Annotated in this window: 53 protein-coding genes; 18 read left to right on the top strand and 35 right to left on the bottom strand. The window is 62.7% G+C overall.

Annotated elements, in window-relative coordinates; all coding sequences use genetic code 11:
* Positions 1-135: 135 nt before the first annotated feature.
* The gene (locus B5G12_RS08590) at positions 136-1,431 is read right to left on the bottom strand and encodes a hypothetical protein (RefSeq protein ID WP_087324621.1); all 1,296 of its coding nucleotides are present in this window, start codon (positions 1,429-1,431) and stop codon (positions 136-138) included.
* Positions 1,432-1,433: 2 nt separating this feature from the next.
* On the bottom strand, positions 1,434-2,933 hold the full coding sequence (locus B5G12_RS08585) for a response regulator (RefSeq protein ID WP_087324620.1): 1,500 nt from the start codon (positions 2,931-2,933) through the stop codon (positions 1,434-1,436).
* A gap of 219 nt (positions 2,934-3,152) precedes the next feature.
* On the opposite strand from B5G12_RS08585, the gene B5G12_RS08580 reads away from it, so the two are divergent.
* Positions 3,153-3,383 carry a glycoside hydrolase family 88 protein gene (locus B5G12_RS08580; RefSeq protein WP_087324619.1) on the top strand — a complete coding sequence of 77 codons (231 nt, stop codon included), beginning with the start codon at positions 3,153-3,155 and terminating at the stop codon, positions 3,381-3,383.
* A 345-nt stretch (positions 3,384-3,728) separates the two neighbouring features.
* Here the strand turns inward: B5G12_RS08580 and B5G12_RS14795 are convergent, their stop codons facing one another.
* From B5G12_RS14795 to B5G12_RS08545, 7 genes are all read right to left on the bottom strand, one after another.
* Positions 3,729-4,379 carry a hypothetical protein gene (locus B5G12_RS14795; RefSeq protein WP_087324618.1) on the bottom strand — a complete coding sequence of 217 codons (651 nt, stop codon included), beginning with the start codon at positions 4,377-4,379 and terminating at the stop codon, positions 3,729-3,731.
* A 249-nt stretch (positions 4,380-4,628) separates the two neighbouring features.
* On the bottom strand, positions 4,629-5,369 hold the full coding sequence (locus B5G12_RS08570) for an amino acid ABC transporter ATP-binding protein (RefSeq protein ID WP_087232192.1): 741 nt from the start codon (positions 5,367-5,369) through the stop codon (positions 4,629-4,631).
* A complete protein-coding gene (locus tag B5G12_RS08565) occupies positions 5,362-6,186 on the bottom strand; it encodes an amino acid ABC transporter permease (protein WP_087232195.1) in 825 nt (274 codons plus the stop codon). The genes B5G12_RS08570 and B5G12_RS08565 overlap by 8 nt, the downstream gene beginning before the upstream one ends.
* A gap of 27 nt (positions 6,187-6,213) precedes the next feature.
* Positions 6,214-7,122, bottom strand: a complete 909-nt coding sequence (locus tag B5G12_RS08560; RefSeq protein WP_087324617.1) for a transporter substrate-binding domain-containing protein — start codon at positions 7,120-7,122, stop codon at positions 6,214-6,216.
* A gap of 222 nt (positions 7,123-7,344) precedes the next feature.
* Positions 7,345-8,247 (bottom strand): DegV family protein, encoded by a 903-nt coding sequence (locus tag B5G12_RS08555; protein WP_087324633.1) that lies wholly within the window; start codon positions 8,245-8,247, stop codon positions 7,345-7,347.
* A gap of 38 nt (positions 8,248-8,285) precedes the next feature.
* Entirely contained in the window at positions 8,286-9,578 is a 1,293-nt protein-coding gene (locus B5G12_RS08550; protein ID WP_087324616.1) for an adenylosuccinate synthase, read from the bottom strand.
* 164 nt (positions 9,579-9,742) lie between these two features.
* Complete coding sequence (locus tag B5G12_RS08545) at positions 9,743-9,967, bottom strand: DUF896 domain-containing protein (protein WP_087232208.1); 225 nt, start codon at positions 9,965-9,967, stop codon at positions 9,743-9,745.
* Positions 9,968-10,033: 66 nt separating this feature from the next.
* Here B5G12_RS08545 and B5G12_RS08540 point away from each other — a divergent pair, with 66 nt between their 5' ends.
* A complete protein-coding gene (locus tag B5G12_RS08540; RefSeq protein ID WP_087324615.1) occupies positions 10,034-10,675 on the top strand; it encodes an epoxyqueuosine reductase QueH in 642 nt (213 codons plus the stop codon).
* On the opposite strand, the gene B5G12_RS08535 is transcribed toward B5G12_RS08540, so the two are convergent.
* From B5G12_RS08535 to B5G12_RS08505, 7 genes are all read right to left on the bottom strand, one after another.
* Positions 10,672-11,820, bottom strand: a complete 1,149-nt coding sequence (locus tag B5G12_RS08535; protein WP_087324614.1) for an MFS transporter — start codon at positions 11,818-11,820, stop codon at positions 10,672-10,674. The genes B5G12_RS08540 and B5G12_RS08535 overlap by 4 nt on opposite strands.
* 75 nt (positions 11,821-11,895) lie before the next feature.
* Positions 11,896-12,696, bottom strand: coding sequence for an RnfABCDGE type electron transport complex subunit B (locus tag B5G12_RS08530; RefSeq protein WP_087232217.1), 801 nt, complete (start codon positions 12,694-12,696; stop codon positions 11,896-11,898).
* A 16-nt stretch (positions 12,697-12,712) separates the two neighbouring features.
* Positions 12,713-13,345: an electron transport complex protein RnfA gene (locus B5G12_RS08525; protein ID WP_087232220.1), complete on the bottom strand. Its 633-nt coding sequence runs from the start codon at positions 13,343-13,345 to the stop codon at positions 12,713-12,715.
* On the bottom strand, positions 13,342-14,019 hold the full coding sequence (rsxE, locus tag B5G12_RS08520; RefSeq protein WP_087232223.1) for an electron transport complex subunit RsxE: 678 nt from the start codon (positions 14,017-14,019) through the stop codon (positions 13,342-13,344). The genes B5G12_RS08525 and rsxE overlap by 4 nt, the downstream gene beginning before the upstream one ends.
* 15 nt (positions 14,020-14,034) lie before the next feature.
* Positions 14,035-14,598: an RnfABCDGE type electron transport complex subunit G gene (locus B5G12_RS08515; RefSeq protein ID WP_087324613.1), complete on the bottom strand. Its 564-nt coding sequence runs from the start codon at positions 14,596-14,598 to the stop codon at positions 14,035-14,037.
* A complete protein-coding gene (locus tag B5G12_RS08510) occupies positions 14,595-15,557 on the bottom strand; it encodes an RnfABCDGE type electron transport complex subunit D (RefSeq protein ID WP_087232230.1) in 963 nt (320 codons plus the stop codon). The genes B5G12_RS08515 and B5G12_RS08510 overlap by 4 nt, the downstream gene beginning before the upstream one ends.
* A gap of 2 nt (positions 15,558-15,559) precedes the next feature.
* Positions 15,560-16,882 (bottom strand): RnfC family protein, encoded by a 1,323-nt coding sequence (locus tag B5G12_RS08505; protein ID WP_087232233.1) that lies wholly within the window; start codon positions 16,880-16,882, stop codon positions 15,560-15,562.
* A gap of 306 nt (positions 16,883-17,188) precedes the next feature.
* On the opposite strand from B5G12_RS08505, the gene B5G12_RS15090 reads away from it, so the two are divergent.
* On the top strand, positions 17,189-17,317 hold the full coding sequence (locus B5G12_RS15090) for a hypothetical protein (RefSeq protein WP_275532642.1): 129 nt from the start codon (positions 17,189-17,191) through the stop codon (positions 17,315-17,317).
* A 118-nt stretch (positions 17,318-17,435) separates the two neighbouring features.
* On the opposite strand, the gene B5G12_RS08500 is transcribed toward B5G12_RS15090, so the two are convergent.
* From B5G12_RS08500 to B5G12_RS08470, 7 genes are all read right to left on the bottom strand, one after another.
* Positions 17,436-19,688, bottom strand: a complete 2,253-nt coding sequence (locus tag B5G12_RS08500) for a PP2C family protein-serine/threonine phosphatase (RefSeq protein WP_087324612.1) — start codon at positions 19,686-19,688, stop codon at positions 17,436-17,438.
* A gap of 180 nt (positions 19,689-19,868) precedes the next feature.
* Complete coding sequence (gene gltX / locus B5G12_RS08495) at positions 19,869-21,341, bottom strand: glutamate--tRNA ligase (protein ID WP_087232239.1); 1,473 nt, start codon at positions 21,339-21,341, stop codon at positions 19,869-19,871.
* Positions 21,342-21,525: 184 nt separating this feature from the next.
* Positions 21,526-22,233, bottom strand: a complete 708-nt coding sequence (locus B5G12_RS08490; RefSeq protein ID WP_087324611.1) for an ABC transporter ATP-binding protein — start codon at positions 22,231-22,233, stop codon at positions 21,526-21,528.
* Positions 22,220-23,074, bottom strand: coding sequence for an ABC transporter ATP-binding protein (locus tag B5G12_RS08485; protein WP_087324610.1), 855 nt, complete (start codon positions 23,072-23,074; stop codon positions 22,220-22,222). The genes B5G12_RS08490 and B5G12_RS08485 overlap by 14 nt, the downstream gene beginning before the upstream one ends.
* Positions 23,071-24,465 (bottom strand): branched-chain amino acid ABC transporter permease, encoded by a 1,395-nt coding sequence (locus B5G12_RS08480; RefSeq protein WP_087324609.1) that lies wholly within the window; start codon positions 24,463-24,465, stop codon positions 23,071-23,073. Before B5G12_RS08480 ends, B5G12_RS08485 begins: the two co-directional genes overlap by 4 nt.
* Positions 24,466-24,475: 10 nt before the next feature.
* Entirely contained in the window at positions 24,476-25,351 is an 876-nt protein-coding gene (locus B5G12_RS08475) for a branched-chain amino acid ABC transporter permease (RefSeq protein ID WP_087232251.1), read from the bottom strand.
* A gap of 90 nt (positions 25,352-25,441) precedes the next feature.
* Positions 25,442-26,659 carry an ABC transporter substrate-binding protein gene (locus B5G12_RS08470; protein WP_087324608.1) on the bottom strand — a complete coding sequence of 406 codons (1,218 nt, stop codon included), beginning with the start codon at positions 26,657-26,659 and terminating at the stop codon, positions 25,442-25,444.
* Positions 26,660-27,154: 495 nt separating this feature from the next.
* Here B5G12_RS08470 and B5G12_RS08465 point away from each other — a divergent pair, with 495 nt between their 5' ends.
* On the top strand, positions 27,155-27,673 hold the full coding sequence (locus B5G12_RS08465; protein ID WP_087324607.1) for a GNAT family N-acetyltransferase: 519 nt from the start codon (positions 27,155-27,157) through the stop codon (positions 27,671-27,673).
* A 71-nt stretch (positions 27,674-27,744) separates the two neighbouring features.
* Here B5G12_RS08465 and lysS read toward each other — a convergent pair whose 3' ends face one another.
* From lysS to B5G12_RS08450, 3 genes are all read right to left on the bottom strand, one after another.
* Positions 27,745-29,730: a lysine--tRNA ligase gene (lysS, locus tag B5G12_RS08460; RefSeq protein WP_087324606.1), complete on the bottom strand. Its 1,986-nt coding sequence runs from the start codon at positions 29,728-29,730 to the stop codon at positions 27,745-27,747.
* A gap of 20 nt (positions 29,731-29,750) precedes the next feature.
* Positions 29,751-30,233 (bottom strand): transcription elongation factor GreA, encoded by a 483-nt coding sequence (greA, locus tag B5G12_RS08455; RefSeq protein ID WP_087232264.1) that lies wholly within the window; start codon positions 30,231-30,233, stop codon positions 29,751-29,753.
* Between the two features lie 395 nt (positions 30,234-30,628).
* A complete protein-coding gene (locus B5G12_RS08450; RefSeq protein ID WP_087232267.1) occupies positions 30,629-32,713 on the bottom strand; it encodes an elongation factor G in 2,085 nt (694 codons plus the stop codon).
* 327 nt (positions 32,714-33,040) lie between these two features.
* Here B5G12_RS08450 and B5G12_RS08445 point away from each other — a divergent pair, with 327 nt between their 5' ends.
* Together B5G12_RS08445 and argF are read left to right on the top strand one after the other, a co-directional pair.
* A complete protein-coding gene (locus B5G12_RS08445) occupies positions 33,041-33,520 on the top strand; it encodes a deoxycytidylate deaminase (protein WP_087324605.1) in 480 nt (159 codons plus the stop codon).
* Positions 33,521-33,620: 100 nt separating this feature from the next.
* The gene (gene argF / locus B5G12_RS08440) at positions 33,621-34,619 is read left to right on the top strand and encodes an ornithine carbamoyltransferase (RefSeq protein WP_087324604.1); all 999 of its coding nucleotides are present in this window, start codon (positions 33,621-33,623) and stop codon (positions 34,617-34,619) included.
* Positions 34,620-34,664: 45 nt separating this feature from the next.
* Here the strand turns inward: argF and B5G12_RS08435 are convergent, their stop codons facing one another.
* Positions 34,665-35,228 (bottom strand): biotin transporter BioY, encoded by a 564-nt coding sequence (locus B5G12_RS08435; RefSeq protein WP_242955982.1) that lies wholly within the window; start codon positions 35,226-35,228, stop codon positions 34,665-34,667.
* Positions 35,229-35,325: 97 nt separating this feature from the next.
* Here B5G12_RS08435 and B5G12_RS08430 point away from each other — a divergent pair, with 97 nt between their 5' ends.
* A complete protein-coding gene (locus B5G12_RS08430; RefSeq protein WP_087324603.1) occupies positions 35,326-35,904 on the top strand; it encodes a hypothetical protein in 579 nt (192 codons plus the stop codon).
* Between the two features lie 262 nt (positions 35,905-36,166).
* Here the strand turns inward: B5G12_RS08430 and B5G12_RS08425 are convergent, their stop codons facing one another.
* The gene (locus B5G12_RS08425; protein ID WP_087324602.1) at positions 36,167-37,063 is read right to left on the bottom strand and encodes a LysR family transcriptional regulator; all 897 of its coding nucleotides are present in this window, start codon (positions 37,061-37,063) and stop codon (positions 36,167-36,169) included.
* A gap of 140 nt (positions 37,064-37,203) precedes the next feature.
* Between B5G12_RS08425 and B5G12_RS08420 the strand changes: the two genes are divergently transcribed.
* The 6 genes from B5G12_RS08420 (at position 37,204) to B5G12_RS08395 (ending at position 43,816) form a co-directional block, all read left to right on the top strand.
* Positions 37,204-38,601, top strand: coding sequence for an MATE family efflux transporter (locus B5G12_RS08420; RefSeq protein ID WP_087324601.1), 1,398 nt, complete (start codon positions 37,204-37,206; stop codon positions 38,599-38,601).
* Between the two features lie 235 nt (positions 38,602-38,836).
* Positions 38,837-40,063, top strand: a complete 1,227-nt coding sequence (locus B5G12_RS08415) for an ABC transporter substrate-binding protein (protein WP_087232285.1) — start codon at positions 38,837-38,839, stop codon at positions 40,061-40,063.
* Between the two features lie 283 nt (positions 40,064-40,346).
* Complete coding sequence (locus B5G12_RS08410) at positions 40,347-41,225, top strand: branched-chain amino acid ABC transporter permease (protein ID WP_087232288.1); 879 nt, start codon at positions 40,347-40,349, stop codon at positions 41,223-41,225.
* Positions 41,226-41,274: 49 nt separating this feature from the next.
* Positions 41,275-42,267 (top strand): branched-chain amino acid ABC transporter permease, encoded by a 993-nt coding sequence (locus B5G12_RS08405; protein WP_087324631.1) that lies wholly within the window; start codon positions 41,275-41,277, stop codon positions 42,265-42,267.
* On the top strand, positions 42,260-43,099 hold the full coding sequence (locus tag B5G12_RS08400; RefSeq protein ID WP_087232291.1) for an ABC transporter ATP-binding protein: 840 nt from the start codon (positions 42,260-42,262) through the stop codon (positions 43,097-43,099). The genes B5G12_RS08405 and B5G12_RS08400 overlap by 8 nt, the downstream gene beginning before the upstream one ends.
* 15 nt (positions 43,100-43,114) lie before the next feature.
* Positions 43,115-43,816 carry an ABC transporter ATP-binding protein gene (locus tag B5G12_RS08395; RefSeq protein WP_343286630.1) on the top strand — a complete coding sequence of 234 codons (702 nt, stop codon included), beginning with the start codon at positions 43,115-43,117 and terminating at the stop codon, positions 43,814-43,816.
* A 108-nt stretch (positions 43,817-43,924) separates the two neighbouring features.
* Here B5G12_RS08395 and B5G12_RS08390 read toward each other — a convergent pair whose 3' ends face one another.
* The gene (locus B5G12_RS08390) at positions 43,925-44,764 is read right to left on the bottom strand and encodes an HAD family hydrolase (RefSeq protein WP_087232297.1); all 840 of its coding nucleotides are present in this window, start codon (positions 44,762-44,764) and stop codon (positions 43,925-43,927) included.
* 20 nt (positions 44,765-44,784) lie between these two features.
* Entirely contained in the window at positions 44,785-46,152 is a 1,368-nt protein-coding gene (locus B5G12_RS08385) for a GH25 family lysozyme (RefSeq protein ID WP_242955981.1), read from the bottom strand.
* Positions 46,153-46,526: 374 nt separating this feature from the next.
* Here B5G12_RS08385 and B5G12_RS08380 point away from each other — a divergent pair, with 374 nt between their 5' ends.
* The 4 genes from B5G12_RS08380 (at position 46,527) to tatC (ending at position 49,730) form a co-directional block, all read left to right on the top strand.
* The gene (locus tag B5G12_RS08380) at positions 46,527-47,585 is read left to right on the top strand and encodes a PTS sugar transporter subunit IIC (protein ID WP_087232303.1); all 1,059 of its coding nucleotides are present in this window, start codon (positions 46,527-46,529) and stop codon (positions 47,583-47,585) included.
* Between the two features lie 492 nt (positions 47,586-48,077).
* The gene (locus tag B5G12_RS08375) at positions 48,078-48,617 is read left to right on the top strand and encodes a Sec-independent protein translocase subunit TatA/TatB (RefSeq protein WP_087324598.1); all 540 of its coding nucleotides are present in this window, start codon (positions 48,078-48,080) and stop codon (positions 48,615-48,617) included.
* Between the two features lie 99 nt (positions 48,618-48,716).
* On the top strand, positions 48,717-48,920 hold the full coding sequence (locus B5G12_RS08370) for a Sec-independent protein translocase subunit TatA/TatB (RefSeq protein ID WP_087232308.1): 204 nt from the start codon (positions 48,717-48,719) through the stop codon (positions 48,918-48,920).
* A 3-nt stretch (positions 48,921-48,923) separates the two neighbouring features.
* Positions 48,924-49,730 carry a twin-arginine translocase subunit TatC gene (gene tatC, locus B5G12_RS08365; protein WP_087324597.1) on the top strand — a complete coding sequence of 269 codons (807 nt, stop codon included), beginning with the start codon at positions 48,924-48,926 and terminating at the stop codon, positions 49,728-49,730.
* An 88-nt stretch (positions 49,731-49,818) separates the two neighbouring features.
* On the opposite strand, the gene B5G12_RS08360 is transcribed toward tatC, so the two are convergent.
* The 4 genes from B5G12_RS08360 to relB all read right to left on the bottom strand — a co-directional run bounded on the left by B5G12_RS08360 (position 49,819) and on the right by relB (position 53,891).
* The gene (locus tag B5G12_RS08360) at positions 49,819-51,063 is read right to left on the bottom strand and encodes an aminoacetone oxidase family FAD-binding enzyme (protein WP_087324596.1); all 1,245 of its coding nucleotides are present in this window, start codon (positions 51,061-51,063) and stop codon (positions 49,819-49,821) included.
* Positions 51,064-51,129: 66 nt separating this feature from the next.
* Positions 51,130-51,897, bottom strand: a complete 768-nt coding sequence (locus B5G12_RS08355; protein WP_087324595.1) for a TIGR03915 family putative DNA repair protein — start codon at positions 51,895-51,897, stop codon at positions 51,130-51,132.
* On the bottom strand, positions 51,876-53,234 hold the full coding sequence (locus B5G12_RS08350; RefSeq protein ID WP_087324594.1) for a putative DNA modification/repair radical SAM protein: 1,359 nt from the start codon (positions 53,232-53,234) through the stop codon (positions 51,876-51,878). Before B5G12_RS08350 ends, B5G12_RS08355 begins: the two co-directional genes overlap by 22 nt.
* A 24-nt stretch (positions 53,235-53,258) precedes the next feature.
* On the bottom strand, positions 53,259-53,891 hold the full coding sequence (gene relB / locus B5G12_RS08345) for a type II toxin-antitoxin system RelB family anti-toxin (protein ID WP_087324593.1): 633 nt from the start codon (positions 53,889-53,891) through the stop codon (positions 53,259-53,261).
* Between the two features lie 204 nt (positions 53,892-54,095).
* On the opposite strand from relB, the gene B5G12_RS08340 reads away from it, so the two are divergent.
* A complete protein-coding gene (locus B5G12_RS08340) occupies positions 54,096-54,371 on the top strand; it encodes a hypothetical protein (RefSeq protein ID WP_087324592.1) in 276 nt (91 codons plus the stop codon).
* A gap of 456 nt (positions 54,372-54,827) precedes the next feature.
* On the opposite strand, the gene B5G12_RS08335 is transcribed toward B5G12_RS08340, so the two are convergent.
* The gene (locus B5G12_RS08335) at positions 54,828-55,478 is read right to left on the bottom strand and encodes a hypothetical protein (RefSeq protein WP_144064123.1); all 651 of its coding nucleotides are present in this window, start codon (positions 55,476-55,478) and stop codon (positions 54,828-54,830) included.
* Positions 55,479-55,499 lie beyond the last annotated feature (21 nt).

Below are 55,499 nucleotides of genomic sequence, written 5' to 3'. Positions count from 1 at the left end.
ACCATCTGCCGCGTTGCATTCGCTTGCATTCCATGGAGGAGTGCAGCGCTCATGCGCCTTGCATCTGGCGTTTTTTGGCGAATATCTCAGCATGTTTGACTTCTCAGATACACCCTAGTGTTTTGGGCAAACGGGTCAAAACGTCTCCTTCACCCCCAGGCCATAGGGCACCGGACGGACCCCATAGCGGTTGGCCAGACTGCCGGTGACGGTCAGCCGCAGGCGGTTCGCCCCGGGGCGGGCCAGCCCGGCCAGCTCAAAGCTGCAGGGGGACCAGAAAGCGGCCCCCGCATCCTGCCCGTTGACCGTCAGTTCGCACATTTCCTCTGCCTGGACCGGCAGCCGGATGCTGTCCCAGTTCGACGCATCCGGCGGCAGGACGCATTCCGCCTCATAGACCTTTTGGACCGCTTCGGGCCGCTGCTCCACCAGACGAAACGCAGCCGGCTCCAGCCAGAGGACCCGGGGCTGCAAAGGCAGCGCCTCCCAGTCTGCCGCGCCGCAGGCAAAGACCAGCAGGCTGCTCCGCCGGGGCAGGCGGACGGGGCAGCGCTCCCCCCGGAACAGGGCGGCCAGGTCTGCAAGCACCCCGCCAGCCGCAGTGAACTCCTTTTCAAGACCCGGCGTCCAGGCGAAGGGGGTGCGGGGATCGCGCCCCATGATGCTGGGCTCATCGGTAAAGAACGCGATGATGGTCCCGCCGAACCAGGGTTTCAGCCGCCGGTAATAGGCCTCATGGGTCAGGCGGATAAAAAGATCCACCGCGTCGGGGTTCAGCAGGTCGGTGCTGGGTGGGGCGCCCGGCTCCCCGTCGTCCTCCCCGAAATGGATGCTCCGTATGGTGCCCCGGGTAAAGCGGGATACCAGCACCCCTTCCGGCGTGGCGGCCAGCACCTGGTCCCCCTCCTCCGGCTGCGGCACCCAATCGATGCCCCGGGAGGCAAAGGCGGGGTTGGCCGCCACCACCTGCCCGCAGACAGAGCCCGAGGGATACATCCCCTCGTCGTAGAGGATCACCTGCATCCCCAGGCGCTCGGCCTCCCGGACGGCCCATTCGATGGCCTGGAAAAACGCCTCCGACAGATACCCCATCTCCTGCGGCAGGCCGATGCGGGGGCGCAGCTCCACCTTTTCCTCGGAGGCCAGAGGCTCTGTGCTGGGCTGGTCAAAGTAGCGGTAGAAAAACAGCATATCCTCCTGGTGGGAAAACACCGAGATATAGAGCGACCAAAAATCGTCCACCAGATTCTCATATTCCGAGGCCACCCGCTGCAGCCGCAGGTCCAGTTCCTGCAGCAGGGCGCTGCGCCGCTGCTGGTAGGCATAGCTGCAGGCGATCAGCCCGATCATGCAGGTGACGGCGAACAGCAGCCACAGCATCCACCGCAGCCCAAACTGGGCGCCCAGGGTCTTCTGTACCCGTTCTTTCACCCTCATTCCTCCTTGCCGATGCGGTACTTGGCGGGCGATACCCCTTTGCTCTCACGGAAGCACCGCACAAAATAGCTGGTGGAGGCGAACCCCACCTGGCTGGCCACATCCTTGATCTTGCAGCCCGGGTTTTTGAGCAGGACCACCGACCGGTTGATCCGGCACTGCATCAGATAGCTGTTGAAAAAGTTGCCCGTCTCATCCTTGAACAGATGCCCCAGATAGGCGGGGTTGACCCCGCTTTTGGAGCTGAACTCCTTGATCGAGCCTCCGTCCCCGTTGCGCACGCTGTCGTGGATATAGCGGATGGCCAGCCGGACGATGGGGCTCAGGACATCCAGCCGCTTTTCAAAGTCCTCCTTCATCCACTCCAGGGCGCCGGCCAGCAGATGCACCGCTTCTTCGCCGGCCACCTCCCAGCTGCGCTGGGTGAACCGTTCCTGCAGCTGTTCCTGCAGGTTCTCCGCCCCCGGGAACTCGCTGGTCAGGACCCGCAGATAGGCATAGACCATATGGTGCAGGCAGTCCCTGGCCTCTTTGTAGGGCACGCTCCAGTACAGCTGGGCCGCTATGGTATGGCTGTCTTTGGCATCGGCAGTCCCATAGCAGAAGCTGCGCACCTCCTCCACCAGCTGTTCCGCGTCCATCGAGCGGCTGTCCGCATGGATCCCCAGGATCACATCGGTCTGGGTCAGGTCTGCCAGCTCTGCCATATCGCACACCAGGGAGTAGCTCAGATGGAGCGCCTGGGGATCGGTCACCGGGGCGCCCACGGCGGCCACCACCTGCCGGGACGCCCCCTCCTGCTGCGCCAGCACCCGCAGCTTCTGCTCCAGCTCTGCCCGGTCCAGCGCCCGGCCGCCCAGGATCATGACAAAGATCCCCTTCTCGTTCCAGCAGTGGTATACCTCATACTGCCGGGCCAGCTGTTCCAGACAGGCCGCCCGGAACGCGGCGCTGCTGCTCTCCCGGCTGCGCCGGAGCACGCCGATCGCACAATACTGAGGCAGATAGAGGTTGAGCCCCAGCACACCGGCCCGCTCGCTCAGCTCCTCCCCCGAGATCGAGCCGGACAGCCAGCGGTGGAGGATGTTTTCGTACAGCAAATTTTTGCCGTTGTCCCGGTGGCTGTAGAGGTTAGCCATGGCGTTCTGCACCGTGCTTTCCAGCTCTTCCTTCTGGACCGGCTTGAGCAGATAGTTTTCCACTCCCAGACGGATGGCCTCTTTGGCGTAGTCAAATTCACTGTACGCCGTCAGCAGGATGCAGCGGGTATAGGGGTACGCCTGGCGGACGATCCGGATCAGTTCCAGCCCGCCCATATGGGGCATCTTGATGTCCGTGATCAGAAGATGGAATGTCTCCTGTTCCATGGCTTTCAGCGCCTGTGTCCCATCCGACGCTGTCACCGGCATATCCACGCCCAGCGCCTGCCAGTCGATGCTGGTCTTCAGCACCTTCAGCACGCTCTCCTCATCGTCCACCAGCAGGACCCGATACATAAAAATTCCCTCCGTCTCGTTCTTTCCGGGTTGCCAACCAAATCCACACCGCTATATTATCACACCGGAGGAATGGTATACAAGACAGAAAGGGACGTCTCCTCAACACAAACCATAAATTTTGCAATTATGTGAAAAGATTTATATATACTTTGCCCGCCCGGGGCGGATATAATGGAACCATCGATCCACCCAAACACAACAAAGGAGCTGCTTGTCATGAAATCCCCTGTCGAATACGCCCGCGCCCATGCCGCCTACGACGGCGTCATCCGCAGCCTAAGCTGGCAGGGCGACGACATCCAGATCGGCGGCGTATGCGTAGGCACCGGCGTGGGCACCTACGATTTCTACTGCGGCCGTCCCTGCTCGGTCAACGATCTGCACGGCGTAGGCGCGTTCCTGCTGATGTGCACCGCCATGCAGCAGCTGCAGGACGCCGGGCTGTAAGCTTTTCCAAACGTTTTTCTCTTCCTAAATACACCCGCAAGGCAGGGTTTTGCTCCCCTGTTTTGCGGGTATTTTTGTGCCGGGGCCCCGGGGCGCGCATCCGCACGCAAAACAATGCGGGGGCCGGCCAAATGGCCAGCCCCCGCAGAGGGACCCTATCTTTCGTGACGCAAAAGTTCTTTTGTTTTGGTGCGATCAACAACAGAAGGAATATATGGTTCTATTCCTCTTTGCCGCCACATCGGATGGGTGTTTTACCCGAGCGCGCAGGTGGTCTCTGGCACCTGTGCGCCCCTTATATCATCTCCCGGTATGGTGCCCCGGGGGTGTTATAAGTAGAGTTGATCAAGCTTCAAGAGTCTTTTCAGTGATAGTCTGGGTAATGGTGTAAGCAACAAAATAGCTCGTCGTACCATCTGTACCTGTAGCGCTCACCAAATCGCTAATCTCGCCAGTGTAGCTATAAGTATAATACTTATCATTAAGATCAACACCAGTCATATCCTGGGTTTCAACCAGCTTAGCGACCTCAGCATCAACAATATCAGCCACCATCTTCAGTGCTGCCGACTCAGTCAGAGGTTTCACATTCAAAGTAGTATTTACAGGAGCAACAGCAAAGAGAGCAACATGCTCAGTATTGTTAAGTCCAGTATTATTGACACGCTTGTGATTTGCAAAAGTATATTTGGCGGTATTTTCATAAGTCTCGCCAGTCATACTTACAATCACATTTCTCAGGCTGTCATCGATCATATTAATACCATTCTGGCGAACGGCAGCTTCAACCATATCGGTCAAATCAGAACTAGCTGTAAAGGTAACTTTGACCTTATTAGCAGCACTCTGCCCATTATTAACAGCAGCCACAACGCCAGTAGCAGGAGTAGTGTTCTCACTGCTGGAAGAAGAGCTGCTGCCGTCCTTGCAGCCAGCCAGCATGCTGACGGCCATGATGCCGGCCAGCGCCAGAGAAGCAATCTTCTTGAGTTTCATAATGAATTTTTCCTCCTTATGGTGTATAAAAGATAGAGACCCAAAACAGGTTCAAAGGAAGGTCCTTTCCTTTGTGTGCCTATCATAACATACCCCCCCCGGTGTCAAGACCCAATTTCAAATTTTTCCTTTTTTTCTTTATTTTCTTTAGTTTGTATTTTCTAACTTTGAGGCAGGAGGAGTTTGGGGCAAACCAAAAGCCTCCGCCTGTCCCTGGGACGAAGCGGAGGCTTTCTGTCTATGTACCGGTCATCTCTCCCGGAAGCGGCTGAGGAACTCGGCCGTCTTGGGATTTTTGGGGTTTTCAAAAATGTCGGCAGGGCTGCCTTCTTCGGCGATGACGCCGTCGGCCATGTACACCACATGGCTGGAGACGTCCCGGGCAAAGGCCATCTCGTGGGTCACCACGATCATGGTCAGGCCGGCAGCCGCCAGCTTGCGCATGACCGCCAGCACTTCGCCCACCATCTGGGGGTCGAGGGCGCTGGTAGGCTCGTCGAACAGCAGCACTTCGGGCTGCATGGACAGGGCGCGGGCAATGGCCACGCGCTGCTTCTGCCCGCCCGACAGCTGCCGGGGCCGCGCATGGATGTAGGGCGCCATGCCCACCTTTTCGAGGTTGTCCATGGCGGTGCGGCGGGCGGTCTCCTTGTCCTGGTGCAGCACATACCGCAGCCCGGCGGTGCAGTTTTCCAGCACCGTCATATTATTGAACAGGTTGAAGCTCTGGAACACCATCCCCACCCGGGCCCGGTAGGCCGAAGGGTCAAACTTGCGCTCCATGATATCCTGCCCGTGGAACAGGATCTGCCCCGCGGTGGGGGTCTCCAGCAGGTTGATGCACCGCAGCAGGGTGCTTTTGCCCGAGCCGGACGCGCCGATGACGCAGGTGACGTCCCCGGGGCTGACGGTGAAATCCACGTCCCGCAGCACCACATGGGTGCCAAAGCTCTTGGACAGGTGGCGTACCTGGATGATAGGCTCAGACATGGCTGGCGCCCTCCTTCATATCAAGATTCTGGGAGGCATGGTCGGGCTCCGGGGCGTTGTACATCCCGCTGGTATAGGCCAGGGTGTCGGTGGTGTTCAGGTCGTAGTTCTGAGGCCCGTCCAGCTTTTTCTCCCACATACGCAGCAGCCAGCTGGACAGCAGTGTCATGGTCAGATAGATCAGCATGACGATGGTGGCGCTCTCAAAATAGGTATACAGGGCGCCCACCACGCTCTTGTGCACAAAGAACAGGTCGGTGATGGAGATGACAGACAGCACCGAGGTATCCTTGATGTTGATGATGAAATTGTTGCCGATCTGGGGCACGATGTTGCGCAGGGCCTGAGGCATGATGACATGGATCATGGTCTGCCAGTGCCGCATACCGATGGCCATGGCGCCCTCGGTCTGGCCGGGGTCGATGGAGACGATGCCGCCCCGCACCGTCTCAGCCATATAGGCGCCAGTGTTGATGGACACGATCAGGAAGCCTGCGGACCACATTTCCAGATGGACGTTGAAGACGCTCATCATGCCATAATAGATAAAGACGGCCTGGATCATCATGGGGGTACCGCGGAACAGCTCCACATAGCACCGCAGCACCACCCGCAGCAGGCGCAGGGGGATGCGCTTGTACAGGGGGTCCCGCCGGGGGTCGATGGGGATGGTCTGCAGGGTGCCCACCGCAAAGCCGATCAGGCAGCCAAAGAGGGTGCCCACCAAAGCCAGCAACAGCGTAGTGCCCGCGCCCCGCAGATAGGAGGGGCCGTACTGCTGCAAAATGGAGGCACATTCACGGATAAATGCGTACATGGGGGTGCTCCTTTACGGCAGGTAATGTTACTGCTGGCTCAGCGGCTGGACGCTGATGGCCTCATCCATCATGGCGTTGTAGTCGTCGGTGGTCATGGTGGCCAGCACTTCGTTGATGGCGTCCTTGAGGGCAGTGTTGCCCTGCTTCATGGAGATGCCGATGTTGATCTCCTCCTCGCTGACCTGGAAGTCGTTCTCCCCGCCGCCAAACTCCAGCATCACAAAGTCGGGGTAGGCTTCCAGGGCGGCCTGGCCGGTGGGCCGGTCGGTGACCACGATGTCGCAGGCGCCGCTGTCCAGGGCCACCAGCATGGCCGGGGCGGTCTCCTGGGCGGGCAGGATGTTGGCATCCTGGATCTGGGGCAGGCAGATGTCATACCAGATGGTGCCCAGCTGGCTGGTGCAGGTAGCGCCGGCCAGGTCTGCCACGCTGGCAGCCGAGGCGTAGAGGCTGTCCTTCTTGACCAGGGTCACGATGGATGCATAGTAGTAGGGGTCCGAGAAATCCACCTGCTTGGCCCGCTCGGAAGTGATGGACTGGCCCGCGATGACGCAGTCCACATCCCCGGTCATGACGGCGGGGATCAGGCTGTCCCAGTCCAGCTTGACGATCTGGATATCCTGGCCCAGGGCCTCGGCGATCTTCTTGGCCATCATCACATCGTAGCCATAGGCATAATCGCTGGCGCCCCGGATCTGCACCGCGCCGTTGGCGTCGGTGGGCTGGGTCCAGTTGTAAGGCGCGTAGGCGCACTCCATGGCCACCGTCAGGGTGGTGGGGTCGCCGTCCCCGTCGGGGGCGCCGGCGGATGCACCGGCCGCGCTGGAAGCAGTGGAAGCGGTGGAAGAAACTGCGGAGGAGCTGCCGCCGCAGGCTGCCAGGCTGGCCGCCATCACGGCGGACAAAGCCAGGGCAAGGATCTTGTTCAGTCTCATGTTGGATACTCCTTTTCCCAAAAACCCTTCTATAAGGTAAAAAGCTGCCACAAAAGACCCGGCATCCGTGGGGGATACCGGGTCCAGAGGCTTGCGTTCAAAGCAGCAGTCCGGCGCCGCGTCGCCCGCCGCGCCGCTGCGGCCATGATGCTATTTTATTCATAGGAAGGGGATTTGTCAAGTAGGAGATGCATTCCTGCCCCCTGCCCTCCCCTTTTTCGGTCAGGAACGGGGTTTCCAGCGGCGCATGACCCCCACGCCCAGGGGATAGGGTCCGGTGTGGACGGCGATGGTGGCTCCGATCTGCAGCAGGCCCACTTCACAGCTGCTGTCCGGATACCGGGCCCGCAGGGCGGCGCGCAGCTGCATCCAGAACCGCCTGCCCTCCTCCACATCGTAGCCATAGCCCACAATGATGCGGTAGTCGTCGGGGTCGGCGTTGCGCTCGGCCAGATAGCCCAAAAGCTGTTCGATGGCCTTTTCCATGCTCTTTTGGCGGCCCCGGGCCATCCCGCCCGAGAAGATCTCCCCCTCGGCAAAGTGGATCATGGGCTTGACGTTGAGCAGGTTGGCTGCGCGGCCGGTCACCTTGCCGATCCGCCCTCCCTTGATCAGATAGTCCAGGTTGCCCACCGTGAAGAAGATCTGGTTGGTGGGGCGGGTGCCCTCCAGCCAGGTCAGGGTGTCGGCCAGGGTGCAGCCGGCGTCCCGCATGGCGGCGGCATTCTCCACCGTGGCGCCCTCGCTGACGGTGGCTGCGGCGGTGTCCACCACCTCGATGACCGCGTCGGGGTAATCTTCCAGCACCAGCTGACGGGCGTTGCGGGCACTGCCCACGCCGCCGCTCATCTTGCCGGTGAAGCACAGGCACAAAACCGGCCGGCCCGCTGCCGCCCGGGGCCGAAAGACTTTTTCAAAGTCCTCCAGGGAGGGCAGGCTGGTCTTGGGCAGGACGGCGGGCTGGTCCACCATGAACTGGTAGAAGTCCCGCACCGGCATCTCCTCCCCTTCTTTCAGGTAGGTCTGGCCGTCGGTGGAGACATAGAACGGCACCACCGTCACGCCCAGGCGGACGATCTCCTCCCGGGGCAGGTCGCAGGCGCTGTCAGTAATGATATCGAACATGATGGTCCCCCCCATTCTCCCGTCCAGGGCGGGTCGTCTCAGGTGCGGTGGATGTAAGCTTCCCGCTCAGCGCCCACCGAGATATAGGTGATCTTGCAGCCGATGGCTTTTTCCAGATAGAGGATATAGTCCTGGGCCTGGACGGGCAGATCCTCCCAGCGGCGTGCGCCGGTGATGTCGCAGTGCCAGCCTGGCATCCGCTCCACCACAGGCCGGGCGGTATCCAGCGCCTTGCCCATGGGGAAACGGGTGGTGGTGCTGCCGTCCTCCAGGGTGTAGGCGGTGATCACCGGCACCGTCTCCATGTAGTCCAGCACGTCCAGCAGGGTCAGGGCCACCTCATCGCAGCCCTGGCAGGACACACCGTAGCGGCTGGCCACCAGATCCACAGGGCCCACCCGGCGGGGACGCCCGGTGGCTGCGCCGTACTCATGGCCGGCCTCCCGCAGCTGGTGCATCTCCTCCTCGGTCATGGCCAGCTCGGCGGCAAAGGGACCGTCCCCCACGCAGGAGGAATAGGCTTTCATGATGCCGATGGACTTGTCCAGCTTGCGGCCCGGGATGCCTGCGCCGATAGGGGCGTAGGCGCCGATGACGTTGGAGGAGGTGGTGTAGGGGTAGATGCCGAAATCCACGTCCCGCAGCGCGCCCAGCTGGGCCTCGAACAGGATCTTCTTGCCGGCCTGGTCGGCCTCGTCCAGGTAAGCCCCCGCATCGCAGATATAGTCCTTAAAGATGGCGGCGTACTTTTGCAGCCAGTCCCACATCTCGTCCACGCGGATGGGCTGGGCGCCGTAGCTGCCCTCCATCACCAGGTTTTTGGAGTCCACCATGGTGACCAGGCGCTTGTGCACCGAGTCGTCCAGATGGAGCAGATCCCCCATGCGCAGGGTCTTTTTCATATATTTGTCGCCGTAGACATAGGCGATGCCCCGCTTGGTGGAGCCGAACTGCGCGCCGGTCTTGGACAGGCGGGCCTCCTCCAGGCCGTCCTGCAGGACGTGGTAGGGCATGGTGATGGTGGCGCGGTCCGAGATCTTGAGGTTGGCCGGGGAGATGGCGATGCCCTTCTCCCGCAGGCTGGCGATCTCGCCGTCCAGGTGGTGGGGGTCGATGACCATACCGTTGCCCATGACGCACACCACGTCCGGGCGCAGGATGCCCGAGGGCAGCAGGTTCAGAACGAACTTGCCCCGCTCGTTCTTGACGGTATGGCCGGCGTTGTTGCCGCCCTGGTAGCGCACCACGATGTCATAATCCTGGCTGAGCAGGTCCACCATACGGCCCTTGCCCTCATCGCCCCAGTTGATCCCTGTGATTGCAGTAAGCATAATCGATGACCTCTTTATTGATCCAAAGAGCAGCCTTTTCCGTGCACCTTGCCCGGGATACGCTGCCCTGAACACATCGCAGCGCAGGCAGTGCCTGCACATACAGTTTTATTGTATCATGCCTGCCGCCGCAAAGCAAGCCGCAGGTTCCACAAAGGCGGGGGTCAGTTTTTGTTTTCCGGGCCCGGGCGGCGGGGCAGATGGTGCAGCGTGCCGTCCGGCTCCTGGATCATGGTGTTCTCCAGCTGGGCCCGGAAGGATCTGCGGATCTCCGCCAGGTATTCCTGCCGCAGCGCCTGCTGTTCGGCCTTTTCCGCCTCGGTCAGCCCCGCGGGGGTCTTGCTCTTGCGGGCCAGCTGGTTGATGCGGGCGATCTTTTCCTGTGTCATGGGGTGTAAGCCTCCTTTGCGCCCGGGGGGCGCTTGTGTTATACTGTTGGTCGAGGTGAGATTGCAATGCCCAATGTACCCAATTATGCCCGGGAGATGGACGCCGTGCTGCGCCGGCTGGACGGCCGGCGGCCCCGGCTCCTTCTCCACGCCTGCTGCGGGCCCTGTTCCAGCGCGGTGCTGGAGCAGCTGTGCCAGCACTTCGAGATCACCATTCTGTACTACAACCCCAACATCTGGCCCGACGCCGAATACCACCGGCGGGAACAGGAGCTGGAGCGGTTCGTGGCGCAGGCCCATCCTCTGGGGGTGACGGTGGTGGAGGATCGCTACGACCCCCGGGAATTCTATGAGGCCGCCCGGGGCCTGGAGGACGAGCCCGAGCGGGGCCGCCGCTGCACCGCCTGTTACAGGCTGCGGATGCGCCGGGCTGCCCAATATGCGGCCCAGCACGGCTTCGACTGGTTCACCACCACCCTGTCCATCAGCCCCCACAAGGACGCCGCCCGGATCAATCAAATCGGGCAGGAGCTGGCCGCCGAATACGGGGTGCCCCACCTGCCCTCCGACTTCAAAAAGAAGAACGGCTACCTGCGCTCCTTGCAGCTGTCGGCCGAATACGGACTGTACCGCCAGGATTACTGCGGCTGCATCTTCAGCGCCCGTCAGTCCCAGGCAGAGCGGGACGCCAGGGCCGGGGAGGATTAGGCGTTTTCTTCCTCGGGCAGGCGGGCCACCAGCACCGCAAACACCAGCATCCCCACACAGGGCACGATGTTGGAGGCCATGCCCGCGGTGAGGCCCGCGTACTCGGCCACTACCCCGATGATCCAGGGCATGACGATGGCGCCCAGGCTGGCCGCCGGCAGCAGGATGGCAATGCTGGTGACGGTGGTCATCCGGCCTGCCGCCGCCACTGCCGTGGGGTTCATCCCCGCCATGGCAAAGGCGAACAGGAACAGCAGCAGGATGGCCGGGGTCTGGCTGCGGGCCAGCATCAGGCCCAGATAGGTGACGATGCACCCGGCGCCCATCCCCACCATGGCCCTGCGCGGGTTTTGGAAGGGGAACACAAAGGCGATCAGCATCCGGGCGATCAGGGTAGCTCCCCACATCACCGTGACGGTGTAGGTGCTGAGGGCCCCGGCGATGATGCCGCTGTCCTTGAAGTAGGTGACCATCCACCCGGTGACGCTGGTCTCAGCGGCGTTCTGGCAGAAGATCAGCCCTACCAGCAGCCAGAACCGGGCGCTGCGCAGAAAGCTCCAGTCGATCCGCCCGCCTCCCTTTTTGCCGCCGGCCTCCTCCATGGGAGTGAGGGCGAACACCGCCCACAGCAGCCCGCCCAGAATGGCCAGCAGCAGCAGGGGGGCCTTGTCCCCTGCCCGGGCTGCCGCCGCGATCAGGAAGGGGCACAGCAGCGCCCCGCAGGCATAGCAGCTGTGCATGATGTTCATGCCGCGAGTGCGGTCGGAGCTGCTGTTGCCCACCAGGACCGTGCAGGTGTTGATCACCTGGCCCTTGGCACAGCCCGCCAGGAAAAAGCCCACCGCCAGCAGGGGCACCGCCCCCGTAAAGCCCATCAGGCCGTAACCCACCAGGTATCCCAGGGACAGGAGCAGAACGCTGGGCTTCATCCCGAGAACGCCGGGCAGCACCCCCGACACAAAGCCCGCCGCCAGGTTGCCCAGGCTCATCAGGGAGAGCAGGGTGCCCGTGACGCCGTAGGCAAAGCCATACTGCTCCTGCAGCAGGCTGACCACCACCCCGCTGGAAATGGCGCAGATGCCGCTGAAGAAAAAGGCCGCAAAGCCTGCGCTGCGCCGCCGGGCCAAAAGCTGTTGCTGGTTCATAACCCTAACCTCACTCAAAAGCCCCGCAGGGGCCGGCGCTGCCGGACCACCTGCGGGGCGTTGTGTCGTTGTGCCTTACCCGTTCTTTTTGAGAGGGTAGGTGATGATCTTCTTGGGGCACTTGGCCACGCAGGTGCCGCAGCCGGTGCACTTGGTATAGTCGATGCGGGCCAGGTTGTCGGTGACGTGGATGGCGTCCGCCGGGCAGTTGCGCTGGCACATGCCGCAGGCGATGCAGGCGGTGGCGCATTCCTTCATGGCCACCGGGCCGCGGTCGCAGTTGGAGCACATGACCACCGGCTTGTCGGGGCCGGCATCCTGGATCATGATGACGTGCTTGGGGCAGACGGCCGCACAGGCGCCGCAGCCGGTGCACTTGTCCTGGTCTACCACCGCCACTCCATTGACCACATGGATGGCGTCGAACTTACAGGCCTTGACGCAGTCGCCCAGGCCCGCACAGGCAAAGGAGCAGTCCTTGGGGCCGCCATACAGCCCGGCCGCAGCCGCGCAGCTCTGGATGCCCTTGTATTCATAGCTGGGTTTGCAGTTGTCCCGGCTGCCCTGGCACTGGACCACCGCCTTTTTGACGGTGGCGGACACCTCGGCGCCCATGATCTTGCCGATGGCGGCGGCAGCTTTGGGGCCGCCGGGGGCGCACCGGTCGCAGGGGACGCCGTCCATCACGATGGCCTTGGCATAGTCGGCACAGCCTGCGTAGCCGCAGCCGCCGCAGTTGGCGCCGGCCAGACAACCCGTCACCTGCTCGATGCGGGGGTCCTCCTCCACGGCCATGAACTTGGATGCAGCAACCAGGATCACCGCGCCCAGAGCGCCCACAACGGTACAGAGGACAACAGCCAATACGATACTCATTCCGTTTCCTCCTCCCTTACAGCGTGACGTTGAACAGGTTCTCGACGATGCCGCCAAAGCCCATGAAGGACAGGCTGGTGATCGCCGCCGCGATCAGGGTGATGGGCAGGCCCTTCAGGGGGCCGGGCGCGTCGCACACTTCCACACGCTTGCGCACGCCGCTGAACAGGCACATGGCCAGCATAAAGCCCACGCCGGAGCCCACCGCGCACACCAGCGCCTCGATGAAGGCGGGGACAAAGCCCAGGGTGGCCACATCGGCGCCGTAGTCGTCGATGACCAGGATGGTGACGCCCAGCACGCAGCAGTTGGTGGTGATCAGGGGCAGATAAACGCCCAGGGCGTTATACAGCGACACCACATACTTTTTGAGGAACATCTCGATGAACTGCACCAGCACCGCGATGACCAGGATGAAGACGATGGTCTGCAAATAGCCCAGCCCTGCCGGATCCAGCACAAAGATCTGGATGGGGAAGGTGACCAGGGTCGACATGAACATGACGAAGATGACGGCGCCCGACATACCCAGCGCCGAGTCCAGCTTTTTGGAAACGCCCAGGAACGGGCAGATGCCAAGGAACTTCACCAGCACATAGTTGTTCACCAGGATCATGCTGAAGAAGATGGCCGCAAGTTTGACGATCATTCCTTATCCTCTCCTTCCTGCAAATCCTTGATGGGCTGGCAGCCCACCTTGCGCTCGATGCGGGCATCCAGCTTGTCCTCCACCCAGACGCAAAGGCCCATCAGCAGGCCGAAGCAGAGGAAGGCGCCGGGGGCCTGGGTCATGATGCCGATGGTGACAAAGCCCTCGGGCATCACCTGGAAGCCCAGCCAGGTGCCGCTGCCCAGGATCTCGCGGATGGTGGCCATCAGCACCACCGTCAGGGTGTAGCCGATGCCCATGCCCACGCCATCCAGGGCCGAGTCCACCACGGTGTTCTTGCAGGCGAACATCTCGGCGCGGCCCAGGATGATGCAGTTGACCACGATCAGGGGGATGAACACGCCCAAAGCGTCATACAGGCTCTTGGTGTAAGCCTGCATGACCATCTGGACGATGGTGACGAAGCCCGCGATGATGACGATGTAGCAGGGCAGATGCACCTTTGCGGGGATGACATTGCGCAGCAGCGCGATGATGACGTTGGAACAGATCAAAACGAAGGTGAACGCGACCCCCATGCCGATGGCGTTGGACACTGCAGTGGTGATGGCCAACGTGGAGCAGGTGCCCAGAACCAGCCGGAGGACCGGGTTCTCCTTGATGATGCCATTGGTAAGGATGCTTACCTTGGAGACTTTTTCTTCCTGTGCCATTCTTACCAGCCTCCTTTATGCAAGTTCGTTGTAGCAGTTGATGCAGTCGTTGATGGCCGCAAACAGGGCGTCGGACGAATAGGTGGCGCCGCTGATGCCGTCATAGCCCTGACCCTTGGCGATGTTGGCGGTGCCGTCCATCCCCTCGAACTGGGTCAGGAAGTCAGCCGCTGCCACACGGTCGCCGATGCCGGCGGTCTGGCTGGAAGCGTCCACATAGATGCCGGTGACGGTGCCGGCGGTGTCAAAGCCCATGATGACGTTCACCAGGCCGCCGTTGTAGCCGGTCTCCCCCGCCTGGATGGCAATGGAACCGTCGGGCGCACGCACGGCGCCGCTGACGCCGGGGGTGGTGTAGTCGGTGATCTCCTCCAGCTCGGTGGCATCCGAGACGGTGGGGATGACCTGGACATAAGCCGCCAGGGTGTCAGCTTTCTGGTTGGCCTCGATGACCGGCGCGGTGACCGAGTTGACCAGGGCCAGCAGCAGGCTAACCACCAGCGAGCTGACCGTCAGCACCAGGATGGGTTTGACGGTGCTCTCCCAATTGGAGTTTGCAGACTTTGCAGCGTTGCTCATTTGGAAGCAGCCTCCTTCCCTGCCTTCTTGGCGGACTTGACGTAGCCATAGGGAGTCTGGCGGGTGGCGTCATTGATGAAGGGCACCCACAGGTTCATGAACAGCAGCGCGAAGGACACGCCCTCGGTGTAGCTGCCCCAGTAGCGGATGGCAAAGGTGACAAGGCCCAGGCAGACGCCGTACAGCAGCTTGCCCTTCAGAGTGAAGGGGCTGGTGACATAGTCGGTGGCCATGAACACCGCACCGAACAGCAGACCGCCGCTGAGCACCTCCACAAGGCTCTCGTGGAGGCTCTGGGTGGCGATGAGGTAGAACAGGAACATACTGCCCACATAGCTCAGCGGGATGGCGGGGCTGATGGTCCGGGTGACCACCAGGTAGACAAAGCCCAGCAGGATGGCCAGGGCGCAGGTCTCGCCCAGGACGCCGCCGTGGATGCCCATGAACAGGTCGAACAGGTTCAGGCGGGCGGGGTCGGCCACCTGCAGAGGGGTGGCGCTGGCCAGCTGGTCCACTGCCGCGTCGGGATAGACCCAGGCGTTCATCTCAGAGGCAAAGCTGACGAACAGCACGATGCGGCCCACCAGGGCGGGGTTGGCAAAGTTCATGCCGATGCCGCCGAACAGCTGCTTGGTGATGAGGATGGCTGCCACACAGCCCACCGCCAGCTGGCCCAGGGGCATCCCCACGGGCACGTTCATGGCCAGGATGATGCCGGTGACCACCGCGGACAGGTCCCCGATGGGGTTGGGCCGCTTGAGCAGCTTGCAGTACAGCCACTCCAGCGCCACGCACACCACCACCGAGAAGGCGGTGACCAGCAGCGCCCGCAGGCCAAAAATGACCGCCGAGGCCACCACCACCGGGCACAGGGCCACGATCACGTTGGCCATCAGGCTGCGGGTGGTCTCATCCGAGCGCACATGGGGGGAGGCCGAAACAATAAGCTTTGTATCCATGGTTACTTATTGCCTCCTTTTTTGATCTCACTGAGATAGTATTCCTTGGCCAGGCTCATCATCTGGGTGCAGGGACGCTTGGCCGGGCAGACGAAGGCGCAGGAGCCGCAGTTGAAGCAGTAGTCCACGTGCAGCTTGCCCAGCTCCTCCACATCACGGGCGGCATAGGCGGTGTTGACCTCCACCGGAGCCAGGCCCATGGGGCAGTACTCGATGCAGCGGCCGCAGCGGATGCAGGGCTCGGCTGCGGGCTGGGCGGCGCTGACCTGGCTGAGCAGGATCAGGCCGCCGGTGGTCTTGGTGGTGGGATAGCTCAGATCCTCCACGGCGGGGCCCATCATGGCGCCGCCGGCGATGACCTTGCCCAGGGTGACCTCCGGCTTGAGGCCGGCGGCCTGGATGATATCCTGGTAGGGCGTGCCCACCGGCACGATCAGGTTCTGCGGCTTGGCGCAGGCGTCGCCGTCCACCGTGACGATCCGCTCCACCACCGGCATACCGGTGGCCAGGTATTTGCCCAGCATACTGACCGAGGTCACATTCATGACGATGGCGCCGGCGTCGGCGGGCAGGCCCCCGTGGGGCACTTCCCGGCCCAGGCACTTCTCGATCAGGATCAGTTCGCTGCCGGTGCCGTAGACGCTGGGCAGCGGCTTGACGTCCACATTGGACAGGCCTTCGGTCTTCTGGCACAGCAGGTCGATGCACTCAGGCTTGTTCTTCTCGATGCCGATGATGCACCGGGGAATACCGGTGTACTGCAGCACCGCCTGGATGCCCCGGACGATATCGTCGGAGCTGGTAAGCATCTCCTGGGTGTCGCTGGTCAGCCAGACTTCGCACTCCGACGCATTGATCAGCAGCGTGTCCACCGGGCACTTGGGCTGCAGTTTGACATCGGTGGGGAAGCCTGCGCCTCCCAGGCCCACCAGACCGCTGGCGCGGACCGCCGCCAGGAAACTGGCCTTGTCGGTGACTTTGGGCGGCTGGACGGCAGGGTCCACCGTCTGCTGGCCGTCGGTCTGGATGACCACTGCATCGCACGCCTTGCCGTTGGCCAGGCGGAAGGGCTCCACTGCGGTGACGGTGCCCGACACGCTGGAGTGGATATTGGCCGAGACGACGCCTGCGGCTTCCCCGATCAGGGTGCCCACACACACCTTGTCGCCCTTTTTGACAACGGCCTTGGCCGGGGCGCCGATATGCTGGCTCATCAGGATGCGCACCTGCGCGGGCAGGGGCATCGGGACAGGCTTGCTTGCAGCGGTCGCTTTGTCATGCGGCGTATGCGCGCCAAGCGCCGCACGTTTCAGCTTGTTCAACATGAACTATACAATCCCCCATTCTGCTTTGGGCCGCAGAGCTGCCTCCTGTGCCGGCAAAAAAGCACTGGGCGCTGCGGCTGCTGCTTGCTGATATATTTTATTGTATCATTTCCCGGATTGAAGTCAACGCCAAATAAGCTAAAAAATGTCCGAAAGTGAAAATTTCATGACGTTAGCATATCCTAATCCATCCATTTTTCGGGGAGATGCGGGTTTGCCAACAGGGCCCGGGTATGCTATACTATATAAATAACAAAGCCATGGCGGGCCGATGTTCTGCCGCCCGCCCCATAAGGAGGTCCAGACATGAAAGTTCTCAAAGCGATGCTCGTTGCCCTCACCGCGGCCGCCCTTGCCGCAACGGCGCTGCTGCTGTTGTGTCAGGCCAAAAATGCGCCACACTACGTCCGTATTTATGATGCCGAGGACAACTGACAAAAAACGCCGAAAGGGCCCGCCGGGTGCAAGCAAGCGCCCGGCAGGCCCTTTTTTCTATCCGCAGCATCACCGTCCTCTGTGCATCCGCTTTGTTTGGCGCGGCAGGCGGGTCGAACTAATTTTTCTCCAGGCGCAGCACGGCGGCGGTGATGTCGTCGGGGCGGCCGGAAGCCGCCCGGGCCCGGGCCGTCTCCACCAGGGTGCGGGCCACCGCGTCGGGCGGGTCTTTGGCGGCGGCGGACAGCTCCAGCTGTTTGAGCACCCAGCCGGGACCGTCCACCAAAAGCCCGTCGGACACCAGCACCGCCAGATCCCCGGAGCCAAGGCGTGCCATCTGGCTTTGACCGTTCACCTCCCCCAGCACGCCCATGGGCAGGCCGGCCTCTCCCACCGTGCACGCCTTCCCCTCATGTACCAGAAAGCCGGGCGCCGCCCCTGCCTTGTAGATCCGGGCCGTCCCGGTGTACAGGTCCACGCTGAGCAGATCCAGGGTCGCGCCCCCTTCCTCCCGGCTGTCCAGGGCCAGGGCCACGTTCACCAGACGGGCGCTCAGCTCGGCGGTAAAACCCGCCCGCAGCAGCCGCCCGGTCAGTTCGGCGGCCAGGCTCCCCTCCACCGCCGCCGGGCGTCCCGTGCCCATCCCGTCGCAAAGGATCATCTGGGCGGCGGTGGGGCTGCAGAACTGCTGCACCGCGTCCCCCGACACTTCCCCCCGGGCCGGGGCGGACGCCCACCCGAACAAAGCCCGCAGGGGCGGTTTTTCGGTGAACAGAAGGGTGGTCACCTGCCGGCAGCTGAGTTTTTGGGGCGGATCAAAGCTGCGGCGGCACAGCCGGCCCACCTCCCCCGCCAGGGTGGCCAGCTCCTTTTGGCTGAAGCGTGCCCTGGGCAAAGTGACCGCCGCCCGGGTGCGGCCCAGGCTGTCCAGGGTGACCGAGCACTCCACTGGGGGCAGCCCCAGCGAGGTGAAGAAATCTGCCACACGCCCCGACTTATAAGGTTCGGGGCTGCCGGGGCTGGCCAGCTGGTCCCCCAGCGCCCCCAGCGCCTGGGCCACCGCGCTGTACTGCTCGGTGAGGGCGGCACGCATGGCGTCGGCGTGGATGCGGGCCTCCTGCCGGCTCTTGTACAGGGCAAAGGCCCGGGTCATGGCCCCCGACAGGGCCGCCGGATGGATGCACCGGGCCAGCTGCCCCGGCAGATCCTGCGGGTCGATCTGCTGGTTCTCCTCCAGAATGGGGCGCAAAGCCTCAAACCCCGCCATGGTGACGGCGTACTCCTCCTGCCAGCAGGCGTCCCTGCGGCCGCAGTTGGCGCACAGACTGTCATGGGCGGCGTCGATGACCCAGCGGAATCCCTCCTGGCGGCGGGGCAGCCCCTCCCACACCTGGTTGACCGTGTCCGCCAGGGAGGCCAGGCTCTCGGCGGCGGTGTTCAGCCGGGCCGCCGCGACAGACAGCCGGGGCCGGGCGGCCTCATCCTGCTCCGGCTGGGCGGACTGCGGCAGCAGCCACCGCCGCGGCAGGGCCAGATACGCCCCGGCGCCCACCGCCAGGGCCCCCAGAAATCCAAAGGCGGTCCCGGGGGGACCCGAGGCCAAAATGCCCGTCAGCGCCCCGCCCCCATACAGGGCCGCGCAGACCAGCCTGTCCCCCTGGGCCAGCAGTCCCAGGGCCGAACCGCAGCACAGGCCCACAGCGGCACAGGCCAGAGCGGCATCGGCACAGCACAGCCCCGCCGCCGCAGACCCCGCCAGGGCCAGCAGGGACTGTGCCCCGCCCCGGCAGGCCAGCACCAGGGTGACCAGCACCCCGGCGGCAAGCCCCAGATTCACCGGGCCCAGGGACAGAGACCCCAGAGCCGCCGCTCCCGTGAAGGCCAGCACCATCTGTCCGGGCCCCGCTCCGGCCGCGGGGAACCGGCGCACCAGATACCCCAGCAGCACCCCCAGTACCGCCTCGGCCCCCGCGAACAGCAGGCCGTCCCCGCCTATGTACATCCGCAGGCAGTAGGCGCTGCCCAGCAGCAGCCCGGCCCCCGCAGCCGCTCCCGCCCAGAAAGACCGGGGCCACAGCCACCGGGCCACCACCGCGCCGCCCACGGCGCACAGCAGGCAGACCGCCCGCACCCCCAGCCCACGGGCCAGCAGGGCCAGTACCGCCCCCGCCCCGCAGGCTGCAAAACAATCCTCGGGCAGGCCCAGCGTCAGAGCCAGGCCCAGCGGGGACAACTGCCCATACAGCGCCGCCCAGCCCCCTGCCAGCCCGGCGGCCAGCCCGTACAGCTGCCGCGCCGTCCGGCGCAGTCCCGCCTTGTGCCACAATGTCTGCCGCTCGCCGGCGGCCCAGCCTGTCATGCTTTTTTCCATGCTTGCGCCCCCTGTTCCTTGTTCTAGGATGATGCCTGTGTGCATATCCTAGCAGGGGGGCCGCGCGCAATTTGCCGCTTTTGGCGGTGTCGGCCCAAAGGCCCAAAAGGTTATAAAAACACCCCCGCACCGTCCAAAAAAGACCGGATGCGGGGGCGTGTTTCTTTTTGTGGGACGCGGTTACTGGGCGGCGGACAGACGGCCGATGGCTTCGCGCAGGCGCTCCACCGTCTTTTCACGGCCCATCATGCAGGCCAGATCCACCCCGCCGCCGGGGGTGCGCTGCTTGCCCGACAAGGCGATGCCCAGCGGGTACAGCAGCCAGCCGTTTTTGTGCTCCATTCGCTCGGCCAGGGCCTTGCAGGCGTCAAACAGGCCGTCCCGGTCGGCGTAATCGGTGCCCTCGTCGCTGAGCAGCAGTTCCAGCGCCTGCAGCGCCTCCAGGGCGGACGCAGGGGTGGTCTTCTGCTTCTTGTTGGTGTAAAGGGACAGATCGTAGTCGGGCAGCCGGTCAAAGAAATCCACCTGCTGGGGGATATCGCTGAGCAGCTCGCAGCGGGGCTGGAGGTTGGCGCACAGCAGATCCCGGTCCACCGGGCAGTGGATGGCCTCGTCCAGCCAGGGGTCTGCCTTCCGGCGGAACTCCTCGGGGGTCAGGCGGCGGATGTACTCCGCGTTGATGGCCCGCAGCTTGAGAGGGTCGAAGATGGCCGGGGACTTGGAGATGCCTGCGGGGTCCCAGATCTGCACCAGCTCAGGCAGGGAGTAGATCTCCCGCTCGGCGTACTCCCCTTTGGGGCTCCAGCCCAGCAGGCAGATATAGTTCAGGATGGCCTGGGGCAGGCAGCCCTTGGCGATGAGGTCCTGGTAGCTGGCGTCCCCGTTGCGCTTGGACAGCTTGTGCTGGGCGTCCTTCATCACCGGAGGGCAGTGGATATACTGGGGGATATCCCAGCCGAACGCCTGGTACAGGAGGTTGTATTTGGGGGTGGAGGACAGGTATTCGCTGCCCCGGATCACATGGGTAATGCCCATCAGGTGGTCATCCACCACGTTGGCAAAGTTGTAGGTGGGCATCCCGTCGCTCTTGATCAGGATCTGGTCGTCCATCTCGCTGTTGTTCACCTCGATGTGGCCATAGACCAGATCGTCAAAGGCGGTGACGCCGGTGCGGGGGATCTTCTGCCGGATGACGTAGGGTTCCCCTGCGGCCAGCCGCGCCCTGACCTCCTCGGCGGGCAGGTCGCGGCAGCAGCCGTCGTAATGGGTCATCTCTCCCCTGGCCCGCTGCTCGGCGTGGAGGGCGTCCAGCCGCTGGGGGGTGCAGAAGCAGTAGTAGGCTTTGCCGTCGGCCACCAGCTGTTCGGCATACTGCTTGAACAGGCCCATCCGCTCACTCTGGACGTAGGGGCCCACCGGGCCGCCGATGTCGGGGCCCTCGTCCCACACAAGGCCGGCCTCCCGGCAGGTATTGTAGATGATGTCCACCGCGCCGTCCACATAGCGCTCCTGGTCGGTGTCCTCGATGCGAAGGATGAAGGTGCCGTCCTCATGCTTGGCGGTCAGGTAGGCATACAGCGCCGTGCGCAGATTGCCCACGTGCATATACCCCGTGGGGGACGGGGCAAAGCGGGTGCGTACTTTCTTTTCCATGAAACCTCTCCTTATCGTCACGTCCCGCGGCCCGGCCGCAAAAAGGACGCTGTGGCAAAATACAGGTATTATATTACCCACTCTGAAGGGAAATGTCAATCGGTATCGAAAGGCCCTTTTCCCGCACCGCCCAGCCCGCCCCAAACCAAAAAGCCCCCGCAGCTGTCTGCGGAGGCTCGCATTTTTATTTGGCGTGGGCGCCCAGATAGGCTTTGCGGACCGCTTCATTGGCCAGCAGTTCCTTGCCGGTGCCCTTCAGGGTGATGCGGCCGGTCTCCATCACATAGCCCACATCCGCGATCTGCAGGGCCATGTTGGCGTTCTGCTCGATGAGCAGCACGGTGACCCCCTTGCGGTTGATCTCCTTGATGATCTCAAAAATGCCCTTGACCACCAACGGCGCCAGGCCCAGGGAGGGCTCGTCCATCATGATCAGCTTGGGGCGGGCCATCAGGGCGCGGCCCACCGCCAGCATCTGCTGTTCGCCGCCCGACAGGGTGCCCGCCGCCTGCCAGGAACGCTCTTTCAGGCGGGGGAACAGCTCATAGATCCACGCCAGGTCCCCTTCCAGGCTGTCCTTGCGCAGGTAGGCGCCGATCTTCAGGTTTTCCAGCACGGTCAGGTCGGGGAACACGTGCCGCCCCTCGGGCACCAGCGTCAGCCCTTTCGAGACGATCTGGTCGGGAGGCAGGCCGGTCAGGTCCTCGCCCTGGAAATGCACCCGGCCGCTCTTTGCCTTGACCAGCCCCGAGATGGAGCGCAGGGTGGTGGATTTGCCCGCGCCGTTGGCCCCGATCAGGGTCACGATCTGGCCCTCCTCCACCTTGAAGGAGATCCCCTTGACGGCCTCGATGCCGCCGTAGCTCACACATAAATCGTCAATCCTCAGCATCGTCGGCCACCCCCAGATACGCGTCGATGACGCGCTGATCGCTGCTGATCTGCTCGGGCGTACCCTGGGCGATCAGCTTGCCAAAGTCCAGCACATAGATCTTGTCCGAGATCTGCATCACCAGATCCATATGGTGTTCGATCATCAGGACGGTCAGATGGTACTTGTCCCGGATCTGACGGATGAAGTCGGTCAGTTCCTGGGTCTCCTGGGGGTTCATGCCCGCAGCCGGCTCATCCAGCAGCAGCAGTTTGGGCTGGGTGGCCAGGGCCCGGGCGATCTCCAGCCGGCGCTGCAGGCCGTAGGGCAGGCTGGACGCAGTCTCGTCCTTCAGATGGGCCAGCCCCTGCTCCTCCAGCAGGGCCATGGCCTCGGCCCGCATCCGGGCCTCCTCCCTGGCGTTCAGCCGGAAGGTGGCGGACAGGAAGTTCTGTTTGGCCCGCATATGCTTTGCGATCAGGACATTCTCAAAAACGGTCAGGGCCCCGAACAGCCGGATGTTCTGGAAGGTGCGCGCAATGCCCCGGTGGGTGATCCGGTCGGGGGTGGGGTTGAGCCTGTGGGTGTATTTGCCCTTGTTCTGGCCCAGATAGGCCTTGTCCATCTTGCCCTGGGGGTAGTTCTCCACCAGAGGCTGGCCGCAGAAATCGATCTTGCCGTTGGTGGGCTCATACACGCCGGTGATGCAGTTGAACGCGGTGGTCTTGCCGGCGCCGTTGGGGCCGATGAGGGCCACGATCTGGCCCTCCTCCACATCCATCGAGAGGTTGTTCATGGCCACCACACCGCCGAACTGCATGGTCACGTTCTCCACATGGAGGATATTCTTGCGCTCGCTCATTTGCCAGCCTCCTTCCCTTTGGCCCGGGCAGCCCGGCGCTTCCAGCTGCGCATCACAGCCGGCAGCTCACGGTCCCCCATGATGCCCCGCCGGAAGAACAGCACCACGATCATGATGATGACCGAGAACACCACCATCCGGAAACCGTTGCGCAGCAGAGGCAGCTGCAGCGACCGGCTGATGACGAAGTAGACCAGCCAGCCCAGCAGCAGCAGGGCTACGATCCACACCGGCAGTTCCTGGGTCAGGGTATGGCCCTCCTTTTTGCGGATGGCGCGGATGGCCAGCACCGCCGCCAGGATGACCGCCGCCGCAAACACCGCGATGAAAGCGATCCGTCCAGGGGACGCCGGCGCGGCGAACACCTGCTCGGAATCCAGAAAGCGGAGCCACCACTCGCTGCACGCCACATACAGGAAGGTGGCGATCACCGAGCCGGACACCGAGCCGATGCCGCCGATCACCACGATGAGCAGCAGCTCATAGGTCATGGTGGAGGTGAACACCTTGGCCTGGGCGTTGGCGGCATACATGGCGAACAGCGCGCCGCCCACCCCCGCAAAGAAGGAGGAGATGCAGAAGGACAGCATCTTGTGCCGGGCCAGGTTGATGCCCATGGCCTCGGCGGCCACTTCGTCCTCCCGGATGGCCTTGAAGGCGCGCCCATAGGAGGAATTGATCAGCAGCACGATGATGCCGATGCAGGCCGCCGCCACCAGCATGGGCACAAAGGCGGACAAACGCAGCACCACCTGGCCCGAGGCGTTTTCGATGTTGAAATCCGAAAAGGTGGGGAAACTCTTGAGCATATTGGCGCCGTTGGTGATGGGGCCCAGGGGCTGCCACTGGAACACCGCACGCAGGATCTCGGCAAAGCCCAGGGTGGCGATGGCCAGATAGTCGCTCTTGAGGCGCAGCACCGGCAGGCCGATCAGGTAGGCAAAGACGGCGGCCACCAGGCCCGCCAGCACGATGCCCACCAGCACCCCCAGCACCATGCTGACGGCGCCGCCCACCCCGGTGGTGCCGAACAGCAGCCCGAAGGTGTCCTGCAGGGAGAACCTGACCGCCGACCCGCCGAACAGGTAGTAGACGGTGTCTTTCTGGTCCACGGGGACGGTGAGGATGGCGTAGGTATAGGCCCCCAGCAGCATAAAGCCTGCCTGGCCCAGACTGAACAGGCCGGTGAAGCCGTTCAAAAGGTTCATGGATACCACCACCAGGGAGTAGACCGCCCCTTTCTTCAGGACGGTGAACAGCTGGCTGGTGGGCAGCAGCACCCGGGGCGCGCCGGGCACCAGGGCGGTGATGTTCTCCAGCAGGATGATCAGGGCCAGAAAGGCCGCTACCCCCGCCAGAGCGCCCCAGCTGACCGCAGTTTTCTTTTTCATGGGGGCCTCCTTATACTTTGTCGGTCGCCTTTTCACCGAACAGGCCGGTCGGCTTGAAGACGAGGATCACGATGAGCAGCGCGAAGGTGATGGCATCCGAAAAGACGGTGAACTGGGTGCTCTTGACCAGATTTTCGCAGATGCCGATGAGGAACGCGCCGATGACGGCCCCCGGGATGGAGCCAATGCCCCCGAACACTGCCGCCACAAAGGCTTTCAGGCCCGGCATGGCGCCGGCGGTGGGGGTGATGGAGGGATAGTTGGTGAAGTAGAGCATCGAGCCCACCGCCGCCAGGGCCGACCCGATGATGAAGGTGGCCGAGATGACCTGGTTGATCTTGATGCCCATCAGCTCGCTGGTCTCAAAATCCTTGGCCACCGCCCGCATGGCCATGCCCACTTTGGTGCGGTCGATCAGCTGGGTCAGGATCAGCACCAGGGCCAGCACCAGGAAGGGGGTCAGCAGCACCGCCCACCGGGTGGGGGTGCCCGCAATGGTGATGGTGTCGGACAAAAACGGGATGGTGGGATAGCTCATGGGCTGGCCGCCGGTGACATAGGTGGCGGTATTTTGCAGCAGGTAGCTGACGCCGATGGCCGAGATCATCACCGACATACGAGGGGCGGTGCGCAGAGGCTTGTAAGCCACCCGCTCGATGACGAAGCCCAAAGCCACCGTCAGCACCAGCACCAGGGGCAGGGCCAGATATAGAGGCATCCATGTGGCCAGATACACCCCTGCCAGGCCCGCCACCATAAAGACGTCGCCGTGGGCAAAGTTGATCAGCCGCAGGATCCCATACACCATGGTATAGCCGATGGCGATCAGGGCGTACTGGCCGCCCACCGCTATGCCGGACAACAGGATCGAGATAAAGTATTCCATAAGGTTGCATCCTCCGGGGGCAGTGGTGCAAATGGATTGGCGGGGGCCGCTGGGCTCCCGCCAAACCTTGCATACCTGTGTGGTTGGGTGTTACTGGGCCACGGTCTGCTGGGTCTCCAGCTCCCATGCGCCGTCGTTGGTGGAGTGCTTGATGTAGGCGGTGTCGCGGATGGCGTCGCCCACCTCGTCAAAGGCGATGTGACCGGACACGCCGTCGTACGTGACGCCGGGCAGGGCCGCCTTGACCGCTGCGGGATCGGTGCTGCCGGCGGCCTTCAGGGCCTCCAGAGCCACATAATAGGCATCGTAGCCCATGGCGGTGACCGCCGCGATGGTGTCGTTGCCGCCGTTGTTGGTCATGGCCTCGGCGTTCCCGTTGATGTAAGCCTTGATGCCCTCATCGAAAGCCGCGTTGCCGCCCTCCTGATAGAAGGTGGAGACATACAGCTGGATATCGGTGCCCTCGGCAGCCGCCAGCACCATGTTGTCATCCAGGGTATCCGAGCCCAGGAAGGGGGCTTCGATGCCCAGGGCCGCAGCCTGCTGGATGATCTGGGTGGAGTAGGCGATGGACACGGGGGTGAAGATGACGTCGGCGCCCTCATTCTTGGCCTGGTTCAGGTAGGTGCTGAAGTCGGAGTTGTTGGTGGGGAAGGACGCGGTGACCACCGTGCCGCCCGCGGCCTCAAAGGCCTGGGTGAAGTAGGCGATCAGGCCCTGGTCGTACTCGTTGCCGGTCTCGCCCAGGCAGTAGGCCACTTTGGCGTCAAACTTGTCCTTGGCAAAGTTGGCCAGCACCGTGCCCTGGAAGGGGTCCAGGAAACAGATGCGGAAGTAGTAGTCGTTGCCTGCGGTGACGTTGGGGTTGGTGCAGGTGACGCCCACGGCGGCCAGGCCCGCATCGTCAAACACGGGGCCGCCCGCGATCGAGACGCCCGAACCATAGCTGCCCAGCACCAGGGACACGCCCTGGCTGACCAGCTCGGCGGCGGCGGAAGGGGCCTTGTCGGTGGAAGAACCGTTGTCGGCGTAGACCAGCTCGACCTGGTAGGTCTCGCCGCCGATCTCAACGGTGGGGGTCTCGGCGTTGGCGTACTGCATGCCCAGCATCTCTTTCTTGCCGCCCGAGGCAGAGTCGCCGGTGGAGGGCTCAAAGACGCCGATCTTGACCACCTTGTCCCCCGAAGCAGTGCTGCCTGCGGCCGTGCTGCTGGCAGTCGCGGTCGTGGACGAGGAGCCGCAGCCCCCCAGCATGGCGGCGCACAGAGCGGCCGCCGAGGCCAGCGCTACAAAGCGTTTGGATTTCATAATGTTTCCTCCCTCTTGTCTGGCGCCGCTGCCCGTACAGACCCGCAGCGGCGCTTTTGCGTGTTCCCGGCAGAGCCGGTGTCCGTATCAAGAATACAGGTGTTCTTGCTGCGATATCACTATTATAAACATCCTGTGAAAAAAAGCAAGTGCAAATATCCACAGAATATGCATCCCATCCGATGGGATTTCTGAGTAAAACAGGCAAAACCTGTGCGCAAAAGACCGACTTTTACGCAAAAGTGTATTTTAAGCAAGGACACACAGCAGCAAAAAAGAGGCCCGGCCCCTTTTTGCGGGGGCCAGACCTCTCTGTCTGCGTGATTTTATTTTACACATTTTGACCAAAAATGCAAGCCCATTTTTGAATGATTGAAAGTTTTTCAGTTTTGCATCCTCACTTACGAAAGATATGCACCCATGCGCGCTCCTCTGGACAACCGCGGCACAAGGGGTTATACTTCAATCATATAAAGATAAAAAGGAGTAAAATACATGATACGCCCAGCAACGCCCGATGATATACAAAACATATCGAATATTTATGCATCCATACACAGTGAGGAGGAGGCCGGGCGCGCCACCACCGGCTGGGTGCGCGGGATCTACCCCACCCCGGATACCGCCCGGGACGCCCTGGCCCGCGGGGAGCTGTTCGTGGCGGAGGAAGGCAGCGCCGTGGTGGGAGCGGCCATCCTCAACCAGCGGCAGGTGGACGTGTATGCCGGGGCGCCCTGGCGCTGGCAGGCCCCCGACAGCCAGGTGATGGTGCTGCACACGCTGGTGATCGACCCTGCCGCCAAGGGCCGCGGCTATGGCCGGGCCTTCGTAGCCTACTACGAGGCCTGGGCCAGAGCCCACGGCTGCACCTGCCTGCGGATGGACACCAATGCCCGCAACCTGCCCGCCCGGGCCCTGTACCGCCGCCTGGGCTATACCGAGGCGGCCATCGTCCCCTGTACCTTCAACGGGCTGGAGGGGGTGCAGCTGGTCCTGCTGGAAAAGCATCTGTGAACGCCAAAAGGCCCCGCCTTCCATAGCGAAGGGCGGGGCCTTTTCGTTCGGTTTTACGCTGGCATGCCGGCTCAGTACAGCTTGGCGCCGGCGGGGATGCGGTCATCCACCAGCAGCAGGTGCAGGCGCTCTGCGCCCTGCTCGTGGTAGACCGCCGAGATCAGCATCCCGCAGGAATCGATGCCCATCATCTTGCGGGGCGGCAGGTTGGTGATGGCGATGGCCGTCCTGCCCACCAGCTGTTCAGGCTCATAATAGGCGTGGATGCCGCTGAGGATGGTGCGGTCGGTCCCTGAACCGTCGTCCAGGGTGAATTGCAGCAGCTTTTTGCTCTTGGGCACTGCGCTGCAGGCCTTGATCTTGACGGCGCGGAAGTCGGACTTGGAGAAGGTCTCGAAGTCCACCATATCCTCAAACAGGGGCTCGATCTCCACCTTGGACCAGTCGATGGTCTGGACCAGAGGGGTGGGGATGGCCTCCTGCACCGGGGCGGGCTCGGCAGCCTGCTGGGGCTGCTCCTTTGCCTCGGGGGTCTGTTCGGCCTGCTTGGGGGCGTCCAGCGGCTTCATGGTGGGGAACAGCAGCACGTCCCGGATGGAAGCCGAGTCGGTCAGCAGCATCACCAAACGGTCAACGCCGAAGCCCAGGCCGCCCGTGGGGGGCAGGCCGTACTCCAGAGCGTTGATGTAGTCGTAGTCCACCTGGGCCTTGCAGCCGGGCTCCAGGGCCTTGCGCTCGGCCACCTGGCGCTCGAACCGTTCCTTCTGGTCGATGGGATCGTTCAGCTCGCTGAAGGCGTTGCCGTACTCGGTGCAGTCGATGAAATACTCGAACCGCTCGGTGAAGGCGGGGTCGTCGGGCTTGCGCTTGGCCAGGGGGCTGATCTCCACCGGATAGTCATAGATGAAGGTAGGCTGGATCAGCTTATCCTCCACAAAGGCGTCAAAAAATTCCGCCAGGATGGAGCCGCGGGTGGGCACCTCGGGCAGGTCCACATTGTGGGCCTTGGCGGCGGCGATGGCGTCGGCGTCGGTCTTCCAGTCGTGGTAGTCCACCCCGGAATACTTCTTGACCGCATCCACCATGGTCAGCCGCTCCCAGTGGCCCATGTCGATCTGGTTGCCCTGGTAGCTGATCACCAGGCTGCCGCAGATCTTCTGGGCCAGCCGCTTATACAGCTCCTCCACCAGGTCCATCATCCCGTGATAGTCGGTGAAGGCCTGGTACAGCTCGATGGAGGTGAACTCGGGGTTGTGCTTGGGGTCCATCCCCTCGTTGCGGAAGATGCGGCCCACTTCGTACACCCGGTCCATGCCGCCCACCACCAGCCGCTTGAGGTACAGCTCGGTCTCGATGCGCAGCACCATATCCATATTCAGGGTGTTGTGATGGGTGATGAAGGGCCGTGCCGACGCGCCGATCTCAAAGGGGGTCAGGATGGGGGTATCCACTTCCAGGAATCCCTTCTCGTCCAGATAGGCCCGGATCTCCTTCAAAATCAGGCTGCGCTTGGTGAAGGTGTCCTTCACATCGGGGTTGGCGATCAGGTCCACATAGCGCTGACGGTACCGCATCTCGGTGTCGGTCAGGCCGTGGAACTTCTCGGGCAGGGGGCGCAGGCTCTTGGCCAGCAGGGTCAGCTCGGTGACCCGGACGCTCAGCTCACCGGTCTTGGTGCGGAACACCTCGCCCCGCACCCCGATGATGTCGCCCAGGTCCAGCTTTTTGAAGGCGGCGTAGGACTCGTCCCCCAGCTCGTCCCGGCGGACGTACAGCTGGATGTCCCCCTTGGCATCCCGCAGGTGGGCAAAGCTGGCCTTGCCCATCACCCGCTTGGACATCATCCGGCCGGCCAAAGCAACGGTGCGGCCGGCGTCGGTCTCGTTGGGCAGGGCGGCATACTCCTCCTTCAGGTCGGCCGAATAGGCGTCCTGCGGGAACTTGGTGAGGGCAAAGGGGTCGCAGCCGGCGGCCCGCAGGTCAGCCAGCTTCTGGCGGCGCACCTGCACCTGCTCGCTCTCGGCCAAAGCCCCCGTGTTTGTCTTGATCTCTTCCATTCCTACCTCCTGCGCCCGTCTCAGCCCTTGCTGTGGGTGATGGCCAGCACCTTGTACATCACGGTGTGGCCGGCCGGCAGCAGCACTTCGGCCTGCTCGCCCACGGCCTTGCCCAGCAGGGCGTGGCCCACGGGGCTCTCATCGCTGATCTTGCCGTTGAAGGGGTCCGCCTCGGTGCGGCCCACGATGTCGTACTCCTCGGGGTCCTCGTCCTCCATCTGGATGGTGACGTGGGTGCCCACCGAGACGGTGTCCACGCTCAGCTCGCTTTCGTCGATCACGCGGACGTTCTTGATCATCTGCTCCAGCTCGGTGATGCGGTTCTCCACCAGGCCCTGGGTGTTCTTGGCTTCGTCGTACTCGCTGTTCTCGGACAGGTCGCCGTGGCTGCGGGCTTCCTTGATCTCCTCCGCCAGCTCCTTGCGGCGCACCGTCTTGAGGTATTCCAGTTCCTCCTGCACAGCCTTGAGGCCGGCAGCGGACATTACGATTTCCTGTGCCATGGATCGTATCTCTCCTTATCGTTCAATTATGCGGCCAAACGCCGCTTGCAGAGCTTGCTCCATCGGGGCGCGGGCCATGCCGCCCGCACTCTATGGGCGTATCCGAACGCTTCCAACCCCCGTCCCCTTTTGCCCAAACGGCAGATCCGCGGCGCTCCGGCGCCCTGCATCTGCGCTTTCCCGGCAAAAGGTCCGGCATTGGGACCTTCCGATACACACTAACTCCTCTATTATAATAGCAACCTCCGGGGATGTCAACCAAAACACCGCGCAGCCAGGCGAAAAAGGACCCCGCCGGCAGAGGGAGATTCCGGCAGGGTCCATAAGCTGGTGTCTTATTCTGTTTGCCGCGCAGCCGCGCCCGCAGGCCCCCTCAGGCCCGGCCGCCGTCCGATTCAGTCGTCGGCGCTCTCGTCCAGGTTGCCCAGTTTGCGTGCGGCTTCCACCACAGCGGGCACCAGGTTCTCAGGCAGCACCTCGTACCGCACGAACTCCTGTTCGAACCAGCCCCGGCCCTGGGTCGCCTGCCGGATGAAGGTGGTGAAGGTGGTCAGTTCGGCCAGAGGCACTTCGGCAATGATGGTCTGCAGACCGTCCTCATCGGGCTCCATGCCCAGCACACGGCCGCGGCGCTTGGTCACATCGCCCATCACGTCGCCGGTGTTGTCCCCGGGCACATGGGCGCGGACGGTGTAGATGGGCTCCAGGATCACCGGGCCCGCCTCGGGCATGGCCGCCTTGTAAGCCAGCTTGGCCGCCATGATAAAGGCCATTTCGGAGGAGTCTACCGGGTGATAGCTGCCGTCCAGCAGGGTAGCCTTCAGGCCCACCATGGGATAGCCCGCCAGGATGCCCTTTTCGGCTGCCAGACGGACGCCCTTTTCCACCGCGGGGAAGAAGTTCTTGGGCACCGATCCGCCAAAGACGTTCTCCTCAAACTGGATGTCATCCCCCTGGCAGGGCTCGAATTTGATGATGACGTCGCCGAACTGGCCGTGGCCGCCGGTCTGCTTCTTGTGGCGGCCCTGCTTCTGCACCGGCTTGCGGATGGACTCACGGTAAGCGATGCGGGGCGCTTCCAGGCCCACTTCCACACCGAACTTGTTCTTCAGTTTGGCCTTCACCACATCCAGGTGCTGCTCACCCAGGCCACCGATGATCTGCTGATGGATCTCGGCGTTGTTCTCATAGCTCAGGGTGGGATCTTCTTCCATCAGGCGGGCCAGGGCGCTGCTGATCTTGCCCTCGTCGCCCTTCTTGGCCACCGTCACCGCCATAAAGAAGCTGGGCTTGGGGAAGACCGGCGCCTCCAGTTTGACCACCCGGGCAGGGTCACACAGGGTGTCGCCGGTGCGGGCGCTGACCATCTTGGCCACCGCACCGATGTCGCCTGCGCCGATCTCATCGGCGTCCGACTGCTTCTTGCCGCAGATGAACAGGGGCTTGCCCAGTTTTTCGGTGTCGCCGGTGCGGGCGTTCACCAGGCTGATGCCTGCGGTCACCCGGCCGCTGATCACGCGCAGATAGCTCAGTTTGCCCACAAAGGGATCTGCCACGGTCTTGAACACATAGGCTGCGGTGGGCTCGGCTGCATCGCAGTGGAGGTCCACCACATCGCCGTCGGCGTTCTCGGCGGGGATGGCCTCGGCATGGGCCGGGCTGGGCAGCAGCTTGTCCATATTGAACAGCAGCATATCCAGCGCCTGCAGGTTCACGGCGCTGCCGCAGAATACGGGGGTGATCAGGCCGTCCTTGACGCCCTTGCGCATCCCTTCCACGATCTCCTCGGTGGTAAAGGGTTCGCCGCCGAAGAACTTTTCCATCAGCTCATCGTCGGTCTCGGCGATGGCTTCGCTCATGGCCTCGATCAGGCCCTGGAACCGGTGGCCGATATCGGGCAGGTCCACCTGAATCTGCTTGCCGGCCTCATACTTGAAGGCCTTCTGGCTGAACAGGTTGATGTAGACCGGGGTGCCGTCGTCCAGACGGGCGGGCACCACGCAGGGGCAGATGCTGGAACCGAACTTGATCTTCATATCCTCCAGGATCTGGAAGTAGTTGGAATGCTCCAGGTCCGACTTGGACACGAACACCATGGTGGCCTTGTGGTTCTTGCGGGCCAGCTGGAACGCCTTCTCGGCGCCCACCGTGACGCCGCTGCGGCCCGACACGCAGACCAGCACGCTCTCGGCGGCGCGGATGCCCTCGTACTCCCCTGCCTCAAAGTCAAACAGGCCCGGCGCATCGATCAGGTTGTATTTGATGCCGCCGTACTCCACCGGCACCACCGACGCAGACAGGCTGGCCTTGCGCTTGGCCTCCTCGGGGTCGAAGTCGGAGATGGTGGTCCCGTCTTCCACGCGGCCCATCCGCTCGGAAGCGCCCGAAAAATAGACCAGTGCCTCGGCCAGCGTCGTCTTGCCGCTGCCGGCATGGCCTGCAATCAAGATGTTGCGGATATTGTTGCTTGCGTATTTCATAAAACGGTCTCCCTCATTTCCGCCCGGCGGAACATTTCTCCGCTTTTGTGGCATATTTTACAAAGATAATAACACATTTTTGCAGCGTTTTAAATGTTTTGTTCCGTTTTTGCCCCGCCAAACTTCCCGGCCAGGTTTTGTGCACTTTGTCAGCAGGGACGGCGTGCATTGTGTTTTTCACGCTGTTACGGTATAATATCCTTACACCATCCCCCGCCCCGCCGGGGGCCGGGGTGCGTCCGAACAGACAGGCCGCCGTTTTGCGCGGCCGGACAAAGGTTTTTAGAAAGGAGGGCCGGGGCACAAACCGCACCTGCCCCGTACCATATGAAACGCAAGGATTACATCAACTGGGACGAATACTTCATGGGCATCGCCATCCTCTCCTCGATGCGCTCCAAAGACCCCAACAGCCAGGTGGGGGCCTGCATCGTCAGCCCCGAAAACAAGATCCTGTCCCTGGGCTACAACGGGATGCCCATTGGCTGCGATGACGACCTGATGCCCTGGGAGCGGGAGGGCCAGCCCCTGGACACCAAATATATGTACGTCTGCCACGCCGAACTGAATGCCATCCTCAACAGCGCCCACAACAACCTCAAGGGGGCCCGCATCTACGTCACCCTTTTCCCCTGCAACGAATGCGCCAAGGCCATCATCCAGTCGGGCATCGCCGAGATCGTCTATTACGGGGACAAGTACCACGACAGCGACTCCAGCGTGGCGGCCCGCTTCATGCTGCAAAAGGCCGGCGTCAAGCTGACCCGCTATACGCCCAGCGGCCGCACGGTGTGCTTCACCCTCTGAGCCGCTCTTGACACCGGGGCGGCGCGCCGCTATAATGATTGCATATTTATGCAACCTCATTTCGATACACGCGTAATATATGCAGAAAGGGGAATTTCCTATGGATTTCAAAGGCCGCAGTTTTTTGAAGCTGCTGGATTACACCCCCGCCGAGATCGGCGCTTTGCTGGAGCTGGCCGCCAGTCTCAAGGCCAAAAAGAAGGCCGGCGTCCCCCATGACGGGCTGCGGGGCAAAAACATCGCCCTCATTTTCGAAAAGACGTCCACCCGCACCCGGTGCAGCTTTGAGGTCGCCGCCCACGATTTGGGGATGCAGGTGACCTATCTGGACCCCGCCGGCAGCCAGATCGGCAAAAAGGAGTCCATCGCGGACACCGCCCGGGTGCTGGGCCGGATGTTCGACGGCATCGAGTACCGGGGCTATGGCCAGGAGATCGTGGAGGAGCTGGCCCGCTGCGCCGGGGTCCCGGTGTGGAACGGCCTGACCAATGAGTTCCACCCCACCCAGATCCTGGCCGACTTCCTCACCATCCAGGAGCACTTCGGCCACCTGGCGGGGATCCGCTTCGTCTATTTCGGGGATGCCCGCTACAACATGGGCAACAGCCTGATGGTGGGCTGCGCCAAGATGGGGCTCCACTTCACCGCCTGCGCCCCCAAGAAATACTGGCCCGATCCCGCCCTGGTGGCCCAGTGCGAGGCCATCGCCGCCCAGACCGGGGCTACCCTCCGCTTTGAGGAGGATCCCGCAGCCGCCGCCCAGGGCGCCCAGGTGCTCTACACCGATGTGTGGGTCTCGATGGGCGAGCCGGTGGAAGTCTGGGCCCAGCGGATCGAGGATCTGGCGCCCTACCAGATCAACGCCCGGCTGATGGAGATCGCCGGGCCCCAGGCGGTGTTCATGCACTGTCTGCCCGCCTTCCACGACCACAAGACCACCGTGGGCCGTGAGATGGGCCAGCGTTTTGGACGGGACGCCATGGAAGTGACCGACGACGTATTCGAAGGCCCCCAGAGCATCGTCTTTGACGAGGCCGAGAACCGGATGCACACCATCAAAGCGGTGATGGCCGCGACCCTGGGCTACACCGGCGCATAAAACAAGGGCCGCAGCTTCCGGCTGCGGCCCTCTTGTGCGGCGTTTTCAGTTGTGGTGCAGCAGGCCCGCGTCCGCCAGGCGGCGGCGCAGCAGGCTGCCCGCGGCCGAGGCCAGAGCCACCTTGGCCAGGTCGAAGGGGATGAAGGGCACCACGCACACCCCCAGCGCATAGGGCAGGGTGCAGCCCATCTGGACGATGAACCAGGCGGTGCCAAAGGCGTAGCTCACGGCCACACCTGCCGCCAGACCCAGCCCCGACAGCACAGGCCGGCCCCCGGTGTGCTCCACGGCCCAGCCGCCCACCAGGGCCATGGCCAGATAGCCGATCAGGTAGCCGCCGGTGGGTCCGAACAACACAGCGGCCCCTGCGCCATACCCGGCGAACACCGGCATCCCCACGGCGCCCAGCATCAGGTAGACCGCCACGCTGGCGGCGGCCAGGCGGGCGCCCAGCAGCCAGGCAGCCAGGCCCACCACCAGGTTGGCCATAGCGATGGGGATGGGCCCGATGGGCACCGACACCGGCCCCAGCACACACATGACAGCCGCCATCAGGGCGGCAATGGTCAGCTGGGCGGCGCTCTGTTGTTTCCCGGTCAGACGTTTCATAGGCAAGGCCTCCTTTTCAGGTATGCTTCTTTCATTCCTGCGTCCCAGTATAAAAGCTGCGGGCGCCAAAGTCAACTGCTTCAGGGAGGGATGATGTATGGGCGGCGGCAAGATGACCCGTCCTGACTTTGGGCTGGGGCAGCCCGATCCGGGGCACCCCATGACCGAATTTTATACATTGCTGCTGGAAGGGCTGTCCGGCGCCGAGACGTTCGGACTGCCGGGGCTGTACGCCCGGTTTGACCCGCCGGCCTGGCCCATCGCCCCCGAGGAGGCCCGGGACTGGGTCAGCCTGTCCCCCACGCCCCGGGAAGGGTTTGTCCGGCTGCTGGACCCCGGGCGGCTGCGGGTGCTGTACGCCGAACTGCGCTGCACCCCCGCCGGGGTGCCCTCGGCCCTGATGCTCACCCAGGAGGGATCGCGCTCCACCTGCGGGGTGCGGCTGCTTCCCCCTTTCCTCTGGCCTTCGGATGAGGCGGCCCCGCCCTGGCCCGATTGTTCGATGGCCCTCACCCTGGCTCTCGGCCCCGACGCCCCCGACCTGGCCGACGCCAGCCCCCGGACCCTGGCCCGGCGCCTGATCGACCAGACCCACAGCAAAACCTGGGTCAGCCACCCGCTGCTGGACCGCTGGGTACAGGCCCAGGCCGCCCGCTGGCAGAAACTGTGGCGCTGAATCCCGGCGCATCTCCCGCTCCCGTACAGGGAGCGGTCAGCGTGTCGCAAAAGCGCCACGCTCCAGGGGGAACCCATTTCTGCGCGCAGTCGCGCGGCAGAAATTCCTTCCCCCTGGGGACAAAATTTAGCGCCGAACCGCGCACTCGGCCTTACGGCCTCGCACACTCTCAGCGCTAAATTTCCCTGTATGTGTCCCGTCCATCCGCACATGTCGGCTGGACGGGACTTTTTCACAGGGAGCGGGTTTTTCTGTATCCGGCTCAGCCCGAGGCCTCCCGCAGCATCCGCTCCATCTCGATGGCGGCCACGCTCAGCGGGCGGGTCTTGTCCTTCACCAGACTGATATACCGCTGGGGCGGCGGGTCGGCCAGCTCCAGCTGGATCACTTCCTGTTTGGCCAGGGCCTCCCGGGCAAAGTCCTCGGGCACAAAGCCCAGCCCCAGCCCATACCGCACCAGCGGCAGGATCTGGTCGGTGGTGGCCGTCTGGACGTCGGGGTGCAGCTCGGCCTCATGTTCGGCAAACAGCTGGGCGTAAAACCCGTAGGTGGAGCTGTCCGGCCCCAGGCCGATCAGGGGCAGACGGGCCAGCTGTACATAGGTAAGAGGGCTATCCAGCAGGTATGCATAGTCCGGGCCGGCCACCAGCACATCCCGGAAGGGGCGCAGCCGGCGTTCCGACAGGGGCGGCGCCACCTCCCCGCAGGAAGTACACACCACCGCCAGTTCCACCAGGCCCGAGCGCAAAGCCCCAATGGCCTGGGGGGTGGAATGGTTGGTGATCTGCAGGCGCACCCCCGGATACCGGCGCTTGAAATCCCGCAGCACCGGCAGCAGCAGCCCGTGCAGGGCCGTCTCACTGGCGCCGATGGCCACCTGGCCGCTGTGCAGGCTGCGGCGGCTGGACAGTTCGTATTCGGCGGCCTGCATCTGCTCCTGCATGATCTTCACATGGGCGAACAGCCGCTCCCCTTCCGGGGTCAGGGCCACCCCGCGGTGGCTGCGCTCGAACAGACGGCAGCCCAGTTCCTGCTCCAGCAGGTTGATGGTCCGGGTGACGTTGGGCTGACTGCCATGCAGCGCCGCTGCGGCATGGGTGAAGCTGCTGTATTTGGCCACATAATAGAAAATGCGGTAATAGTCGTAGGGCACCGGCACAGGGCGCGCCTCCTTTCATTTCAAATCCATATGGTTTGCATATAAAACATATATTTTACTTATGCCGTACAAAAAAGTATACTATCTTTCGGCATAAATTACAACAAGCGCTCTGCGGCAACTGTAAGGAGGAATCACCCGTGAACAAAGATCTCACCGTGGGCAAGCCTTCCACCGTCCTGTGGAAATTCTGCCTGCCCATGTTCGGCAGCATCGTATTCCAGCAGCTGTACAACATCGCCGACAGCCTGGTGGCAGGCAAATTCGTGGGCGAGGCGGCCCTGGCCGCCGTGGGCAACAGCTATGAGATCACCCTGATCTTCATCGCCTTCGCCTTTGGGTGCAACATCGGCTGTTCGGTGATCGTGTCCCGGTTTTTCGGGGCCCGGCAGTACGAGGACATGAAGACCGCCGTCACCACCTCCCTCATCGGCTGTGCGGTGCTCACGGCCCTTCTGATGGCGGTGGGCCTGACGGGGTGCGACGCGCTGCTGCGCCTGATCAACACCCCCGCCGAGATCATGGCGGACTCGGCTTTGTACCTGGACATCTATATCCTGGGCCTTCCCTTCATGTTCTTCTACAACGTAGCCACCGGCATCTTCTCGGCCCTGGGCGACAGCAAGACCCCCTTCCTGTTCCTGGCGGCCTCCTCCATCAGCAACATCTTCATGGATATCTTCTTTGTCACCGCCTTCCAGATGGGGGTGGCCGGCGTGGCCTGGGCCACCTTCCTGTGCCAGGGGGTCAGCTGTGTGCTGGCCCTGTGGGCGGTGGCGCGCCGGATGAAGGGCATCTCCACCCAGAGCCGCCCCGCCCTGTTCTCCTGGGGGATGCTGGGCAAGATCGCCGTCATCGCGATCCCCAGCATTTTGCAGCAGAGCTTCATCTCGGTGGGCAACATCGTCATCCAGAGCGTGGTCAACAGCTTCGGGGCCAGCGTCATCGCAGGCTACTCCGCCTCCGTCAAGCTGAACAACCTGGTCATCACCTCGTTCACCACCCTGGCCAACGGCATCTCCAACTACACCAGCCAGAACCTGGGCGCAGGCAAGCCTGAGCGGATGCGCCAGGGCTACGCCGCCGGCATCAAGCTGGTGTGGGCCCTGTGCGTCCCCCTGGCCGCGGCCTACTTCTTTGGCGGCCGGCAGCTGCTGTACCTGTTCATGGACCAGCCCACCAGCACCGCCATCGACACCGGCATCCTCTTTCTGCGGGTGGTGGCGCCCTTCTACTTCCTGGTGTCGGTCAAGCTGGTATCCGACGGCGTGCTGCGGGGCTGCGCGCTGATGGTCCAGTTCATGATCTCCACCTTTGCAGACCTCATCCTGCGGGTGGTGCTGGCCGTGACGCTGTCCGCCACCGCCCTGGGTTCCGACGGCATCTGGCTGTCCTGGCCCATCGGCTGGGCCGTGGGCACCGCCCTGTCCCTCACCTTCTGCCTCAAGGCCATCGGCCGGGCCAAAAACGCCGCCGCACAGCCCCTGCAGGAGGCGGCAGGCCCCGTTTCGGACGCCCTGGCAGAGGAGGAAGCCTGACCGCAGATCCCCTGGCAGAGGTCCTCCTCGGAAGGAAACTTATAGGTGAAATTTGTTAAAGTTCACAATAAAAAACTCTCATGCATGAAGAATGTATGTCTGGTTTGTGAATTGAATTGGTGATAGCAGTTTATTATACTATAACAAAGCAAGGGAGCTTCAATGGGAGAAGGGGCTCCCTTGCTCTTATCATTTCAGTCGATGTAAGAAGCAAGCAAGAAAGAAGGATATGAGAATGAAAAAGAGCATTTCCCGCCGTCAGTTCCTGGCTGTTGTGGGCGCTGCTGCCGCAGTGGGCGCACTGAGCGCCTGCGGTTCCTCGTCCAGCTCCACAGGCACCGCTGCATCTACCGCCACTTCGGGCGCAGCTTCTGGCTCCGCTTCGGGCGACACCATCAAGGTGGGCCTGCTGGCTCCCCTGACCGGCGATGTGTCGGTGTACGGCATTGCCGTGGCCAACGGCGCCAACCTGTACATCAAGCAGATCAATGAGGCCGGCGGCATCAACGGCAAGCAGGTGGAAGTGGTCCAGATGGACGAGCAGGGCGACGCCACCCAGGCGGTCAACTGCTTCACCCAGATGGTGGACCAGGGCATCACCGCTCTGATCGGCGACGTCACCACCACCCCCACCCTGGCTGTCGTGGCTGCCACCCAGGATTACAATATGCCTATGGTCACCGCCTCCGCCACCGCCGAGGCCGTCACCTACGACGCCGAGACCGACACGGTCTATTCCAACGTGTTCCGCACCACCTTCACCGACCCCTTCCAGGGCGTCAAGATGGGCGATTACGCCACCGATAAGCTGGGCTACACCCGCGCAGCCGTCATCTACCAGATCGGCGCCGACTACAACGAGGGCCTGGCCACCAACTTTGAGGCCGAATTCGCTGCCAACGGCGGTGAGATCGTGGCCTCCGAGACCTACTCTGCAGGCGACGTGGACTTCCGCACCCAGCTGACCACCATCCTGGCAGCCAACCCCGAAGTGGTCTACTGCCCCAACTACTACGAGGATGTGGGCCAGATCCTGGCCCAGGCCGAGAGCGTCGGCTTGACCGTCCCCTTCCTGGGCGGCGACGGCTGGGACGGCGTCACCCAGTACGCCACTGCGGACCAGCTGGCGGACTGCTACTTCTGCGCCAACTACGCCACCGGCTCCAACCCCGACTTTGAGAGCGCATACGAGGCCGAGTACGGCGAGAGCTACCCCAACGGCTTTGCGCCCCTGGGCTACGATGCTGCCATGACCGTCTGCTACGGCCTGCAGGCCGCTGAGGAAGCCGGCCTGGAGCCCGCCTCGGACGAGTACAAGCAGGCTGTCATCGATGGCATCAAGGGCGGCGAGATCGAGGGCGTCACCGGCACCTTCACCTTCGACGACCACAACGACCCCGTCAAGACCGCCGCCATCCTGTCCTTCGAGAACGGCGAGGCCGTCTTCGTGGAGCAGTATTAAGCGCCGGCCCCTGGCCTGCCCCTCCGCCGGGGCGGCCTGCACCCTGGTGGTGTGCGTTTTGGCAGGGCGTATCTGAAAAGGCCCGGGCGCTGTCCCGCTTTGCCGGGAAAGCAAACGGTCCGGCCTGTTTTAGATCCTCCCTGGTGTTTTTATTGCGGAATACTGCGGAGCAATAAAAAACGGATAGTGCGGAGACCGCTCGGACATTGGCTCAGATGCTCGGATGGTCTCCGCCTTTTATTGCACCGGCAGTGCCGATGTCAAAAAGAAAGGAACTGCTACCATGACAGTGTTTTTTAGCCAGCTGATCAACGGCCTTTCGCTGGGCAGCATCTATGCGCTGATCGCACTGGGCTACAGCATGGTGTACGGCATCATCCTGCTGCTGAACTTTGCCCATGGCGATATCATCATGGTGGGCGCGTATATGTCCTGGTTCGTCATGAACCAGCTGGGCCTCGGTCCCGTGACCGCTGTCTGCGCCTCCATCATCACCTGTACTCTGCTGGGCGTGGTGATCGAAAAGATCGCCTACACGCCTTTGCGCAATGCGCCCCGCCTGTCTTTGCTGATCACCGCCATCGGCGTGTCCTTCTTCCTGGAGTACACCGCCGAGCTGATCCTGGGCTCGGGCGCCAAGGTGATCCCCTCCTATTTCCCCAACCAGGTGTTCCAGATCGGCACCGTCAACATCAGCCTGACCACCATCCTGACGCTGGTGGTGACGGTGGTGTCCATGATCGTGCTGAGCGCCCTGGTGCAGCAGACCAAGCTGGGCAAGGCCATGCGGGCCGTCTCGGAGGACATGGACGCCGCCCGCCTGATGGGCGTCAACGTCAACAGCACCATCTCCTTCACCTTTGCGGTGGGCTCCGCCCTGGCGGGCATCGGCTCGGTGCTGTACTGCTGCAGCTATCCCCAGGCCACCCCCACCATGGGTTCCATGCTGGGCCTGAAAGCCTTTGTGGCTGCGGTGCTGGGCGGCATCGGTTCCATCCCCGGGGCCATGATCGGCGGCATCGCCATCGGCCTGTGCGAAAGCTTCGTCTCCGCCATCGGCCTGTCGGCCTGGCGGGACGCCGTCACTTTTGCGATCCTGATCATCGTGCTGCTGGTCAAACCCACCGGCCTGCTGGGCCGCAAGGTGCAGGAAAAGGTTTAAGGGGGTATCCACTGTGAGCAAAGCAAAAGCAAAATACCGCGCGCTGAAAATGCCGGTGCGCTACATCATCAACACCGTGCTGGTGGTGCTGGTGTTCCTGGGTTTGCAGCTGGTCAGCCAGAATATGCTCAGCACCTACCAGAACCAGGTGCTGCTGCTGGTGGGCATCAACGTCATCCTGGCCGTCTCGCTCAACGTGGCCACCGGCTATCTGGGGCAGCTGCCCCTGGGCCATGCCGGCTTTATGGCGGTGGGCGCCTACACCTGCGCCCTGTTCACCAAATACAGCACCCTGCCTGAGCCGGTGGCCTTTGCGACGGGCCTGGCCCTGGGCGCCGCCATGGCCTGTGTGTTCGGCATCCTGATCGGCATCCCGGCCCTGCGTCTGAGCGGCGACTACCTGGCCATCCTGACGCTGGGCTTTGGCGAGATCATCCGCATCACCCTCAACAACATCGACAACGTCCTTGGCTTTTCGCTCTTTTACGGCGCCAAGGGCCTCAAGAACATCCCCAAGTATTCCGACCTGCTGTCGGTGTTCCTGTGCGTGGTGCTCACCTGCTTTTTCATCCACACCATGCTCAAGAGCCGCCACGGCCGCGCCGTGCTGGCCATCCGCGACAACGAGATCGCAGCCGAGAGCTGCGGCATCCAGACCACCTATTACAAGGTGATGGCGTTCTCCTTCTCGGCGGCCTTTGCCGGCCTGGCCGGCGGTCTGTACGCCTGCTACATCGGCGTGCTGGACCCCGCCAACTTCGACTTTATGAAGTCCATCGAGATCCTGGTCATGGTGGTGCTGGGCGGCATGGGCTCGATGCTGGGTTCCATCCTGTCCGCCACCGTGCTGACCATCCTGCCCGAGGCCCTGCGCAGCTTTGCGGATTACCGCATGGTGCTGTATTCGGTGGTGCTGATCTTCATGATGATCTTCCGCCCGGGCGGACTGCTGGGCAGCTACGATTTCTCCCTCAGCCGCCTGATCAGCAAGGCTCTCAGTTTCAGCGGGCGCAGCGCCAAGGAGGAAACACCCCATGAGTGAATTTAAAACCAGCCTGCACAGCATTCCGTCGGGCGGCTTTTTGACCGACCGTGACAAGGACAAACGCCCCGTGCTGGATGTGCGGGGCCTGGGCATCGACTTTGGCGGCCTGACCGCTGTGGACGACTTCAACCTGATGATCGGCCGCAACGAGATCACCGGCCTGATCGGCCCCAACGGCGCGGGCAAGACCACCGTCTTCAACCTTCTGACCAACGTCTACCAGCCCAGCCGGGGTTCCATCCTGCTGGACGGCGTGCCCACCGCCGGCAAAAAGACCTTCCAGGTCAACCGGATGGGCGTGGCCCGCACCTTCCAGAACATCCGCCTGTTCAAGGATCTGACCGTCATTGACAACGTCAAGGTGGGCCTGCACCAGTCGATGAACTACCGTCTGCCCGAGGCCCTGCTGCGCCTGCCCAGCTACTGGAAGCAGGAGAAAAAGACCACCGACGAGGCCATCGAGCTGCTGAACATCTTCCATATGTCCGACCTGGCCGGCAAGCAGGCGGGCAGCCTGCCCTACGGCGCCCAGCGCCGGCTGGAGATCATCCGGGCCCTGGCCACCCGTCCCAAGCTGCTGCTACTGGACGAGCCGGCCGCCGGCATGAACCCCTCCGAGACCGCCGAGCTGATGGAAGTCATCCGCCGCATCCGGGATGAGTTCGACATTGCCATCCTGCTGATCGAGCACGACATGAATCTGGTCATGGGCATCTGCGAGGGCATTGCGGTGCTGAACTTCGGCCGGGTCATCGCCAAGGGCACCCCCGACGAGATCCGCAGCAATCCCCAGGTCATCGAGGCTTACCTGGGCAAGAAGGAGGGCTGAGCAATGGCACAGACAATGCTGAACGTGGAGGGCATCAACGTCTATTACAGCGCCATCCACGCCATCAAGGATATCTCCTTCCACGTTGACGAAGGGGAGATCGTCACCCTGATCGGCGCCAACGGCGCAGGCAAGTCCACCAACCTCAAGACCATCTCGGGGCTGCTGCATCCCAAGACCGGCACCATCACCTACAAGGGCCAGAACATCACCGGGATGCGCGCCCACAAGATCGTGCAGGCCGGCCTGGCCCAGGTGCCCGAAGGACGCCACGTCTTTCTGCACATGACGGTGGAAGAAAATCTGGAGATGGGTGGCTACACCCAGGAGCGCAGCTCCATCGCGCCTAATATGGAGAAGGTGTTCACCCTGTTCCCCCGCCTGAAGGAGCGCCGCCGCCAGATGGCCGGCACCCTGTCCGGCGGCGAGCAGCAGATGCTGGCCATGGGCCGCGCCTTGATGAGCAACGCCTCCATGCTGATGCTGGACGAGCCTTCCATGGGCCTGTCCCCCCTGCTGGTGCAGGAGATCTTCGACATCATCCAGGACGTCCACAAGCAGGGCATGACCATCCTGCTGGTGGAGCAGAACGCCCAGATGGCCCTGTCCATCGCCGACCGGGCCTATGTGCTGGAGACCGGCCGCATCGTGATGGAGGGCACCGGCTCCGAGCTTCTGACCAACGAAAAGGTCCGCACCGCCTACCTGGGCGGCTGACCCTTCCCCGCGTCATCCCGCGCGGGCGCATCCTTTCCCTTGCTTGCACTGCAAATACAACAAAAGCTCCCGCCCTTGTGGGCGGGAGCTTTTTTGCGCATCTTGTTGTCAGTGGGCGGGGGTGAAATCGCCGGGGGACACCCAGCCGCCCTGGTCCAGCACCTGGCGCATGATCTGCACCACGCCCTGGTCCCAATGGGGCGGCGCCAGGAAGGCCACCCGGGCCCGCAGGTCCTGGCTGCCGTTGGTCATCAAAAAGCCGTATTTGGCGGTGCACAGCATTTCGGCGTCGTTGTAGGTATCCCCAAAGGCCATCAGGTTGGCGCCCGTCAGCCCCAGGCTGCGGCCCAGGGCCCGCAGGGCAGCGCCCTTGTCCACGCCCCGGTTCATGATGTCCACCCAGTTGGGACCGGCCACCGCCACCGAGAACCGCTGTCCGAACAACCTGCCGTAGTGCTTGTCGTACGCTGCCTGGGAGTCCCCCCTGGGAAGGTAGATGGTGTATTTGTCGGCGGGCACATCCAGGACGGTCAGGTCGTCCACATAGGCCACACGGGTATAGAATTGGGAGAACACCCGGGCGTACTGCTGGTACTGCCGCTCCACATAGGCGGTGTCCAGCCCGCACAGCACCCCGATGTCCCCTGCTTCCCGGGTGGCGGCGGCCATCTCCCGGTAATCCGCCCCGGGCATCCGGGACTGGAAGATATCCCGGCCCCGCCAGCGGATCACCCCGCCGTTGTCCCCGATCAGGGCGATATGGCCCCGCAGGTCGGGGAACATATCCTCCAGGGTATAGAGGGGGCGGCCGCTGGCCGCGGCAAAATAGACGCCCTCCTGCTCCAGTTCCAGCACCAGCCGGGCAAAATCCTGGGGCAGGCGCCCGTTTTCGTCCAGCAGGGTGTAATCCATATCCGATGCGATGAGGCCGATGTGATCCCGCTCCATAGCATATACCTCTTTTGCGCTCAGCCCATATAGCTGATGTTCAGATCGACGCCGCTGCTGCTGACGCCGCTCAGCTTGCCGGTGCAGCTGCCCTGCCACATATCGCAGTCGATGCTGGGGGCGCTGACGCCGTAGTGCGCGTTCCAGATGCGGTAGCCCTGCAAAGCGGACAGCTCCAGATGGTTCTGGAACCAGCTGGTGGAGGCGTAGACGCCCGGCTCATAGCCGTACTTTTTCAGCTCCTCGCAGAAGGCCACCGCACAGGCGGTGCGCTCTGCCTTGGAAAGGTTGTCGGCCCGGCCGGTATGGGAGGATGTACTGTACTCGCTGTCAAAATAGACGGGATAATCCAGGCTGCGGCCGTTGAGCACATAGGCGCAGGCAAAGGCTTCTTCCCGGGCCTCGTCCTCGTTGATGGCCTGGCTGAAGATGTAAACGCCCACCTTCAGGCCCGCCGCCTTGGCCCCGGCAAAGTGGTTTTCAAACATCGAGTCCAGCACCAGCGCGCCGCTGCCATAGCCGCGGTAGCCGATGCGGATGATGGCAAAGGAAGCGCCCGCGTCCTTGACCTTATTCCAGTCCACATTCTGCTGGTAGCGGGACACGTCGATGCCAAAGGTCACGTTGTCCTGGCGGACGCCGTCGGCGTCAAAGTAATAGATCTTGTCGTCAATGGTCTGCAGGCCGGTGAGGGGCTGATGGGTGGCGGCATCGTAGTAATAGGTCTTGCCGCCCTCGGTGTGCCAGCCTGTATAGGCCGGAGCTTCCCGCTGGGGGAACAGCCAGCCAAACAGCCAGTCGAACAGCCAGGTCAGGCAGTTTTCCTCGTCCCAGTCGATGCTCTGGTTCTCCAGCATGGCGCTGAACTGGTCGGGGGTCAGGGTGATGGACCCGTTGGCGTCGGGAGTGATCGCCTCGTACCGGGCGGCCAGAGGGTCCTCGGCGGCCAGTTCAGGGGTCATCTGCTGCCAGACCGCATCGCCCATCCCGTTTTCCTCATCCAGACCGGCCTGGGGCAGGGCCGCAGGCATCTCGGTCGGGGCCGCAGGCTGCGGGGCTTCCGGCTGTTCCGGGACAGGGGTCTCGGCCTGCTCCGCTGCGGGCTGTTCCGTCCCGGCTGCGGGCTGCCGGGCCGGGGCCTCGGTCTGGGCCGGGGCTTCCGGCTGCTCCTGCTGCTCCGTCTGCTCCTGGGCGGGGCCTGCCTCGGGGAGGGGCTGCAGGACCGACTGCTTTGCCGCCAGGGCGGGGAATTTTTCTTCTTCCTGATCCACCACCCCCGGCTCCACCAGAAGGGCCGTCTGGGGTTCAAAAACAGCGGCCGCATAGCCTGCGGCGCCGGTGACCGTGAGGGTCAGAGCGATGACCGCCGCTGCCACGCATTGTCCCACGTCGCGGCTCCTTCCTGCTTTTTTTGAAAACAAGGTCGAAATCTTCCGTTTCATTCCGTCTCGCTCAGCCTCCATACATCCAGATTTGTTTTAAGTATACACCAGAATGCGCTCTGCCGTCAATCTTTCCGACAGAATGCGCTGGGGTATTTCTTGCCCCGGCAGCCCTGGCGCGCAGGCAGTCTGCCGGTCACTGTGTACAACACGCTTTGCCGGGCAGAATCATTGCACCCAATCGGGTAAAATTCTGTGCTATCTGCCAAAATAGGCCGCCGCCCTTGCTGTCTTGACACCTGTATGGTATACTGTGTGGCATCCAATGTCGGCATTTGTACGCCCCCTGCGGGGGTTTTGAGCGGAAAGGCGGTATTCAGATGGAAAATGTAAAAAATTTCTTAAAACGCAAAGACATCGTCATCACCCCCCAACGTTACCTGATCGAAGCGCTGGGCGCCATGGCCCAGGGCCTGTTTGCCAGCCTGCTGATCGGCACCATCCTCAACACCCTGGGCCAGCAGCTGGGCATCCCCATGCTGGTGACCATCGGCGGATATGCCTCGGCCATGAGCGGCCCGGCCATGGCCTGCGCCATCGGCTACGCTCTGCACGCGCCCAACTTTGTGCTGTTCAGCCTGGTGACGGTGGGCTGGGCCTCCAACGAGCTGGGCGGCGCCGGCGGGCCGCTGGCCGTGCTGCTCATCGCCATCGTGGCGGCCGAGCTGGGCAAGGCAGTGAGCAAGGAGACCAAAGTGGACCTGCTGGTCACCCCCCTGGTGACCATCTTCACCGGCGTCGGCCTGGCGCTGCTCATCGCCGCCCCCATCGGCGCGGCGGCCAACCGGGTGGGCAGCCTGATCATGTGGGCCACCGAGCAGTCCCCCTTTGTAATGGGCGTACTGGTGTCGGTCATCGTGGGCGTGGCCCTGACTCTGCCCATCTCGTCGGCGGCCATCTGCGCCGCCCTGGGCCTGACCGGCCTGGCCGGCGGCGCGGCTGTGGCCGGCTGCTGCGCCCAGATGGTGGGCTTTGCGGTGATGAGCTTCAAAGAAAACGGCGTGGGGGGGCTGGTCAGCCAGGGTCTGGGCACCAGTATGCTGCAGATGGGCAACATCGTCCGCAACCCCCGCATCTGGATCGCGCCCACACTGGCCAGCGCCATCACCGGCCCCATGGCCACCTGTCTGTTCCGCTTTGAGATGAACGGCGCCGCCGTCTCCTCGGGAATGGGGACCTGCGGCCTGGTGGGCCCCATCGGGGTGTACACCGGCTGGGTCAACGATGTGGCCGCCGGGGTCAAAGCCGGCATCACCCCCATGGACTGGGCGGCCATGGCCCTGCTGTGCCTGGTGCTGCCCGCCGTGCTCAGCGTCCTGTTCTGTGAGGCCGAGCGCCGTCTGGGCTGGATCAAAGAAGGAGATCTGAAGCTGGACTGAGGCTTCATTTGTATTCAGTACATCAATTTAAACTTTACGTATAAATCCGTGAAGGTTCTGCTTTCCGCCGTCCGGCCTTGGCGCAGGGCGGTTTTTTGCTTCCGATCCAGGAAAATCATGCTTGTTTGCGCCATTTTCAAAGGAGGCGCGCTGCCGTTTCCGCTGCCCTGTCCAAAAGGCCAAAAAGATATCACATCCTATTATTCATAAAAAATTCATAATTGCCTCATATTTCGTCTCTATTTTTTTGGTACAAAAGCAATAGAGCTCCTGCAAGGCCCCAAAAAGCAGTTTTTTGACCCAAAAAGGCAGAAATTTTATCTGTTAGCCGGGTAAAACATCTGGTCAACCGCAGCGGAATATGGTATACTTGCCCTGTCCGCAATTTGGCCGGGGCACAACTGCCCGCTGCGGCACAGGCGGAGCGTCCAATATGCAGTCATAGCAGCCGGTTCTGGCCGGCCAGGAGACGGAAAGGAATCGTGTAAACCCATGAAGATCGGAATTACCGAGCTGATCCTCGTTGTGATCGTGGCGTTCGTGTTCATCGGGCCCAGCCAGCTGCCCGAATACGCGCGCAAGCTGGGCAAGATGCTGCGTGAGCTGCGCCAGTACACCAGCACCGCATCCAAAGACATCCAGGAGAACATCGTCGAGCCCCTCAACGAGATCCAGCAGCCCATCAAGGAGGCCATCTCGCCCCTGACGGACATCAAGAAGGACTTTGACAACAGTGTCAAGGATGTGACCAAGAGCTTTGCCGGCATCGGCAAGACCAGCAAGGAAGAGGCCGAGGCCAAGGCGTCCGCCGCCGAGGAGCCTGTGGAGGAGCTGGAGGAACTGAGCGAGGAGGCCCCTGCCGCCCCCGCTGCAGCGCCCGCCGCAGCCGCCGCGGCTCCCGCCGAGGAAGCAGCCCAGCCGGCCGAGGCCGCAGCCCCCGCCGAGGAAGCAGCGCCTGAAGAGCCTGCCGCCCCCAAGGCTGAAGCCGCCGCCCCCAAGGCCGATGCAGAACAGACCGCCCAGACGGTCTGACGGACCCCCAACCATGCAGCAAGCCGCCCGCGCGGCTGTGTAGATCAAGTCAAGTAAAGACGGGCCCGAAGCCCGGCAATGTAAAAGGAGTAACAAATTATGCGTATCGGACCTACTGAATTGTTGATGATCCTCATCGTTGTCCTGATCATCTTTGGACCCAAGAACCTGCCCAAGCTGGGCAAGATGTTCGGCAAGACCATGAAGGGCTTCAAGGAAGGCATTGAGGACGAGGACGACACAGAGCCCAAGACCAGCAGCGCTGAGACCAAGACCGACAGCAGCAAGAGCAACGAGGAGTAATTTGTGGCCACACTATTTAAGCACAGAAAAGGCGCTGAGGCGATGGGCCCCGACGGCAGCATGACGCTGGGCGGCCACCTGAAAGAACTGCGCAACCGCGTGGTATTCTGTGCGGTGTTGTACGCTGTGGCCTTTCTTGGTTTCCTGGCCGTTGCCGACCAGCTGATCAACGTCCTGACAGCCATGGCGTCGGGGTCGTTCGAGTTCATCTCCATCGATCCTCAGGAAAAGCTGATCCAGTATTTCCGGGTGGCCCTGATCGCCGCGCTGATCGTCGATATCCCCTTCATCGCCTATCATATTTATGCCTTTGCAAAGCCGGGCCTGAAAAAGACGGAGAGCTTCTTCTTCGGCCTGGTGCTGGTGATGGGCCTGGGCCTGTTCGTTGTAGGTGTACTGTTCGCCTACTTCGTCTCCCTGCCCTTCATGCTCAACTTCATGGCGAGCCTGGAAGGCGCCGACTACATCGTCCAGACCACCAGTATCGCCAGCTATGTCAGCTTCTGTATCACCATCTTCCTGATCTTCGGCGCCGTCTTTGAGATGCCGCTGGTGGTGGTGGTCCTGTCCCGGATGGGCATTGTCAGCCCCTCTCTGATGAAGAGCGCCCGGGGCGTCATGGTCGTTCTGATCTTCTTTGTGGCGGCCGTCATCACCCCGCCCGACGTTGTCTCCCAGACCATGGTGGCTCTGCCCATGTGCCTGCTGTACATCATCAGTACCTTCCTGTGCAAGATCTTCTACAAGAAGCATCAGGATGCCATGGAGGACGACGAGGACGAAGACGAGGAGGACGAGGAAGAAGCCTGAGCCTTCCCAGCCCGCAAGCGAATACATGAAAAAGCCCTGTCAGGAGCGGCTGCGGCCGCCGGTCTGACCGGGCTTTTTTGTTGTCCTTTTATCGTTTCCGGGCCTGCCGGGCGGCAGCACGGCCCGCCACCAATCCGGAGCCAAAGGCCCAGTGCAGGTTGAAACCGCCACAGCTGCCCGCGCAGTCCAGCGTCTCCCCCACAAAGTAAAGCCCTGGGCACCCCTTGAACTGGAAATCCGGCTCCAGCTCCTCCAGCGACAGGCCGCCCCCGGTGGTCTGGGCCTGCTTCCATCCGCAGGGGGCAGGGTCCTCAAAGCGCCAGCCCTTGCAGACCTCCGCCAGGGCCTGCCAGCCCCGGGCATCCACCTGGGCGGGGGCGCGGCCTGTCAGCCCTGCCGCAGCCCAGAGGGCGGCGCCCAGCCGCCCATCCAGCAGGCCCTGCCAAAAGGCCTGGCTGTCAGGCAGATGACCCGCCCTGCGGGCAAATGCGGTAATAAGTTCACGCGTTTCTACAGTTGGGAATAAGTCCAGCGCCACAGCGGGCTTTTTGGGGCCTCGTTCGGGGGCCAGCAGCCCCGACAGCTGCATGACGCAGATGCCCGACAGCCCGTAGTTAGTGAACTGGATCTCCCCTTCCTCCCGGGCCAGGGACCGTCCATTCTCCAGCAGGGTGACGACGCCCCGGGCGCGAAGCCCTGACAGTCTCTGCATCAGGGCCGGGTCGCCGCAGCGCAGAGGGGTCAGACAGGGGTACAGAGGCTCGACCCGGCCGCCGCACCGGCCCGCCAGGGCGGGTCCAAAACCGCCGGTCCCAAACTGTGGCCCGGCGCTGCCGCCCAGCGCACAGATCACCCGTCCGGCCGTCAGCAGCTGCTTTTGGCCTGCCGCCTCCACACGGACGGCATAGCCGCCCCCCTTCTGCCCCAGTTCCAGCACCCGGGCAGCGCGCCGGTCCACACCCAGGGCATCCAGCCAGCGCACCAGCAGGCCGGTGAGATCGGCGGCCTGGTTGGAGTAGGGGTACAGTCTGCCGGTCTCGTCCGCACGGGACACCAGGCCCAGCTCCTGCCACCAGGCAGACAGCCCGGCCCCGTCGATGGAGGCCAGCAGCTTTTGGAGCGCGGCGGGGGCTGCGGTGAAGTACCGCGCCGGATCGCTGCTGGCAGCGTTGTCGAAATTGCAGCGGCCATTGCCGGTGGCCAGCAGCTTTTTGCCGGGGGCGGCGTTCTGCTCCACCAGGGTGACTTTCGCCCCGGGCCCGCCGGTCTGGGCCGCAGCGATGGCGGCCGCCAGCCCCGAAGCACCCCCGCCCAGCACCAGGATCTCTCTCATCTTTTCCCCTCCTGTATCTATGGTACAGGGCAAGTATACCATACCGCGGCGGCCGGCGCAAAGGGGTCAGCGCGGATCCCGCAGTTCGGTCATATCGGCCCAGAACCGTTTGGGGCAGTGGGTGCGCCGGCAGCGCTCGTTCCGCCGCTGGTCGATGGCCAGCGTGTCATAAAATCGTTTCCACAGCCGCTGGTAATCGCTTTCCTTCTGGCTGGGCCGGGGCAGGTCCAGCGGGGCGCTCAGCCTGAGGATGCGGGCCTGGCCCTGCTGGTGCACCAGCGCTTCCCGGTGGACCGCGTCGTAGATCAGGAAGGCTTCCTCGGGCATCCGGCTGCAAAAATGGCGGCCCAGCAGGGGCAGCACATGGTTTTTGGGGTGGATCACTGCGCCCAGCATCCCGCCGCTTTCCTCAAAGCGGACAAAGCCCTGCCATTTTTCCACTTCCCACAGCACCTGGCGGGACAGACGGCAGGCATCGGCCACCTCAGGACGGCCCAGCTGATGGAGCGCCCCCGGCCCGGCCCCGAACCCATAGTGCAAAAAGCGGAGCAGGATCAACTCTTTGTCCTCCTGCCCCGACAAAAAGCCCACCTCCACTGTCTGGCCGGCAGACAGCTTGGACCGCACCGCCCGACGCACCCGGGCTGCCCGGTCGGGGGCGGTGGGGATCTGCCGCACCGGACAGAGGGCGGGCTGCTCGTCCTCGGGCGCCCAGATGGCAAAGGGGATCTCGCGGCGGACAAAGCTCTCAAACACGCAGCTGTAAAAGCCCGCCAGGGTGCCGTCGTAGCCGTAGATCAGGTCGGCCTGCCTCACAGGGCTTTTGCCAGACATCGGACTGCCTCCTCCTGTACAAGACGGCCGGCCAGGCGGGGCTGCATCCCACCGGCGGCCAGCTGCTGGACGGCGGGGGCGCTGAACAGGCTCAGCTGTTCACATCCCCCATTGAACACCTGAGGGTCCACCAGAGCCTGGGCGATCTGCCGGCGCCGCTGGCTGCCGCAGCCACCTCTGGCCCCGGTAAACCCTCTGCATACGATAAAATATTGGGCGCGCTTGAGCACCACGCCCATCCGCTTGAGCTCGTCCAGACCAAGCGCGCTCTGGCGGCGGGCAGTGCGGATGCGCTGGGCGCTCTTGACCCCGATGCCGGGCACCCGCAGCAGCATCTTATAGGGGGCGCGGTTGACGTCCACCGGAAACTGCTCCAGATGGCGCAGGGCCCAGCCGCACTTAGGGTCCAGGTAGGGGCTGAAATTGGGGCTGCCTTCGTCCAGGATCTCCTCCGCCCGGAAGTGATAGAACCGTAGCAGCCAGTCGGCCTGGTACAGCCGGTGTTCCCGCAGCAAGGGGGGCTTGGTCTCCAGGGCGGGCAGACGGCTGTCCTCCGCCACCGGGATGTAGGCCGAGAAAAACACCCGTTTGAGGTTGTATTTCCGGTACAGGCCCTGGGTCAGCCGCAGGATCTGGTAGTCGCTCTCGGGGGTGGCCCCCACGATCATCTGGGTGCTCTGGCCCGCAGGGGCAAAGGCGGGCGCATGGCGATAGAGCGCCACCTCCTGACGGCTGGCAGCGGCAGCGGCGGCGATCTGACCCATAGGGCGCAGGATCGAAGACCGGCCCTTGTCGGGGGCCAGCCGTTTCAGACTGCCCTCGCTGGGCAGCTCGATGTTGACGCTGAGACGGTCGGCCAGACATCCCAGCTGGGCGATCAGCTCGGGGCTGGCACCCGGGATGGCCTTGGCATGGATATAGCCATTGAAATGGTAGCGATGCCGCAGCAGACGCAGCACCTCCAGCATCCGCTCGGTGGTGTAGTCGGGGGTGCCCACCACGGCGCTGGACAGGAACAGCCCCTCGATATAATTGCGGCGGTAGAATTCGATGGTCAGGTTGGCCAGCTCCCTCGGGGTGAAGGTCGCCCGGGGCAGATCGTTGCTGCGCCGGTTGACGCAGTAGGCACAGTCGAAGGCACAGCAGTTGCTCATCAGCACCTTCAGCAGACTGATGCAGCGCCCGTCGGCGGTAAAGCTGTGGCAGCATCCGGGCGCATAGCAGCTGCCCAAATGTCCGGCCCGGCCCCCGCGGCCCGACCCGCTGGAGGTGCAGGCCACGTCATATTTCGCACTGTCGGCCAATATGGTCAGCTTTTCCATCACCGACTGTTCCATCCCAAAATGCCCTCCCGGAGGCGCTCACCACTTGGTCTTGGTCTCCACCACGCGCCCCGCGATGTGGAGCCGGTTCAGGTCCTCGCCTTTGATGACCAGCTCGCTGTAATTGGGGTTGAACGGCTGGAGCACCACGCTGTTTCCCCGCTGGATATAACGCTTGAGGGTGCCTTCACCCTCATCGCCATAAATGATGACCCCCAGGTCCCCGCTCTCCAGGGTATCCTGACGGTGGACCAGGGCCAGATCGCCGTCCTGGATGCGGGGTTCCATGCTATCTCCCCGCACCACCAGATAAAAGTAATTGGACGGGTCCTTGACCCGCGCGTATTCTTTCCCGTAGTCCTCTTCAAAGGCCAGCGCGCCATAGCCAGCCTTGACGGTGCCGATCACCGGGATCAGGCTCTCGGCATAGCCGCCAAAAAAGCGGCTCTCGGTCTCGGTCAAATCGGCGGTGGGGCGGTACAGCCCCAGCAGATAGTCCGCTGTGGTGCCCAGGATCTCCGCGATCTGCGCCACCGTGGCCGGGTCGGGAGAGGATTTGCCGCTCTCCCACTTGCCTACGGCCTGCTGGGTGACCCCCAGGCGGTTGGCCAGCTCGGCCTGGCTGATGCCATGCTGCTTGCGGCACTGCTTCAACAGCTCAGAAAATGACATATCGGAACGCCCCTTTACAACCGGTTTTTGTTATTTCCATTATACAACCAAAAAGTGTTTCTGTAAAGTGCATTTCATCGAAAACGAGAAAAAAAGTTGTATTTCCTCTTGACATCCACCAAAGTTTGGTTTATCATGGAGGCAAGCAAACAACCTGCGGTTGTCTTTTCGGTTGTGAAACCACCTGGAGGAGGTCCCAACGATATGAAGTGCCTGTTTTGGAAATCCCTCGTTCTGACCATTGGTCTGGGCATGATGCTGGCCCTGGGCGCTTTTGCGGAAGGCAGCATTTCTTTGCCTTTGGCTTGTGCTCTCTGTTACGGAGGGGTGCAGGCCATCCGTGCGGCATGGGCCATGGAGCAGCGTGCAGAACATTCCGCCCGCCGCCCGGCGTCGGCCCGCCCCAAAGCCAGACAGCCAGTCCAGCCGGCCCCCCGCTCCGCCACTGGCAGCCAGGACCCTTTGCAGGCGGCTTCTTAATAAAACGCCCCGCCTCTCTCCGGCTTGGCCGGAAAGGGGCGGGGTTTGTGTTTTTACCTGCTTCCAGGAGAAACAGAATTTTGGGACAGGGCAAAACAGCCCATCAGCTTGTATACATCTACCATGATACAGATTTTCCCGCATTTTGCAAGCCATTCCTGTGTCCCAGGCCAAAGTTTGTGCAGAGCACCAAATATCGTCCGCAAATTTTAGTCAGAGTGCAAAAACAATGCGGGGGCCGGCCGTATGGCCAGCCCCCGCAGAGGGACCCTATCTTTCGTGACGCAAAAGTTCTTTTGTTTTGGTGCGATCAACAACAGAAGGAATATTGGCTCTATTCCTCTTTGCCGCCACATCGGATGGGTGTTTTACCCGAGCGCGCAGGTGGTCTCTGGCACCTGCTCGCCCCTTATATCATCTCCCGGTATGGTGCCCTGGGGGTGTTATAAGTAAAGTTTAGACCTCAGTTGCAGTCTGGGTGATAGCCACAGCAACAATCTTCAGGTTCTGCTCGATACCAGTATTAATTGTACGGCTCACATCAGCAACGCTTGCGGAAATGCTATAATCATATTCATACCTAACGCCACTGTTCACACCATTAGCAGGCAGCTTACCTGCAACATCCATATCAACCTTGTTAGCAACCCAAGCAAGAGCGCCACTGTCACTATGGCCACCAACCAAGTAAACCTTAACAACGGTCTTATCGCCCTTAGTATCCACAAAAGTCTCGTCAAAACGAGTGTCTGCTTTCAAAGCATATGCCACTTCGCTCAGCATAGGGCCAGCGGTGAACTGATCTACGTAAGGATCGGCATCATTAGCGATAGCCTTAGCATACCAGTAATCAAAGTCAGCTTTATTCCAATAAGTCGCAGTAGTATCACTCAAAGCCTGATCCAAAGTGGAGTTAGCCGCAGCAGATGTAATCAGCAGGCGGGTATTGGCATCCAATGCATCATACACAGCAGAAGAAGCAGTGCTAACTTCCGGAGTTTCAGGATTGGTAGGATTGCTGGAAGAAGGGTTGTCCTTGCAGCCAGCCAGCATGCTGACGGCCATGATGCCGGCCAGCGCCAGAGAAGCAATCTTCTTGAGTTTCATAATGAATTTTTCCTCCTTATG

Source organism: Faecalibacterium sp. An58, from assembly GCF_002161515.1.
Lineage (GTDB): Bacteria > Bacillota > Clostridia > Oscillospirales > Ruminococcaceae > Faecalibacterium > Faecalibacterium avium.
This window is presented reverse-complemented; position numbering and strand designations above follow the sequence as displayed.

What these genes read in the sequence shown, in the direction of transcription:
- B5G12_RS08585 (WP_087324620.1), bottom strand. Translation starts at nt 2,933, where the DNA reads ATGTATCGGGTCCTGCTGGTGGACGATGAGGAGAGCGTGCTGAAGGTG.
- B5G12_RS08580 (WP_087324619.1), top strand. Translation starts at nt 3,153, where the DNA reads ATGAAATCCCCTGTCGAATACGCCCGCGCCCATGCCGCCTACGACGGC.
- B5G12_RS14795 (WP_087324618.1), bottom strand. Translation starts at nt 4,379, where the DNA reads ATGAAACTCAAGAAGATTGCTTCTCTGGCGCTGGCCGGCATCATGGCC.
- B5G12_RS08570 (WP_087232192.1), bottom strand. Translation starts at nt 5,369, where the DNA reads ATGTCTGAGCCTATCATCCAGGTACGCCACCTGTCCAAGAGCTTTGGC.
- B5G12_RS08565 (WP_087232195.1), bottom strand. Translation starts at nt 6,186, where the DNA reads ATGTACGCATTTATCCGTGAATGTGCCTCCATTTTGCAGCAGTACGGC.
- B5G12_RS08560 (WP_087324617.1), bottom strand. Translation starts at nt 7,122, where the DNA reads ATGAGACTGAACAAGATCCTTGCCCTGGCTTTGTCCGCCGTGATGGCG.
- B5G12_RS08555 (WP_087324633.1), bottom strand. Translation starts at nt 8,247, where the DNA reads ATGTTCGATATCATTACTGACAGCGCCTGCGACCTGCCCCGGGAGGAG.
- B5G12_RS08550 (WP_087324616.1), bottom strand. Translation starts at nt 9,578, where the DNA reads ATGCTTACTGCAATCACAGGGATCAACTGGGGCGATGAGGGCAAGGGC.
- B5G12_RS08545 (WP_087232208.1), bottom strand. Translation starts at nt 9,967, where the DNA reads ATGACACAGGAAAAGATCGCCCGCATCAACCAGCTGGCCCGCAAGAGC.
- B5G12_RS08540 (WP_087324615.1), top strand. Translation starts at nt 10,034, where the DNA reads ATGCCCAATGTACCCAATTATGCCCGGGAGATGGACGCCGTGCTGCGC.
- B5G12_RS08535 (WP_087324614.1), bottom strand. Translation starts at nt 11,820, where the DNA reads ATGAACCAGCAACAGCTTTTGGCCCGGCGGCGCAGCGCAGGCTTTGCG.
- B5G12_RS08530 (WP_087232217.1), bottom strand. Translation starts at nt 12,696, where the DNA reads ATGAGTATCGTATTGGCTGTTGTCCTCTGTACCGTTGTGGGCGCTCTG.
- B5G12_RS08525 (WP_087232220.1), bottom strand. Translation starts at nt 13,345, where the DNA reads ATGATCGTCAAACTTGCGGCCATCTTCTTCAGCATGATCCTGGTGAAC.
- rsxE (WP_087232223.1), bottom strand. Translation starts at nt 14,019, where the DNA reads ATGGCACAGGAAGAAAAAGTCTCCAAGGTAAGCATCCTTACCAATGGC.
- B5G12_RS08515 (WP_087324613.1), bottom strand. Translation starts at nt 14,598, where the DNA reads ATGAGCAACGCTGCAAAGTCTGCAAACTCCAATTGGGAGAGCACCGTC.
- B5G12_RS08510 (WP_087232230.1), bottom strand. Translation starts at nt 15,557, where the DNA reads ATGGATACAAAGCTTATTGTTTCGGCCTCCCCCCATGTGCGCTCGGAT.
- B5G12_RS08505 (WP_087232233.1), bottom strand. Translation starts at nt 16,882, where the DNA reads ATGTTGAACAAGCTGAAACGTGCGGCGCTTGGCGCGCATACGCCGCAT.
- B5G12_RS15090 (WP_275532642.1), top strand. Translation starts at nt 17,189, where the DNA reads ATGAAAGTTCTCAAAGCGATGCTCGTTGCCCTCACCGCGGCCGCCCTT.
- B5G12_RS08500 (WP_087324612.1), bottom strand. Translation starts at nt 19,688, where the DNA reads ATGGAAAAAAGCATGACAGGCTGGGCCGCCGGCGAGCGGCAGACATTG.
- gltX (WP_087232239.1), bottom strand. Translation starts at nt 21,341, where the DNA reads ATGGAAAAGAAAGTACGCACCCGCTTTGCCCCGTCCCCCACGGGGTAT.
- B5G12_RS08490 (WP_087324611.1), bottom strand. Translation starts at nt 22,233, where the DNA reads ATGCTGAGGATTGACGATTTATGTGTGAGCTACGGCGGCATCGAGGCC.
- B5G12_RS08485 (WP_087324610.1), bottom strand. Translation starts at nt 23,074, where the DNA reads ATGAGCGAGCGCAAGAATATCCTCCATGTGGAGAACGTGACCATGCAG.
- B5G12_RS08480 (WP_087324609.1), bottom strand. Translation starts at nt 24,465, where the DNA reads ATGAAAAAGAAAACTGCGGTCAGCTGGGGCGCTCTGGCGGGGGTAGCG.
- B5G12_RS08475 (WP_087232251.1), bottom strand. Translation starts at nt 25,351, where the DNA reads ATGGAATACTTTATCTCGATCCTGTTGTCCGGCATAGCGGTGGGCGGC.
- B5G12_RS08470 (WP_087324608.1), bottom strand. Translation starts at nt 26,659, where the DNA reads ATGAAATCCAAACGCTTTGTAGCGCTGGCCTCGGCGGCCGCTCTGTGC.
- B5G12_RS08465 (WP_087324607.1), top strand. Translation starts at nt 27,155, where the DNA reads ATGATACGCCCAGCAACGCCCGATGATATACAAAACATATCGAATATT.
- lysS (WP_087324606.1), bottom strand. Translation starts at nt 29,730, where the DNA reads ATGGAAGAGATCAAGACAAACACGGGGGCTTTGGCCGAGAGCGAGCAG.
- greA (WP_087232264.1), bottom strand. Translation starts at nt 30,233, where the DNA reads ATGGCACAGGAAATCGTAATGTCCGCTGCCGGCCTCAAGGCTGTGCAG.
- B5G12_RS08450 (WP_087232267.1), bottom strand. Translation starts at nt 32,713, where the DNA reads ATGAAATACGCAAGCAACAATATCCGCAACATCTTGATTGCAGGCCAT.
- B5G12_RS08445 (WP_087324605.1), top strand. Translation starts at nt 33,041, where the DNA reads ATGAAACGCAAGGATTACATCAACTGGGACGAATACTTCATGGGCATC.
- argF (WP_087324604.1), top strand. Translation starts at nt 33,621, where the DNA reads ATGGATTTCAAAGGCCGCAGTTTTTTGAAGCTGCTGGATTACACCCCC.
- B5G12_RS08435 (WP_242955982.1), bottom strand. Translation starts at nt 35,228, where the DNA reads ATGAAACGTCTGACCGGGAAACAACAGAGCGCCGCCCAGCTGACCATT.
- B5G12_RS08430 (WP_087324603.1), top strand. Translation starts at nt 35,326, where the DNA reads ATGGGCGGCGGCAAGATGACCCGTCCTGACTTTGGGCTGGGGCAGCCC.
- B5G12_RS08415 (WP_087232285.1), top strand. Translation starts at nt 38,837, where the DNA reads ATGAAAAAGAGCATTTCCCGCCGTCAGTTCCTGGCTGTTGTGGGCGCT.
- B5G12_RS08410 (WP_087232288.1), top strand. Translation starts at nt 40,347, where the DNA reads ATGACAGTGTTTTTTAGCCAGCTGATCAACGGCCTTTCGCTGGGCAGC.
- B5G12_RS08405 (WP_087324631.1), top strand. Translation starts at nt 41,275, where the DNA reads ATGCCGGTGCGCTACATCATCAACACCGTGCTGGTGGTGCTGGTGTTC.
- B5G12_RS08400 (WP_087232291.1), top strand. Translation starts at nt 42,260, where the DNA reads ATGAGTGAATTTAAAACCAGCCTGCACAGCATTCCGTCGGGCGGCTTT.
- B5G12_RS08395 (WP_343286630.1), top strand. Translation starts at nt 43,115, where the DNA reads ATGCTGAACGTGGAGGGCATCAACGTCTATTACAGCGCCATCCACGCC.
- B5G12_RS08390 (WP_087232297.1), bottom strand. Translation starts at nt 44,764, where the DNA reads ATGGAGCGGGATCACATCGGCCTCATCGCATCGGATATGGATTACACC.
- B5G12_RS08380 (WP_087232303.1), top strand. Translation starts at nt 46,527, where the DNA reads ATGGAAAATGTAAAAAATTTCTTAAAACGCAAAGACATCGTCATCACC.
- B5G12_RS08375 (WP_087324598.1), top strand. Translation starts at nt 48,078, where the DNA reads ATGAAGATCGGAATTACCGAGCTGATCCTCGTTGTGATCGTGGCGTTC.
- B5G12_RS08370 (WP_087232308.1), top strand. Translation starts at nt 48,717, where the DNA reads ATGCGTATCGGACCTACTGAATTGTTGATGATCCTCATCGTTGTCCTG.
- B5G12_RS08360 (WP_087324596.1), bottom strand. Translation starts at nt 51,063, where the DNA reads ATGAGAGAGATCCTGGTGCTGGGCGGGGGTGCTTCGGGGCTGGCGGCC.
- B5G12_RS08355 (WP_087324595.1), bottom strand. Translation starts at nt 51,897, where the DNA reads ATGTCTGGCAAAAGCCCTGTGAGGCAGGCCGACCTGATCTACGGCTAC.
- B5G12_RS08350 (WP_087324594.1), bottom strand. Translation starts at nt 53,234, where the DNA reads ATGGAACAGTCGGTGATGGAAAAGCTGACCATATTGGCCGACAGTGCG.
- relB (WP_087324593.1), bottom strand. Translation starts at nt 53,891, where the DNA reads ATGTCATTTTCTGAGCTGTTGAAGCAGTGCCGCAAGCAGCATGGCATC.
- B5G12_RS08340 (WP_087324592.1), top strand. Translation starts at nt 54,096, where the DNA reads ATGAAGTGCCTGTTTTGGAAATCCCTCGTTCTGACCATTGGTCTGGGC.
- B5G12_RS08335 (WP_144064123.1), bottom strand. Translation starts at nt 55,478, where the DNA reads ATGAAACTCAAGAAGATTGCTTCTCTGGCGCTGGCCGGCATCATGGCC.